A 56,293-nucleotide genomic window follows, 5' to 3' on the forward strand; every position below is an offset into this window, starting at 1 on the left:
CGCACGCGAAGAAGATCCTCGCCAACCAGTGGGTCAAGCCGAACAAGCGGATCTTCGACAACAGCAAGATCAGCGATCACTTCGCTATCATCCCGACGCTGCAGGCGCCGAAGAACCTGTCGGAGCCGGAGCAGAAGCTGTACGACCTGGTGGTGCGCCGCTTCCTGGCGGTGTTCTTCCCGGCGGCCGAATACCAAGTCACCACGCGCGTGACCGAGGTGGCGGGGCATCACTTCAAGACCGAAGGCAAGGTGCTGGTGAACCCGGGCTGGCTGGTGGTGTACGGCCGTGAGGCGCAGGGCGAGGACGCCAACCTCGTGCCGGTCGCCAAGGACGAAAAGGTCAAGACCGACAAGGTCGAACCGGTGGGCCTGACCACCAAGCCGCCCGCACGCTACAACGAAGCAACGCTGCTCTCGGCCATGGAAGGCGCCGGCAAGCTGGTCGACGACGATGCGCTGCGTGAAGCCATGGCAGGCAAGGGCCTGGGCACGCCAGCCACGCGCGCGGCCATCATTGAAGGGCTGCTGACGGAAAAGTATCTCGTGCGCGAAGGCCGCGAGCTGATCCCGACCGCCAAGGCCTTCCAGTTGATGACGCTGCTGCGCGGCTTGGGCGTGGAAGAACTGACGCAGGCTGAACTGACCGGCGGCTGGGAGCACAAGCTCTCCCTCATCGAGCGCGGCCAGCTTGAGCGCGATGAGTTCATGCGCGAGATCGCGCAGATGACGCAGCAGATCGTCAAGCGCGCCAAGGAATACGACAGCGACACCATCCCCGGCGACTACGCGACGCTCTCCACGCCGTGCCCACAATGCGGCCACGTGGTCAAGGAAAACTACCGCCGCTTCGCCTGCAGCCACTGCGACTTCTCGATCAGCAAGATCCCGGGCGGCCGCCAGTTCGAGCTGGACGAGGTGGAAGAGCTGCTGATCAACAAGACCATCGGCCCGCTGCAGGGCTTCCGCAGCAAGATGGGCCGGCCGTTTGCGGCCATCCTCAAGCTGGCGCAGGAAGACGGCCACTGGAAGATGGAATTCGATTTCGGGCAGAACGACGAAGACGACGGCGAGCCGGTGGATTTCTCTGGCCAGGAAAGCGTCGGCCACTGCCCGAAGTGCAACGGCAGCGTCTACGAACACGGCTTGAAGTACGTGTGCGAGAACGCCGTGGCGCAGCCCAAGACGTGCGACTTCACCACCGGCAAGATCATCCTGCAGCAGGAGATCAGCCGCGAGCAGTTGGCCAAGTTGCTGACCGAGGGCAAGACCGATCTGCTGACCGGCTTCAAGTCGGCACGCACGGGCCGCAACTTCAAGGCGTTCTTGGTCAAGCAGCCGGACGGCAAGATCGGCTTCGAGTTCGAGCCGCGTGGCGAAGGCAAGGGCAAGCCCGCTGCCAAGACCGCGGCGAAGAAGACGACGGCCGCTGCCAAAACGCCTGCTGCCAAGAAGGCTCCGGCCAAGACCGCGACGAAGACAGCTGCGAAGACCGCCGCCAAGAAAGCCCCGGCACGCAAGAAAGCCGCAGAAGCCGAGACCGACGAGGAAAGCACCAGCGAAACCTGATCGGCGGGTGTCGTCAGCACCAACGCAAACGGGAGGACAGTGTCCTCCCGTTTTGTTTGCGCGTTCGCGGTGGAGCCTAGGCGGCTTCGCTCAGGCCCCGGCCGGCACGTGCTTCGCTGTGCTTGACCTCCATCGCCTGGGCCAGCATGTAGTCAATGAAGGTGCGGACCTTCGTCGGCAGGAACTTGCGGCTCGGATACACCAGCGACAACGACCGGTGCGGCAGCTTGTACTGCGGCAGCACGCGCACCAGCTTGCCCGATTCCAGATCCGGCCGCGCCATGTACGACGATAAGATCGCGATGCCCATGTCGGCCAGCACGGCGCGGTGCATCAGCTCGGCATTGCTGGTGACCAGCGACGGCTGCACCGGCACCGAGATCGACTGCCCGTCAGGCGTGTTCATCTCCCACTCGTGGCGCAGTTGCGGATGCCACATGGCGATCACGCGGTGCTCTGCAATGTCCTCCGCGCGCTGCGGCGTGGAGTGCTGGCGCAGGTAGGCCGGCGTGGCGGCCATCACCATCTCGGCGGAGATCATGCGGCGCGCCACCAGGTGCGAGCCCAGGCCGAGTTCCGACACCATGATGCCGACATCGCGGCCGTCTTCCACAATGTCGATCGGGCGATCGGACAGCGCCACGTCAAACGTCACCTCCGGGTAGAGCTGCTGGAAGCGCGCCAGCAGCATCGGTAAGACGTGCAGCCCGAACATCACCGGCGCGACGATGCGCAGGCCGCCCACCAGCGCCTGGCTGCGCGAGGTGGCGAGCGATTCTGCCTCATCAATGTCGAGCAGGATCTGCTGACAGCGCTGCAGGTAGGTTTCGCCCACGTCGGTCAGCGACAGGCTGCGCGTGGTGCGGTTGAGCAGGCGCGTGCCAAGGTGCGCCTCCAGATCGGCCACGTAGCGCGTGACCACGGCATTGCTCATCGACAGATGCTGGGCCGCCCGGGCGAAGCTGCCAAGCTCCACCACTTTGGAAAACACCCGCATCGACTGCAAACGATCCATTCCAGCCTCTCACATGATTTGTTGTCAAAAATAGAACAAATCTGTCGTGACAGCAAATTTTTGATGTTGTCTACGCAATTCACTGTGCCGGCCAAATGATTGAATGTGAGTACACGCTTCCATTGAGATAACCACATTCTTTACACTCTGTGGGCATTGCTGCCGAGGCTGCGTATCCGCCTTCTCCCTGATTGACGTCGAAGCAGGTTTGCGCCGAGACTCTATACCGAACGGTAGATTTTTGGCGTCTGTCCTGTCTGAGGTCGCGTTTTGCTGCGGTTTCGGGTGGAACGTTGTCTTGCGCAAATCGATACGACAACCGCAAGGCGGGCTGGTCATACTCGAACAATGGATGCCACAAGACCCGCCCCGCATGAGCGCCCCGGTATAAGGGCAGCCATCACGGCCAACGCATTGCCCCGCGATGCCGACCGCCGAGGAGACACCACATGACGATCCAGAACCGCGAACCGGTCCACTACCTCGCAGGCGAAATGCCGCTGCACCGGTATTGCGCCCACCATGCGCAGCAGACACCTGAACGTATCGCCCTGCTCTGGTACGGGCGTACGATCTGCTGGCGCGAGCTGGACCAGCTTGCGACGCGGCTGGCGGTGCAGTTGCAGCGGTTGGGCGTGACGCGCGGCGACCGCGTGGCGCTGTTCCTGCAGAACTGTCCGCAGGCCATCCTGGCGCATCTGGCCACGGCCAAGCTGGGCGGCATCGTTGTGCCGTGTGGGCCGCTGTCGCGTCAGCATGAGTTGCGCGACCAGCTGGCCGATTCCGGCGCGAAGATCCTGGTGGCTGCGGCAGACTTGATGCCGATTGTCGAGGCTGCGCGGCCGGGTACGTCGGTTTCCACCGTCATCACGACGCGCTATGCCGATCTGCAGCCGTCGCAGCCGGCATGCCGCAAGGCGCTGGCTGTGCCGCCCGAACTGATCGCGGCAGATGCCTCGTCCGCGCCGCCGCTCAAGAATAAGCCCGGCGCCGCGCAGCTCGACCTGATGCAGCTGCTGGCAGAGCCCGTGGACGTGGCCGAGCGCAATGCCGTGACCGCCATCCAGGTCGATCTGGACGAGGTGGCCCTGATGATCTACACGTCGGGCACCACCGGTCGGCCGAAGGGCGCGATGCTCACGCACCGCAACGCGTTGTACAAGACCGCCGTGACGGCGCAGGTGAGCGGCGTTCAGGCATCCGACGTGCTGCTGGCGGTGGCGCCGCTGTCGCACATCGCCGGGATGCTGATGGGCATGAACATCATGCTGTATTCCGGCGCGACCACCATCCTGCTCTATCGCTTCGATCCGCTGGCCGTGCTGCAGGCCATCGACCGCTACCGCGTCACCCGCTGGTACAGCATGACGCCGATGAACCTTGCGGTGATGGCCCACCCGGATGCTGCGCAGTACCGCATGGAATCGCTCATGGCCAATCCGTGCACGAGCTTTGGCGTCACGCTGACGGAGGCGATTGCCGAGCAGTGGCGCGCCTTTGCCGGCCGGCAGTGCCGCATCTACGAGGCGGCCTACGGCCTGTCGGAAACCCACACCTGCGATGCCATCACACCGCCCGACGCGCCGCGTTGGGGGTGGCACGGCAAGATCGTCCCGCAGACTGAGGTACGCATCGTCGATCCGCACTCCGGCGCCGAACTGCCCCCTGGTCAGGCTGGCGAAATCACCATCCGCAGCCCCGGTGTGTTCCGTGGCTACTGGCAGCGCGACGAAGCCACGCGCGCCGCGCTGCAGAACGGTTTCCTGCGCACCGGCGACATCGGCCAGCTCTCCCCCGATGGCTATCTGCAGTGGCAGGGCCGCATCAAAGAGATGATCAAGGTCTCCGGCTATAGCGTGTTTCCGGAAGAGGTGGAGGCGCTGCTCTCACGTCACCCGGGCATCCGGCAGGTCGCCGTCACCCCCATCCCAGACCCAGACAAGGGCGAGGTTGTTTGCGCGCATGTGGTGCCGATGAACGGCGTCGCCCTCACCGAGGCGGAGCTGATTGCCTGGTCGCGCGACAACATGGCGCCGTACAAGGTGCCGCGCCGGGTGAAGTTCCACGATGCGCTGCCGGCCACGTCGACTGGCAAGGTGCTGCGGCGCTTGCTGCGCGAAGAGGCACTTGCCGCCTGACTCCACGCCTGAAAACAGAACGGCCGCCAATTCCTGGCGGCCGTTTTGCTAAGTCTGCACGAAGCGTTTCTGTCGGGCGATGCTCATCAGGATGCCGATGCCCATGCCCAGTGTGACGAGTGCGGTCCCTCCGTAACTGATGAGTGGCAGCGGCACGCCCACCACGGGCAGGATACCGCTCACCATGCCCATGTTGACGAAGGCGTAGGTGAAGAAGATCAGCGTGATCGACCCGGCCAGCAGTCGTCCGAACAGCGTGCCCGCATTCGCCGCGATGAACAATCCGCGAATGATCAGCAGCAGGTACAGGAACAGCAGGAAGCCGTTGCCCACCAGCCCGAATTCCTCGGAATAGACCGCGAAGATGAAGTCGGTGTGCTTTTCGGGGATGAACTCCAGATGGGTTTGCGTGCCCTTGAGCCACCCCTTGCCCGTTACCCCGCCCGAGCCGATGGCAATGATCGACTGGATGGTGTGGAAGCCCTTGCCCAGTGGGTCTGTGGTCGGGTCCAGTAGCGTGCACACGCGGTGCTGCTGATAGTCGTGCAGGATCGGCCAGTTCACGCCCGGAGCGCAGATGCGTGATTCAAACGACACCACCAGCGTGATCGCCGTCACCGCAATCACCAGCACCGGCACGATCAGCCGCCACGACAGGCCGGCAAAGTAGATCACGTAGATGCCGGCCGCCAGCACCAGCAGCGCCGTGCCCAGGTCCGGCTGCTTGGCGATCAGGCCCACCGGAATCAACAGCAGCACGGCTGCCGCCAGATAGTCGTACCAGTGGATCACCCCTTCACGCTTCTGGAAGTACCACGCGAGCATGAGCGGCATGGCGATCTTCATGATCTCGGAGGGCTGCACCACCACACCCATATTCAGCCAGCGCCGCGCGCCTTTGCGGATCAGCCCGAACATCGCCACGCCTATCAACAGCGCGACGCCGATGGTGTACAGCGGCACCGCAAAGCGCATCAGCGTCTGCTGCGGCAGGTTGGCGATGACCCACATCAGCACGAACGACAGCATGATATTGCGGACCTGATCTTCCACGCGGCCCGGCATGTCGATGGCGGCTGAGTACAGCGCGACCAGTCCCGTGCCCAGCAGCAGAAACACGATCAGTGCCAGTGGCACGTCGAAGCCGGTGAAGAGCGACTTGATGACGTTGAATATGCGGCGCTTGTCCAGTTTGTCCATGGCGTGATCCTCAAGCGCGAATGTCAGGGAGTGGCCTGCGCGGGTTTGGGCGTCGGCTTCGGTGCCGGCTTGTTGCCAGGCTTCGTCTCCTTCCCACCCTTGGGCGCGGTGGCCGGCGTCGAGGCCGGGGCGGCGGCATTGCCGCGTCCACGCGGTGGCAGTTCAGGCGCGGGTTGGGCATGCGATAGCGCCTGCAGTACCTGCGCGTCCAGCGTGGCCGGGGCGACGGCATCGGCGCTGGTGCCGGCCTCGCGCAGGGCGGGAGCCAGCAAGTCGGGCGACATCGGCGGCGCGGCACGCGCTGCGCCTGCTGCCACCGACGACGCGGCCGGTGCTGAAGCCGCAGCCACACTACTGGCGGTCGGTGCCGCCACGGCCGAAGCGGCAGCGACCCCCGATGCCGCCTGCGCGGCAGCCTCCGCAGCCGCTTGCGGCGTGGCCGTGGCACTGGCGATGGTGGCCGTCTTACCAGTCGAGAACACGCTTGGCGTATCCACTGGTGGTTGCGGCTGGGGTTTCGGCGCGCTGGCGAGCAGTTCGGTCGGCCACTTGCCGGTCAGGTAATAGTCCATGACGGCGCGTGCGATCGGCGCGGCCGATGCCGCACCAAAGCCGGCGTTTTCCACGATCAGCGCCAGCGCGATTTTCGGATGGTCAGCCGGGGCAAACGCCTCGAACAGTGCGTGGTCGCGCTTGTTCTCGGGCAGCGCGTGGTGGCTGTACTTCTCGTTCTTGCCCAGCGAGAACACCTGCGCCGTCCCCGTCTTGCCCGCCGACACATACTGCGCACCGATGAACGCCTTGGCCGCCGTCCCCGCCTGGTTCACGCCCACCATCGCGCGCTTGATCACGTCGATGTTGGCCTGCTTGAGGGGGATCCGGTAGCTCTCGGTTGGCACCGTCAGCGTGCGCGACTTGGACAGCGAATCCTCGACTGCCTTCACCAGGTGAGGTTTCATCACCACGCCGTTGTTGGCCAGCGTCGACACCGCGTGCGCGAGCTGCAGGATGGTGAAGTTGTTATAGCCCTGGCCGATGCCCAGCGAGATGGTCTCACCGTCGTACCACTTCTGCTGCTCGGGGCGCTTGTAGGCTTTGCGCTTCCACTCGGTCGACGGCAGGATGCCGGTGCGCTCGCCTTCAATGTCGATGCCCGTGACCTGCCCAAAGCCGAACGGCTTCATGAAATCGTGGATGGCATTGACGCCCATGTCGTTGGCGAGGCGGTAATAGTACGTATCGCACGACGCCACGATGGAGCGGTACATGTCGACCCAGCCATGCCCGCCCGGCACGTCATCGCGGAAGGTGTGGTTGCCCAGCGTGAACGAGCCCGGATCGGCCATGCCCCACTGCGGCGTGCGTTTGCCCAGCTCCAGCGCGCCTAGCGCCATGAACGGCTTGTACGTTGAGCCCGGCGGATAGGTGCCGCGTAGCGGACGGTTCAGCAGCGGCTTGTCGGGCGAGTTGTTCAACTCGCTCCAAGTCGCGCTGTCGATGCCTTCGATGAACAGGTTCGGGTCGAACGTCGGCTTGGAGACGAAGGCAAGGATGTCGCCCGTCTCGGGCTCGATCGCCACCAGCGCGCCGCGGCGGTTGCCGAAGAGCTGCTCGGCCAGACGCTGCAGGTTGATGTCGAGCGACAGGATCAGATTGTTGCCCGGCGTCGCCTGCGAGGTGGAGAGTGTACGGATCGGTCGCCCGCCCGCGCTCACTTCCACCTCTTCGTAGCCGGTCAGGCCATGCAGTTCGGTCTCGTAACTTTGCTCGATGCCGACCTTGCCGATGTATTCGGTGCCGCTGTAGTTGTTGGAGTCCTTGCGCGGGTCGTACGTCACACCGGGCTGGCTGTTGGCATCGCTCATGTTGTCGATGCGATCCAGGTCGCGCTCGGAGATACGGCCGATATAGCCGATCACGTGCGACGCCGACTCGCCCAACGGGTACTGGCGGAACAAGCGTGCGTGAACGTCCACCCCCGGAAAGCGGAAGCGCTGCGCCGAGAAACGCGCGACTTCCTGATCGGTGAGCTGACTGCGGATCGGCAGGCTCTCGAAGCTGCGCGCGTCTTCCATCAGGCGCTTGAAGCGGCGGCGGTCGCGCGGCTGGATGTCGATCACCTGGGCTAGCTGGTCGATGGTGTTATCCAGCGTGTCCTGCAGCTTGGACGGTGTGATCTCCAGCGTGTACGCCGAGTAGTTGCGCGCCAGCACCACACCGTTGCGGTCCATGATGATGCCGCGGTTGGGCTCAATGGGCGCCACCGAGATGCGGTTGTCTTCCGCCTTGGCCGAGTACTGTTCGTGCTTGACCTCCTGCAGCCAGAAGAAGCGCGCCAGCAGCAGCCCGAAGCAGATCACCACGAACAGGGCAGCCGCCGCCAGCCGCAGGCGGAAGCGCGACAGTTCCTGTTCGACGTTGCGGATTTCGGTCATGCCGGACTAACAGCGAAACGAGCGAAAGACATCAGATCGGACGCCTTAGATTGGTCGCGTTTCGTCGACGCTCTCCGGCCGGCGCTGCGGCGCCAGCAGGAAGGCATTGGCGAACGGCCACAAGGCCGCTTCGATCAGCGGCGGCAGGATGACCTGCCAGTCTGGCAGATGCGCGCCCATCAGCAGGCGGATGACGATCGGCACGGCGTGCGCCAGCACCAGCAGTGGCAGCACGTGCAGCGCCTGCGACAGCACCGAGAACCACAGCACGCGCCGGTGGATGGTGATCGCAAAGTACGACAGCAGCGTGTATGCCATCGCGTGTTCACCCAGCAGGCGTGCTTCGTGCACATCCATCAGCAGGCCCAGCAGGAAGGCCACCACCATGCCCACGCGGCGCGGCTGGTGGATGTTCCAGAACACCAGCACCAGCGCCACCAGATCGGGAATCCACTGCATGTGGCCCCACGGCATCAGGTTGAACAGGAACGCCAGCATGAAGCTGAAGGCGATGAAACCGGGGTTGACCGGGCGCAGCAGGTATTGGGGCGAGTTCATGACAGATGCCTCGCTTAGCGTTTGACTGCTGGATCAGCGGTGTCCAGCGGGTTGCCGTCAGCGTCGGTGGGGCGCGGCGGCGGGGTGTTTTCTTCGGCGGCTGGCCCGGGCACGGCTGCCTCGGCGGCGGTACGGGCGGCGCGATCCTTCTCTTCGCGGGCGTCGCGCGCGGCGTTCTTGCCCTTGGGGGCGGATGCTGGCGCCAGGTCCACCGGCGGCGGGAAGCCCGATTCGTATTTCACGATCAGCAGGTGGCGGTTGCTGCGGATGCCGGCCACCGGCTCGCAGATCACACGTGAGAACGCGGTGTCGGCCTTACGCTCGATCTGTGCGATGCGCGCCACCGGCAGGCCCGCCGGATACACGCCGTCCAGCCCCGAGGTCACCAGCAGGTCGCCCTGCTGCAAATCCGCTGAGGCCGCCATGAAGCGCAGATCCAGCGCACCCGGGCGGGCACCACCAAAGGCCACGCTGCGCAGGCCGTTGCGCACGACCTCTACGGGGATCGCCTGGTCCTTGTCGGTCAGCAGCGTCACCTGCGATTCGAACAGCGACACGCGCGTCACCTGACCAACCACACCGCGGTCATCGATGACGGGGTAGCCGGCGCGCACGCCATCTTTCGAGCCGCGATCAATGACGATGCGTTGGGTGTAGGGGTCTCGCGCTTCGTAGAGGACTTCCGCCGCGATGGTCGGCACAGCTGCGTGCTGCTTCAGGTTGAGCAGCGTGCGCAGGTTGCGGTTCTCGGATTCGAGCTGCGAGGCACGCAGCGATTGCTGGGCCTGGGCGACAGCCGATTCGCGCAGATTGCGGTTGTCGGCGGCGAGCTTGGTTGAGGACTGTGTGTAATCCAGCGCAGCGCGCACCGTGTCGCGCGGAATCAGCACCAGGCGCTCAACCGGGTACAGCACGACCGACACGACCTGCCGGACCACGCCCAGTACCGACATGCGGGCATCGATCACCAGCAGCGCAAGCGCAAGCGCAAGCAGGGCAACCAGCCGTGCGGTGGCGGACGGGCCCTGCTTGAAAAGGGGCGGCGGGGAGTAATCCATGACCCGGACGCTTCAGATAGGCACGGCAGGCGTTTGACGTTCAACGTCAGCAGCCTGCCGGCAACAGATTGGGTGTGGCGCTGGTGCGGTGCCTGGGCCCGGGGTGGGCTTGGCACGGCGCACCGGCGCGGGACGCATCTCAGCGGCCCGCCACGGCCGCTGGTGCGGCCAGGAAGACGGGCATGGCGAAATGCGCCGGATACGTGCGGTGCATGATCCCGTTATTCGTACGAGAAGATGCTGCCGAGCTTGTCCATGCGCTCCAGTGCCATGCCGGAGCCGCGCACCACGCAGGTCAGCGGATCTTCGGCCACCAGCACCGGCAGGCCGGTTTCTTCGGCCAGCAAGCGGTCCAGGTCACGCAGCAACGCGCCGCCGCCGGTGAGCATCATGCCACGCTCGGCAATGTCGGCGCCCAGTTCCGGCGGGGTTTGTTCCAGCGCGATCTTCACCGACGACACGATCTGGTTCAGCGGGTCCGTCAGCGCTTCCAGGATTTCGTTGGACGACACCGTGAAGGCGCGCGGAATGCCTTCCGACAGGTTGCGGCCCTTCACTTCCATCTCGCGCACTTCGGAGCCCGGGAAGGCCGAGCCGATTTCCTTCTTGATGGCTTCAGCGGTCTGTTCGCCGATCAGCATGCCGTAGTTGCGGCGGATGTAGTTGACGATGGCCTCGTCGAACTTGTCGCCGCCCACGCGGACCGAACCCTTGTAGACCATGCCGCCCAGCGAGATGATGCCCACCTCGGTGGTGCCGCCGCCAATGTCCACCACCATCGAGCCCGACGGCTCCGACACCGGCAGGCCGGCGCCAATGGCTGCGGCCATCGGCTCTTCAATCAGGTACACCTGCGAAGCACCGGCGCCCAGCGCCGATTCACGGATGGCGCGGCGCTCGACCTGGGTCGAGCCGCAGGGCACGCAGATGATGATGCGCGGGCTCGGGCGCAGCAGTTTGGTGTCGTGCACCATCTTGATGAACTGCTTGAGCATCTGCTCGGTGACGGTGAAGTCGGCGATCACGCCGTCTTTCATCGGGCGGATCGCCTCGATGTTGCCCGGCACTTTGCCCAGCATCTGCTTGGCTTCCTTGCCGACAGCCTGGATGGTCTTCTTGGCGTTTGGGCCGCCTTCCTGGCGGATGGCCACCACCGACGGCTCGTCGAGGACGATGCCTTTGTCGCGGACGTAGATCAGGGTGTTGGCGGTGCCGAGGTCGATCGCAAGATCGTTGGAGAAATAGCTGCGCAAAAAGCCGAACATCGAATGAATCCTGTTTTCGAGTCATGGGCGGCCCAGCAGCAGGATGTCGGTCAACGGCTACACCGATACGCGGACGTCGCAGGCTGCCACATGGCCACCATACGGTCCGATCTTGCTACTGCGCTCCCGGGAATGTCGCGGGCTCCGTGGTGGTCGGCGGTGGGGTGCCGTGGCACTGGCCATCCTGCCGAGGGTGAGCCGCCCGGAGGGGGCGGTCCCAAGGAACCTTTGATTAAGTGTCGCCAGATGCTGACGGCGGCGTCGCCGGGAGGTTCCCGGCCACTTAATCAGAGGGTCCGTGGCTGCACGAAGTCGCCTGCTGACTTAGAAATTTAGTCGGCAATCATACCTTATAATTCGGGCGTTTCGCGGGCGTTTGCCTCCAATTTTGCGGCAGATCGGCACAACTCGGGCGTAACCTGAGCATGCCTCACGCGCAGTAGCCGTCGCTTGGCTGCCACTTGCGCACATTGCCCGCCCGCTGCCGCACTCACTGATCCACTCCGATGGCACTCGAACTCTCCGACGTCAAACGCATCGCCAACCTCGCCCGCATTGAAGTCTCCGATGGCGAGGCGGCGCAGACCCTGACCCAGCTCAACCAGTTCTTCACGTTGGTCGAGCAGATGCAGGCCGTGGATACCACCGGCATTGAGCCGATGGCCCACCCGATTGAACTGATCCAGGCGCCGGCCCAGCGCCTGCGCGAAGATGCCGTCACTGAGGCCGACCGCCGCGCCGATTACCAGCAGTGCGCCCCGGCCACCGAGGCCGGCCTGTACCTCGTGCCCAAGGTGATCGAGTAAACGGCGCGCGCCGCTCTCGACCCCACTCCATTCGACGACGCCGGCTGTAGCCGGCAGCCATCCGAACGTATTCGATGACCGCATCCACGATCAAAGCCCTGTCTGCCCAACTCGCCGCCAAGGAGGTTTCGGCGGTGGAACTTGCGCGCCATTACCTCGCGCGCATTGATGCCGGGGCACACCTCAACGCTTTCACCCATGTCGATGCCGAAGCGACGCTTGCGCAGGCGCAGGCCGCCGACGCGCGCATCGCTGCCGGCAATGCGGCGCCGCTGACCGGCGTGCCGATCGCCCACAAGGACGTGTTCGTCACGCGTGGCTGGCGCGCCACGGCCGGCTCCAAGATGCTGGGCGACTACGTCAGCCCGTTTGACGCCACCGTGGTGGAACGCCTGGGCGCCGCCGGCATGGTGACGCTGGGCAAGACCAACATGGACGAGTTTGCGATGGGCTCGTCCAACGAAAACTCGGCCTTTGGCGCGGTCAAGAACCCGTGGAACGTCGAGTACGTGCCGGGCGGCTCGTCGGGTGGCTCGGCGGCCGCCGTAGCGGCCGATCTGGCGCCAGCGGCCACCGGCACCGATACGGGTGGCTCGATCCGCCAGCCGGCATCGTTCTCGGGCATCACCGGTATCAAGCCGACGTATGGGCGCGTGTCGCGCTACGGCATGATCGCCTTCGCCTCGTCGCTGGACCAGGGCGGCCCGATGGCGCGCACCGCCGAGGATTGCGCGCTGCTGCTGTCTGCCATGGCCGGCTTTGACCCGCGTGACTCCACCAGCCTGGAACCCGGCCGTGGCGGTGATGTGGAAGACTTCAGCCGCCTGCTGGGCCAGCCGCTGCAAGGCGCTGACGCCGCCCGCCCGCTGGCCGGCCTGCGCATCGGTCTGCCCAGGGAATATTTTGGCGAAGGCCTGGCCGATGACGTGCGCGCCACCGTGCGCGCTTCGCTGGCGGAGCTGGAAAAGCTCGGCGCCACGCTCGTCGACATCAGCCTGCCCAAGACTGAGCTGTCGATCCCGACGTACTACGTGATCGCCCCAGCCGAGGCATCGTCCAACCTGTCGCGCTTTGATGGCGTGCGCTACGGCCACCGTGCGGCCGAGTACCGCGATCTGGCCGACATGTACCGCAAATCCCGCGCCGAAGGTTTCGGTTGGGAGGTCAAGCGCCGCATCCTGGTCGGCGCCTATGTGCTGTCGCACGGCTATTACGACGCGTACTACCTGCAAGCGCAGAAGATCCGCCGCATCATCGCGCAGGATTTCCAGAACGCGTTCCAGCAATGCGACGTGATCATGGGCCCCGTGGCGCCGACCGTTGCCTGGAAATTGGGCGAGAAGAGCGACGATCCGGTGCAGATGTACCTGGAGGATATCTTCACGCTGTCGACCAGCCTGGCAGGTCTGCCGGGCATGAGCGTGCCCGCCGGTTTTGGCGCAAACGGTCTCCCGGTTGGCTTGCAGATCATTGGCAACTATTTTGAAGAGGCACGCATGCTGCAGATCGCGCATGCGTTCCAGCAGGCGACCGACTGGCACGCACGCCAACCGGCAGCCTGAAGGCGATCACAAGCGCTCGGACCACCGCTGCACCGCAGGGGGCCACATGAACAATAAGCAGGGGCCCCGCGCAGCGGGGAGGCGCACGTCCGTGAATGCAGGCTGTCGCCGACACCACGAAGGCAAAATGAACGCAATCCGCTCGGAGGCGATCGCAATGAACCCCCGCATCCGCAACGCACTCGGGCTGGCGCTTGCCGCCGTCCTGCTGGCGGCCTGCGTGCCGATTCCGTTGCCGTCGCTGCCGGGCATTCCGGGTTTTGGTCGCCCGTCTGGGCCACCGCCGATTGCCGATCGCACCATCAGCGTCAACGGCTACTGCAGCCAGACCGAGGAAGACGGCTTCCGCGAGCAGGCAACGCTCACCGTGGACAACAACAACGTCAGTGCGTTGCAGTGGCAGTTGTGGGTTGGCCGTCGCGGTTCGTGCCAGTTTGATCTGTCGACCTTCCAGCAGACCAAGCGCCGTCCGAGCATCGAGCTGCGTGAGCGCAATGGCAGCTGCACGCTGATGGTCTGGCAGGACCCGCGCCGCGTAACGCTGGCGCATGCCAACTGCGAGGCGCATTGCACGCCCGGCATCTACGAAGAAGCCTGGCCGGTGATGTTCGATCCGCAAACGGGCCAGTGCGCCCGCAATGCCCGGTAATGCGCCCGGTGATGCGCACATCGCTTCGGGTGCGGGTGGTGGCCGTGTTGGCGGGCGCCCTGCTGGCGCTGCACGCGTCTGCCCAGCCGACGCCCGACGCGGAAGGCGCCCTGCCAGACATGCCAGCGGCACGCGCACCGTCGGCAGCGGAGCTGGCTGTGCAGACGGTGGAGATTCCGCGCGCCGTCATGAAAGACGCCGAAGACGCGCCGCAGACGCTGACCGCGTATTGGGTCACGCCTGCAGGCAAGGCGTCGTCGGCAGGCTTGCCGGTGGTGATCGCGCTGCATGGCTGCAGCGGTTTGTACACGCAGGCGGGTACGGATGCGAAGGCGCTGGGTACGCGCTATCGCGGCTATGCGCAGTGGCTGGGCGCGCGCGGTTACGCGGTGGTGTTGCCCGACAGCTTTGGCCCGCGCGGCAAACCGCACGGTATCTGCACCGAGCGGCTTGCGGCACGCGATATCAACGGTGCCGTGCGCCGGGCAGACATTCTGGCGACGATGCGCTGGGTGGCTGCGCAGCCAGGCGTGGATGCGCGCCGCATCGTGCTGCTGGGCTGGTCCAACGGTGCGCAGGCCGTGCTGGAAACCGTGGACGCGAGCCGCTCCTGGCCCGCCGACGCGCCGGCTGTGGAGCGCGCCGTGGCGTTCTACCCGGGCTGTGCGGCTGCGCTGCAGCGAGCGAAGTATCAGTTGAACGCGCCGTTGCTGCTGCTGGCGGGTGGCAATGACGATTGGACGCCTGCCGACAGATGCCAGGCCCTGCAGACCGCGGTGCTGGCCCGTCAGCCACAGGCGCGCTTCGAGCTGGAGACGTTTGGCGGGGCCTATCATGGCTTTGATGGCACGGCACCGGTGACGGAGCGCAGCGGCATCCCGAATGGGAGGCGTCACGGTACGGTCACCGTGGGTGGCGATCCGGCGGCACGCGAGGCCGCCTTCGCAAAGCTTGCGGCCTGGCTGGATGCGCCGCGCCCCTGATCGCATAGCAGTACACAAATACACGAACACCTAGACATTCACACCACAACAATCGACAGGACACACGCAACATGCAATGGGAAGTGGTGATCGGCCTCGAGACGCACACGCAGCTCTCGACGGTCTCGAAGATTTTCTCCGGCGCCTCCACCGCATTCGGTGCTGAGCCCAACACGCAGGCGGCGCCGGTGGATCTGGCATTGCCGGGCGTGCTGCCGGTGCTGAACAAGGGCGCTGTCGAGCGCGCCATCGTGTTTGGCCTGGCCATTGGCGCCAAGATCGCGCCAAAGAGCATCTTCGCGCGCAAGAATTACTTCTACCCGGATCTGCCCAAGGGCTACCAGATCAGCCAGTACGAGATCCCGGTGGTGCAGGGCGGCACGCTCACCATCCAGGTGGAAGGCAAGAACGGCCAGCCCGGCTATGAGAAGACCGTGCAGCTCACGCGCGCCCACCTGGAAGAAGACGCCGGCAAATCGCTGCACGAAGACTTTGCGGGCATGACCGGCATCGACCTGAACCGCGCCGGCACGCCGCTCTTGGAAATCGTGACCGAGCCCGACATGCGCAGCGCCGCTGAAGCCGTGGCGTATGCCAAGGCATTGCACGCACTGGTGATGTGGCTCGGCATCTGCGACGGCAACATGCAGGAAGGCAGCTTCCGCTGCGACGCCAACGTCTCGGTGCGCCCCGGCCCGGACGCACCGTTCGGCACGCGCTGCGAGATCAAGAACCTGAACTCGTTCCGCTTCCTGGAAGAGGCCATCAACTACGAAGTGCGCCGTCAGATCGAGCTGATCGAAGACGGCGGCACCGTGGTGCAGGAAACCCGCCTGTACGACCCGGACCGCAAGGAAACGCGCTCGATGCGCAGCAAGGAAGACGCGCAGGATTACCGCTATTTCCCGGACCCCGATTTGCTGCCGCTCGTCATCGGCGACGATTGGGTCGAGCGCGTGCGCGCCACGCTGCCGGAGTTGCCAGCCGCCATGGCTGCGCGCTTCGAGTCGGCCTACGGCCTGCCGAAGTACGACGCCAGCATCCTGACCGCCACCAAGGCGACCGCCGCCTACTTCGAGGCCGTGGTGGCCGAGGCTGGCGCCGCCAACGCCAAGGCTGCTGCCAACTGGATCATGGGCGAGGTCGCTTCGAACCTGAATCGCGCCGATCTGGAAATCGACGCTGCACCGGTCAAGCCCGCACAACTCGCCAAGCTGCTCGCACGCATTGCCGACGGCACGATCTCGAACAACACCGCCAAGAAGGACGTCTTCCCTGCTATGTGGGCTGGCGAACACGGCGCCGATGCCGACGCGATCATCGCCGAGAAGGGTCTGAAGCAAATGTCGGATTCCGGCGAGCTGGAGAAGATCATCGACGATGTGCTGGCGGCCAACGCCAAGTCGGTCGAGGAATTCCGCGCGGGCAAGGAGAAGGCCTTCAACGCGCTGGTCGGCCAGGCCATGAAGGCCACGCGCGGCAAGGCCAACCCGGCACAAGTGAACGATCTGCTGAAGAAGAAACTGGGCGCCTAAGGGGTAGCCGCACGCCATGACCATGAACGCACAAGACGTCGCCAACTACCTGCAAGCGCACCCGGCCTTCTTTGAAGAGCACGCCGAGCTGCTGGCCGCCATCCAGCTCACCAGCCCGCACAGCCACCGTGCCGTGTCGCTGCAGGAGCGCCAGATGGAAATCCTGCGCGACAAGCACAAGCATCTGGAACTGAAGCTATCGGACCTGATGCGCCACGGCAATGAGAACGACCGCACGCAGCAACGCGTGCACGCCTGGACGACGCGTCTGCTGGGCGAAGCCGACACGCACGCGCTGCCCTACGTGGTGCAGGATGGCCTGCGTGAGGTCTTTGAAGTGCCTGCAGTGGCGCTGCGCGTGTGGCAGGTGGGCGAAGAGTTCGCGCACCTGGAAGTGGCACAAGGTGTCAGCGAGGAAGTGCGCTTGTTCGCCGCTGGCCTGCGCGCGCCGTACTGTGGCGCCAATGCGGGCTTCGAGGCCGCCGGCTGGCTGGAAACCGCTCAGACGATCGAGTCGGTCGCCATCGTCACGTTGCGCGTGCCGGTGCGCGGTGATGCAGATGCCAGCGCCGCGCCGGCCTTCGGCCTGCTGGTGCTCGGCTCGCCGGATGCCCGTCGCTTCCACGACGGCATGGGCACGACCTACCTCGCGCAGATCGGCGAACTCGCCGCTGCCACGCTCAACCGCCTGCGCGACTGAGCGCACGCCACATGCCGCAATCTGCCTCCCATGCGAGTGACGACGATGCGCGCGACGTACCTGCGCCGCCGCATCCGCAGATTGCGGCCTACCTCGATGCGCTGAAGTTCGAGCGGCAACTCTCGCCGCACACGCTGGCAAGCTACGGCCATGAGTTGGCCGTACTGCAGCGATTGGGCGCGCAGCTTGCGGCCGGCATCGATCTCACGCAACTCCAGACGCACCACATCCGCCGCATGATGGCGCAACTGCACGGCAACGGCTTGTCGGGCCGCAGCATTGCACGGGCGTTGTCGGCATGGCGCGGCTGGTACAAGTGGATGGCGCTGCGTGACGCGGCTGTTACGGCCAACCCGGTCGACGGCGTACGTGCACCCAAGAGCCCGAAGCGGTTGCCGAAAGCCCTGTCCGTCGAACAAGCCGTTGCGTTGATGGAGCAACTGCCAGGCGACGATGCAGAGACGATTCGCGATCGCGCCGTCAACGAGCTGTTCTATTCGTGCGGACTGCGCCTTACGGAGTTGGTCAGCCTGGACCTGCGCCACGTGAAGGCCGGCGAGTATGAGTCCACCAGCTGGCTGGATCTCGACGCACGCGAGGTGATGGTGCTTGGCAAGGGCAGCAAGCGGCGCACCGTGCCGGTCGGCTCCAAGGCCGCCGAGGCGCTGGCCGCGTGGCTGGCGGTGCGCGAGCAACTGGCCAGGCCCGCACAGCTTGATACGGCGCCGGAGGATGCGCACGCGCTGTTCCTGTCGCCGCGCGGCAAGCGGCTGGCGCAGCGGCAGATTCAACTGCGCATGAAGCGTAACGCCATCGAGGCCGGTGTCCCGGCGGATGTGCATCCGCACGTGCTGCGGCATTCGTTTGCCACGCATATGCTGCAGTCGTCTGGTGACTTGCGCGCCGTGCAGGAACTGCTCGGGCACGCCAGCATTGCCAGCACGCAGGTTTATACTTCGCTCGATTTTCAGCACCTGGCCAAGATCTACGATCAGGCGCATCCCCGCGCAAAGAAGAAGTAACGCGCTGCCCCGAACCTTGTAGCGGGGCGCACTCTTTCCCCCAGTCGTATGCAAACCCTGATTCTCAAGCCCGGCAAGGAGCGCTCGCTGCTGCGCCGGCACCCGTGGATTTTCGCCAACGCCATCGACCGCATGGAAGGCCGCCCGCCGGCCTCCGGTGCCACCGTGGTTGTGCGTGCCGCCAGCGGCCAGTTTCTGGCGCGCGCCGCGTTCAGCCCGGTCTCGCAGATTCGCGCCCGCGTGTGGAGCTTTGACGAGGCTGAGCCCGTCGATCACGCCTTCTTCAAGCGCCGCATCGCATCTGCCGTGGCGTACCGCCGCGCCTGGGTGCACGACACCGATGCCGTGCGCCTCATCATGGGCGAGGCCGACGGCCTGCCCGGCCTGATCGTCGACCAGTACGGCACCGGCGAGGCGGGTCAGCTCGTCTGCCAGTTCAGCGCCGCTGGTGTCGAACATTGGAAGGACGCCATCGTCGCCGCGCTCATCAAGGAGACGGGCTGCCCCAACGTGTACGAACGCTCCGATGTGAGCGTGCGTGAGCGCGAGGGCCTGGAACAGATGACCGGCGTGCTGGCCGGCGCCGAGCCCGCCGCAGACTTGTCCGCCACCGAGCACGGCGTGCGCTATTACGTGGATGTGCGCGAGGGCCACAAGACCGGCTTCTACGTCGATCAACGTGACAACCGTGCCCTCGTCGGCGCGCTGGCGAAAGATCGCGATGTGCTCAATTGCTTCTGCTATACCGGCGGTTTCTCGCTGGCGGCATTGAAGGGCGGGGCGCGTTCGGTGGTGTCGATCGACTCGTCGGGCGAGGCGTTGGCGGTGGCGGAGCGCAACGTCACGCTCAACGGATTCGATCCGGCACGTGCCGAATGGCTGGATGCGGATGTCTTCAAGTCGCTGCGCAACTTTCGCGCAGAGGGGCGCCAGTTCGACCTGATCGTGCTGGACCCGCCCAAGTTTGCGGCGTCAGCCCAGCAGGTGGACCGTGCGGCGCGCGCGTACAAGGAGATCAACCTCGTCGGCATGCAGTTGCTGCGCCCGGGCGGCCTGCTGTTCACATACTCGTGCTCGGGTGCGATCGATGCCGATCTGTTCCAGAAGATCGTTGCGGGCGCGGCGGCCGATGCCAAGGTGACGGCGCGCATTCAGCGTCGTCTGGCCGCAGGTGTCGATCACCCCCTGCTGACGAGTTTCCCGGAAGGCGAATACCTCAAGGGTTTGCTGCTACAGGTTGGGTAGGCAATACTCAGGGGCGCCCGCATGGACATGCTTGCCGCGATGCGTGTGTTTCAGCGCGTTGCCATGACACTGAGTTTTACGGAGGCCGCCGAGCGGCTTGGACTTGCGCCATCCAGCGTGTCGAGGCAGATCGACCTGCTGGAAGACCAGTTGGGCGTCAAGTTGCTGACGCGGACGACGCGCAAGTTGTCGCTTACCGAGCCGGGGGAGCTCTACAAGAGCCGAGTCGACGCGCTGTTGGCCGAGTTCGATGCGGTGCACGACAGCGTCGCCACCTTTGCGAGCGAGCCACGCGGGCGCCTGAGGGTCAGCGTGCCGCGGGTGTTCGGCAAGCGGGTGTTGAGCCCACTCCTGCCGGCATTTCTGAAGGCGCACCCCAAGATGTCGGTGGAGCTGTCGCTGACCGACGACTACGCCGACCTGGTGGAAACCGACATCGACTTGGCCATCCGTATCGGCACCCTGGGCGACTCGACGCTGATCAGCCGGCCGCTGGGCCGCTACCGGCGCGTTCTGTGCTGTCATCCGTCGTATCTGCGCACGCGTGCACAACCAACCGAACCGGCCGATCTTGCGGCGCACAACTGCCTGCGCTACCGCCAATCCGGCGAGCGCGTGGTCTGGGCGTTCTCGCACCGTGATCGAGACGTCGCGATAGAGATCGCGCCACACGGCGACCTGAGCGCCAATGACGTCGAGGTGCTGCTTGGTGCAGCCCAGGCCGGTGGGGGTATCGCGCTGCTGCCCCATTGGTTGGTCGGCGATGCCATCGACCGTGGCGAGCTGGTTCAATTGTTGCCCGACTACCCGCTGGCCGGCGGCCGCCAGGCAGCGGGCATCCACTTCGTCTATGCCATCAACCGGCGCCAGTCCCGCAAGGTTCGTGCGTTCATGGCGTATGTGTTGGACCAGGCTGGCCACCTATTCGCCTGAAAGCCGGTAACCGCGCCACAGCGGGCGTGCATTTTTGTGTGGCGCGCAAAAGTCTTCCCGGCGCGGCCGTGTTTTTCTGGGCGTGTCGCTTCGGAACAATGTGTCCACTTGGCAAATCCGCCAAGCCTCATTGACCGACCAGGACACTCCCATCATGAAAAAGATCGCCATCGCAGTGCTGTTTGCCGTCGCGCCATTTGCCCACGCCCACGACATTCAATGGCGCCACACCTTCCACCTCACGCAGTCCGCGGCGTTTGAGGTTGCCGACCTCCCCGGTCACGTGGTGGGGGCCGGCGAAGGCACCGGCCTTGGGCTGTTTCCTGCCGATCAAGTGGCCACCATGAAGCTGAGCTACTTTGTCGATTTCGTGAAATCCGAGGGCCCGTTCACGGCCTACGAAACCTACCGCTTTGCCAATGGTTCCACGCTCTCAGTTCAGCGCACCGGCTCGACCACGGTCGACGCGCGCAGCGGCGTGGCCACCCTGAGTGGCAAGTTCACGTTCGTGGGCGGCAGTGGCACCTATGCGGGCATCCATGGCGGTGGCACCTTCGTCGGTAAGCGCCTCAATCCGCTCGCGGCCGGCGCCGACCAGTACCTGGACTACACGGGTAGCTACGAGCTGTCTACGCAGTGAGCGCAGGCGGCATTCTGGCGCGCGCGGCATGCCGCAACGCGCCATCAGTCGCGGTCCGCGCTCCATGAAAGCCGGGCCGCGTTCGGTGGTGTCGATCGACTCGTCGGGCGAAGCGCTGGCGGTGAGGGAGCGCAACGTTACGCGTAATGGTTTCGATGCGGCGCGTGCCGAATGGCTGGATGCGGATGTCTTCAAGTCGCTGCGCAACTTTCGCGCAGAGGGGCGCCAGTTCGACCTGATCGTGCTGGACCCGCCCAAGTTTGCGGCGTCTGCACAACAGGTGGATCGCGCGGCGCGCGCGTACAAGGAGATCAACCTGGTCGGCGTGCAGTTGCTGCGCCCGATGCCAAGGTGACGGCACGCATTCAGCGTCGTCTGGCGGGCGGTGTGGATCATCCGCTGCTGACGAGCTTTCCGGAAAGCGAATACCTCAAGGGGGTGCTGCTGCAGATCGGCTAGCAATTTGTCGCAAATTTTGGCTTGTCCCCGCGGGCCTCAATTGCGAAGATGCGCGCCCCTCTTGTTGTTCGCATCACGTTGATGGCATCCCATGCTGCCCACCATGCGACGGGTTGGGCGGCGGGTCTGATTGCCGCTGCCATCGTCGCGCAGTCCCCCCATTCCTCGCCCGAGCACCTCGGTTGCATCCTGGCGTTTTGCGCCGCCATTGCCGGCGGCACCGCGCCTGACTGGATGGAAGTCGCGTGGTGGCGTCGCAAGCGACGGCTCTGGATCACACACCGTACCGTTACGCATTGGGGCGTCGGCTGGGTTGCGGCGCTGGTTCTGTCTTACCAGGCGCTGAGCCATGATCACCTGTGGGCGCCGCTGCTGTTCGGCTTTGCGTGCGGCGGGCTGATGCACCTGCTGGCGGATTGGCCGAACCCGCTGGGCGTGCCCTGGATCTGGGGGCGTCATTCTCTGAACCTATGGAAGAGCGGGCGCTGCGACCTGATCGTGGTGATCCTGGCATGGGCGGCGGCGTGCTGGCTGGTGCGGCCGCTGTGGGCGACGACGGCATCACGGGTGCTCGCCTGGTTTGCCCACCAGGTGCGCTGAGGCCGCCCCGGCCGACATGGCGTGCACGTGATGCTGGCAATGTCTGATGGAAGCCGGACGCGCAAACGACTAAGTTGGAACCGCCGGACGACACATGTCCGAATCCAACTCCGTTTGCGCAACGCTTGCGCAAACGCCTTCACCGGAGTCATCGATGACACTGGATGTGACCCGCCAGGACCCTCGCTACAACACGCTCAAGCACGGCTTCAACCTGCGCTGGCCGGCGACGGAGGCTCAGGCCGCCGGCCGTATCGCCCTCGTTGAAAGGCCCGACGATGTGGCGCCCGCCATCCAGCGCATCGTCAACGCGGGCCAGCGCCCGACGGTGCGCAGCGGCGGGCATTGCTACGAAGATTTCGTCTCCAACAACCCCGATGGCACGATCGTCGACCTGAGCCTGCTCGATTCGCCCGAGGTGCGCGCCGATGGCTCGGTGCACATTCCCGCCGGTACGCAGAACTGGAACGGCTACCTTGAACTCTACAAGCGCCACAACGTGACGCTGCCCGGTGGTTCGTGCTATTCGGTGGGCGCGGGCGGGCACATCTGCGGGGGCGGCTACGGGCTGCTGTCGCGGCTGCAGGGGCTGACGGTGGATTGGTTGTCTGCCGTGGACATCGTGACTGTGGACAAGGATGGCAAGGCGGCCGCGCGCACGGTCGATGCCACGCGCGATCCGGAGCTCTTTCGCGCATGCCGCGGCGCGGGCGGCGGCACCTTCGGCGTCATCACTGGCTACACCTTCGCCAAGCTGCCTCAGGCACCGCAGGAAGTGGCGCTCGCCACCGTCGCCTTCGACTGGGCCAGTATGACGCCCCAGCGCTTTGCTGAACTGCTGCGCATCTACGGCGAATACTGGGAGACGCGGGGCAAGGACCCGGACACCTGGGGCATGTTCTCGCTGCTCAAGCTCACGCACAAATCGGCCGGGCAGATCGTGCTGCTCACGCAGTTCTGCAACCCCGATGGCACGTGCCGCGATCTTTCCGTGCTCAACGATTTTCTCGATCGCTTCCAGGCCTGTGCGCCCACGCCCGTGAAGGGCCATCCCCCCGGCTATGGCCCGGCGCACAAGCAGGGCATGGGGCAACTGCTCTGCTCGAAGCCCCACACCGTCGTGCAGTACGACTGGCTGACCGCCACGCAATACCTGAACGGCTCGGGTGCCAACCAGCGCGGCAAGTACAAGTCTGCCTACATGAAGCGCGGCTTTACCGCGAGCGAGGCGCAGCGCATCTACACGCACCTCACGCGGACCATCCCCGGCGTGGACCTGAGCCAGTCGCTGCTGCAGGTGGATTCCTACGGCGGCGCAGTCAACAAGGCCGAGCGCATTGCCGACACGGCCGTGCCGCAGCGTGCGTCCATCATGAAGCTGCAGTACCAGACCTACTGGACCTCCGCCACCGACGACGCCGGCCACCTGCGCTGGATCAGCGATTTCTACCGTGACGTCTACGGCGCCCCCGACGTGCCCGCCCCGCACAGCGGTACACCCTACCCCGGCAACCGTTACGAGGGCTGCTACATCAACTACCCCGACGTCGACATGCTGGCCTACCCGTTCTGGCCGCAGCTCTATTACGGCGATGGCGATCTCTATGCGTTCCTGCAACGTGTCAAGCGCCGTTATGATCCGAACAACATCTTCCACCACGCGATGTCCGTGCGTGCGTGAGGAGGAGCCTATCCATGACCAATCGCCGCACCCCAAATCGTCGAACCTTCATGCAGTGGACCGGTAGCCTGCCCTTGCTGGGCGCTCTCCCCAAGACCGTAATGGCCCAGGCGGGCGAGCAGCCCGCTGCCTCCGGTGCACAACCTGCAGGCGCTGCGCGCTCGCCGCGCTTTGCCTACGTCGGCACCTATACGTTCAACGCGCCAGGCGGCACCGCCGGTGGCCCAGCCGCGCGCGGCATCTACGTGCTCGAGCTGCGCGGCGATGCGTGGACGCAGGTGCAGGTGGTCGAGAGTGCCAATCCGTCGTTCCTGGCGGTGCACCCGAATCAGCGCTTTCTGTACGCCATCAACGAGATCGATGTCTACGAAGGTCGCCCGACCGGCACCGCCGAGGCCTATTCGATTGACCCGCGCGACGGCAAGCTCAAGCTGATCAACCGCCAGCCGCTGTCGTTGTCGGGGACGATTCCCGCGCATGTGGCGGTGTCGCCGAACGGGCGGTATCTGGCGGTTTCGCTGTACGGCGGCGGTGCCTACAACGTGCTGCCGATCAGTCCGGACGGCAAGCTTGGCGAGGTGTCGGGCATCTTCAAGGACACCGGCGCCGGCCCGCGCCCCGAACAGGAGGCGCCGCACGCGCACATGATGCTGTTCGATCCGGCGGGCAAGCATGTGCTCGGTACCGACCTCGGCACCGACCGCATCAACGTGTTTGCCATCGAGCAAGGCAAGCTGGCCCCGCGCGACCGCGCGCAGCTCAAGCCCGGCAGCGGCCCGCGCCATCTGGCGCTGCATCCGCAGGGCAAGCTGCTCTATGTCATCAACGAACTGGATGGCACCGTGGCGTGCCATGGTTATGACGCCGACACCGGCCGCGTGCTGGACGAGCGCCAGCGCATCTCCACCACCCCGGCCGACTACATCGGCCAGAAGAGTGGCGCCGAGGTGCTGGTGCACCCGTCCGGGCGCTTCCTGTACGCTAGCAATCGCAAGCTGAAGTCGGATCACCCGTTGGCCGACAGCGTGGCCGCCTTCAGTGTCGACGCCTCGGGCAAACTCACCTCTATCCAATACTGGAGCGAGGGTTTGCGTTTCCCGCGTGCGATGACGATGGCAGCCGACGGCAACCATCTCTACGCGCTCAGCCAGAAGGGCGACACGATCCTGCGGCTGCGCATTGACCCGCAGACCGGCAAGCTGGATCAGCCCGTGGTGGTGGCCAAGGTGCCGACACCGGTGTGTTTGGTGTTTGCCGCCTAGCGTTTGCCGCCAAGCACGTTGAAAAACCCTGGGCGGTGCAAGGCCGCCCAGTTGCAACTCAATTGCAGCACCCCTTCGGCCGTGGGACAATCCCACGCATGAGCACTCCGGCCTCGCGAGACGATCTCGCCACTCAGCAACCCGCTTCATTCGACTCGCCCGATGCAGCTGCCCGCACACGCCTGCGCAGCCTGGGCAGCCGCGTGACCGAGCCGCGCGTGCGCGTGCTGGCCGTGCTGATGCAGGGCGACGAACCGCTCTCGCACCAGGCTGTGTGTGATGCACTGCCAGACGACTCGGGCATCGACCGTGTGACGGTCTATCGCGTGCTCGACTGGCTGGCGGCTGGCGGCATCGTCCACAAGACGGCGGGCGCCGATCGCGTCTTCCGCTTCAGCCTGGCCGAGCACGACGCCGCGCGCGAAGCGGCGCACCGCTCGCACAGCCACTTTCACTGCACACAGTGCGGACGCGACTTCTGTCTGGAAACGGCGGAGCCACCGGCCATGCCGAAGGCCGCCCTACCCGCCGGCTTTGCGGCCGATCACGCTGAACTCACCATCAAGGGCTGCTGCGCCGATTGCCGCGCCGGCTCGCAACAAGGAAACGCACCATGTCCAAAATGATCCCGGTCACCATCCTGACGGGCTTTCTCGGCAGCGGTAAGACCACGCTGCTCAAGCGCATCCTGACCGAGCAGCACGGCATGAAGATCGCCGTGATCGAAAACGAGTTCGGCGAAGAGAACATCGACAACGACATCCTCGTGCAGGACGGCAACGAGCAGATCGTGCAGATGAGCAACGGCTGCATCTGCTGCACCATCCGCGGCGACCTCGTGGCCGGCCTGTCGGATCTGCTCACGCGCCGCGACAACGGCCAGATTCAGTTCGACCGTGTGGTCATCGAGACCACCGGCGTGGCCAACCCCGGCCCCGTCGCGCAGACCTTCTTCATGGATGACGAGATCGCCAGCCGTTACCTGCTGGACGCCGTCATCACGCTGGTCGACGCCAAGCACGGCAACACGCAGCTCGACAAGCAGGAAGAAGCGCAGCGCCAGGTGGGTTTTGCCGATGCCATCTTCATCACCAAGAGCGATCTGGTGTCGGCCGAGGACGTGGACGCGCTGCGCCACCGCCTGCTGCACATGAACCCGCGCGCCCCGATCCGTACAGCCAATTTTGGCGAAACCCCGATCGACACGATCTTCGACCTGCGCGGCTTCAACCTGAACGCCAAGCTGGAGATCGACCCCGACTTCCTGCGTGAAGACGGCCATGACCACAACCACGATCATGACCATGACCACGCCTGCTCGGCCGACTGCGACCACGATCATGACCACCACGACCATGGTCACGGCCACCACCATCACGGCCACGCGCACCACACCGACCGCATCGCCTCGTTCGTCTTCCGCAGCGAACGCCCGTTCAACTACACCAAGCTGGAGGAGTTCCTCTCGGGCGTGCTGAACATCTACGGCGAGAAGCTGCTGCGCTACAAGGGCGTGCTCTATATGGAAGGCGTCGATCGCAAGGTGGTGTTCCAGGGGGTGCACCAGCTCATGGGCAGCGACGTGGGCGGCAAGTGGGATGGTGAAAAACCCAGCAACCGCATGGTCTTCATCGGGGTGGATCTGCCGCGCGAAACAATTTTGAAAGGATTGGAGAACTGTCTGGCCTAGGGCTTGTTTCCCCCAGGTCGCTTTCCCCCTCCTTTTGGGTGGCCTTCCCGGGCGCTTTCAGGCAGAATCCGGGCCGGATTTTCTGTCCGTGTTTCTCCGATAGTTCGGGTAAGATCGTTCGGCTACAATAAGTCGATTCAGTGCACGTCGTCCCAGGCACGTCCGATTGGAGGAGCAGGCGATGGTGACCAAGAACAAGGATGGACGCGGCGCTAATGGCGGCGCCCTGCGGTCCAACACGGAGTCGGCTGCAGCCCAGGCTGCGCCAGCCACCCGAAAAAAAGCGGCAGGGGGCGCCGCTGCGGGCAAGGCAACAGGAGGCGCGCGGGGCGGCAAGTCCGCCGCCAGCCAGAACGAGTCCAACGCATCCCCGCGCAAGGACGACGCGACAGCCGACACGGCGCGCGATTTACCAGGATCATCCGCAGCAACCATGAGCAGCAAGAAACTACTCACCGAAGCCGAAATCCTGAAGATGGGCGAAAAGGATTACATGAATGAGGCGCAACTCGCCTTCTTCAAGGACCGGCTTGTAAAAATGCGCGACGACATTCTCAAGAATGCCGATCAGACGGTCAGCGACCTGCGCGAAACAGTCGTCGTGCCGGACCCCGCCGATCGCGCCACCATCGAGGAAGAGCACGCGCTGGAACTGCGTACGCGCGATCGCGAGCGCAAGCTGCTCAAGAAGGTCGAACAGTCGATCGCCCGCATCGACGCTGGTGACTACGGCTACTGTGATGAAACCGGCGAGCCGATCGGCGTGCCGCGTCTGATCGCCCGCCCGACCGCCAACCTGTCGCTGGAGGCGCAGGAGCGCCGCGAAAAGCGCCAGAAGTTGATGGGTGACTGACGCGCGCGTCGCATCGGTTGACGCATTCGTTTGAATCTTGCAGCCCGGTCACCCACCGGGCTGTTTGTTTTATAGGCCACGATCATGTCCCGTCCGCTTCCCGTTACCGTGCTGTCCGGCTTTCTGGGTGCCGGCAAGACCACGCTGCTCAACCACGTGCTCGCCAACCGCGAGGGCAAGCGCGTGGCCGTGATCGTCAATGACCTGTCAGACGTCAACATCGATGCGCAACTCGTGGGCGACGGCACCGCCACCAGCGCGCAGCTCTCGCGCACCGACGAACGCATGGTGGAGCTGTCCAACGGGTGCATCTGCTGCACGCTGCGCGAAGACCTGCTCGACGAGATCGCCCGCCTGGCTCGCGAAGACCGCTTCGACTACCTGCTCATCGAATCAACGGGCGTGGCCGAGCCCTTGCCGATCGCCGAGACCTTCACGTTTGAAGATGCCGAGGGCGATGTGCTGTCGGACCTCGCACGCCTGGACACGATGGTGACGGTGGTCGATGCCCAGCACTTTCTCGCCGACTACGATGCCGCGGATTTCCTGTCCGACCGCGGCCAGGCCCGCGACGAGGACGACGACCGCACCGTGGTCGACCTGCTGATCGAGCAGGTCGAGTTCTGCGACGTGATCGTGCTCAACAAGATCGACCTCGTGAGCGACGCCGAGCGCGAACGTCTGGCGGGCATCCTGCATTCGCTAAACCCGCGTGCGCGCATCGTGCCGGCATCGTTCGGTAAGGTGCCGCTGGACGACATTCTGAACACGCACCGCTTCGATTTCGACGCGGCATCCGCTGCGCCCGCGTGGTTGGCCGAGCTGCGCGGCGAACACGTGCCCGAAACGGAGGCGCTTGGCATCCGCAGTTTCGTCTATCGACGCCGCGTGCCGTTCCACCCGCAGCGCCTGTGGGACCTGATGCATACCGAATGGCTGCGCGAGCATGGCCGCGTGCTGCGCTCGAAGGGCTATTTCTGGCTCGCCTCACGCATGGACACGGCTGGCAGTTGGGGCCAGGCTGGCGGTGTCATGCGCCACGGCGGCGCCGGCGCATGGTGGGCGGCTGTGAATGAGGCCGAGTGGCCCGATGAGGAAGAAGCCCGCGCCGACATCATGGACAAGCTGCACGACAACGGTGTGCCTGCGCCGTGGGGCGACCGCCGTCAAGAGCTTGTTTTCATCGGCACCGATCTGGACGAGGCCGCACTCGTCGCGCAACTCGATACCTGCCTGCTGACCGACGCAGAAATGGCCGCCGGCCCCGAAGCCTGGGCCAGGCAGGCTGACCCGTTCCCCGCCTGGGCGTTCGACGATCACGACGACGAGGACTGGGACGAAGGCCACGATCACCAGCATGGTGGCGACTGCGATTGCGGGCACCATCATTGAGCGCGCACACCCCCTGCTTCAGCGACGTTGACACCGGCGTCATCCGGTCCTGACAATCCCCGAACGTTTTGTTTTCATAACGAACCATCGGGGAGTCCTCATGCCGGTTCTGCGTTTGTTGCGCGTCGCGAGTTCGCGTTTGGGACTTTTGGGACTTCTTGCCGCGCTGTCCCTCATTGCTGCCGCACCGCTTGCCGCGCAGGCCGCGCCGCCCTCCACGCTGGTGGTTGGCCTGTCGGGCGACATCACCTCGCTCGATCCGCACTTCCATAACGTCACGCCCAACTCGAACGTGGCCGAGCACATGTTCGAGGCGCTGATCGCCAAGGACGAGAAGATGCGCATGAAGCCCGGCCTCGCCACCTCGTGGAAGGCCGTGAGCGACACGGTGTGGGAGATCAAGCTGCGCCCCGGCGTGCACTTCCATGACGGCAGCGATTTCACCTCGGCCGACGTTGTCTATTCGCTGGCGCGCCCGGCGACCATCAAGAACAGCCCGTCGCCGTTCACGATCTACACGCGTGGTTTCAAGGACGTGACGGCGGTCGACAAGCTGACCGTGCGCATCACCACCAATGGCCCGTATCCGCTGGTGCCGAACGATCTGTCGACCATCTACATCGTGTCGAAGAAGGCGGCCGAGAAAGCGGGTCCGGAGGACTTCAACAACGGTCGCGCGCTGATTGGAACGGGGCCGTACAAGTTTGTCTCGTTTGCCAAGGGCGATCGCGTTGAGCTGGCGCGTTTTGACGGCTACTGGGGCAAGAAGCCGCAATGGGAGCGCGTGACACTGCGCATCATGACGGCGGATCCTTCGCGCGTGGCGGCGCTGCTGGCCGGCGACGTGCAGGTCATCGAAAACGTGCCGACCTCCGACATCAAGAAGCTGTCGAGCGACCCGGCGGTATCGGTGTTCAAGATGCCGGTGTTCCGCATGATGTATCTGCACCTGGATTCGAACCGCGATGTGTCGCCGTTCGTGACCGACAAAGCGGGCAAGCCGCTGGCGAAGAATCCGCTCAAGGACGTGCGTGTGCGTCAGGCGATCTCGCTGGCCATCTCGCGTCAGGCCATCGTCGATCGCGTGATGGAAGGTGCAGCCGAGCCGACCGGACAACTCGTCAACAGCGCGCTGTTCGGCCACGTGCCTGGCCTGAAGGCGCCGGTGGCAGACCCGGCCGCCGCGAAGAAACTGCTTGCCCAGGCTGGCTATCCCGATGGCTTTGCGATCACGCTGCACGCCACCAACAACCGCTATGTGAACGACGACCGCGTCGCCCAGGTGATCGCTTCGATGCTTTCGCGTGTGGGGATTGCCACCAAGGTGGAGGCGATGCCGTCGGCCACGTTCTTCACGCGGGCCAACAAGCTGGACTTCTCATTCCTGCAGGCGGGTTGGGGTGCGGATACCGGCGAAGCGAGTTCGAGCTTGAAGGCATTGCTGGCCACCTATGATCCGGCGCGCGGCTGGGGCGCCTCTAACCGTGGGCGCTATTCCAATCCAGCGCTGGACGCCAAGCTGGCCGAGGCCTTGCAGACCATCGACGACCCCCAGCGCGAGAAGCTGCTGCAGGAAGCCACGGAAATCGGCATGCGCGACTACGGCGTGATTCCGCTGTACTTCAACATCAACGTGTGGGCCGCGCGCAAGGGCTATACGGTGGTGCCGCGTCTGGATGAGCGCACCTACGCTTTCGACGTCACGCACTGACGATCCTAAAAGCGATGCGCGGCGCACAAAAATTGTGCGCCGCTGCGCAAATCAGGCTTGAAATCCTGGGGGCTGACGTCAAGTATGGAACTCTTTGACCGGCCCGCGGTGGGCCGGCTCAGGCTGGACCCCAAGGAACAAGCGCATGGAACAGTATCACGGCACCACCATTGTCAGCGTGCGGCGCGGCAACCAAGTTGCGCTCGGCGGCGACGGCCAAGTCACGCTGGGCAATATCGTGATGAAGGGCACCGCCCGCAAGGTGCGCGCCATCTATGATGGCAAGGTGCTGGTTGGCTTTGCCGGCGCCACCGCCGATGCGTTCTCGCTGCTCGACCGCTTCGAAGCCAAGCTGCAGAAGCATCAGGGCAATCTGCTGCGCTCTGCAGTCGATCTTGCAAAAGACTGGCGGACCGACCGCGCCCTGCGTCACCTGGAAGCGATGTTGATCGTCGCGGACCGTGAAGCGACGCTGATCATCACCGGCAACGGCGACGTGCTGGACCCGGAAGGCGGTATCGCCGCGATCGGCTCGGGCGGTTCGTACGCGCAATCGGCCGCCAAGGCGCTGATGGAGAACACCGACCTCGGCCCCCGCGAGGTGGTGGAGAAATCGCTGAAGATCGCCGGCGAACTCTGCATCTACACCAACACCAATTTCGTGATCGAGACGCTCGAGTAAGCGGTCTCGCTCTGCACAGGATTCCCATGTCTGAAACCATGACGCCGTCGGAAATCGTTTCCGAACTCGACAAGCACATCATCGGCCAGCAGAAGGCCAAGAAGGCCGTGGCCGTGGCGCTGCGCAACCGCTGGCGCCGTCAGCAAGTGGGCGACCCGCTGCGCCAGGAAATCACGCCCAAGAACATCCTGATGATCGGCCCGACCGGCGTGGGCAAGACCGAGATCGCCCGCCGTCTGGCCAAGCTGGCCGATGCGCCGTTCATCAAGATCGAGGCGACCAAGTTCACCGAGGTGGGGTATGTCGGCCGCGACGTCGACACCATCGTGCGTGACCTGGCCGAGATGGCCATCAAGCAGACGCGCGAATCCGAGATGAAGAAGGTGCGCGCCAAGGCCGAAGATGCAGCGGAAGACCGCCTGCTCGACGTGCTGATTCCGCCGCCGCGCGACATCGGTTTCTCGCAGCCGGAAGAGAAGGATTCCAACGCGCGCCAGGCGTTCCGCAAGAAGCTGCGCGAGGGTCAGCTCGACGACAAGGAGATCGAGCTCGAAGTATCGGCCGGCACCCCCAGCATGGACATCATGGGCCCGCCGGGCATGGAAGACATGACGGAACAGATCCGCTCGATGTTCGCCGGGCTGGGCCAGGGCAAGAAGCATCGCCGCAAGATGAAGGTGGCCGAGGCCTTCAAGCTGCTGATCGACGAAGAGGCCGCCAAGCTGCTGAACGAAGACGAGCTCAAGCACAAGGCCGTTGCCAATGTCGAGCAGAACGGCATCGTGTTCCTGGATGAGATCGACAAGATCGCCAGCCGCAGCGAGTACGGCGGTGGCGAGGTGTCGCGTCAGGGCGTGCAGCGCGATCTGCTGCCGCTGGTGGAAGGCACGACCGTCAACACGAAGTACGGGATGATCAAGACCGACCACATCCTGTTCATCGCGTCGGGCGCGTTTCATCTGTCCAAGCCGAGTGATCTGATCCCTGAACTGCAGGGCCGCTTCCCGATTCGTGTGGAGCTGGATTCGCTGTCGGTGGACGACTTCCGCGCGATCCTTACGCAGACGGACGCGAGCCTGACCAAGCAGTACCAGGCGCTGATGAAGACGGAGGGTGTCGATCTTGTGTTTGCGGATGATGGCATCCGTCGCCTGGCCGAGATCGCCTGCGCGGTCAACGAGAAGGTCGAGAACATCGGTGCGCGCCGCCTGTACACGGTGATGGAGCGTCTGCTGGAAGACCTGTCGTTCCACGCGCACAAGTCGTCGGGCGAGACTGTCACCATCGACGCCGCGTATGTCGATGAGCGTCTGAACGAGCTGTCGGGCAACGAAGATCTGTCGCGCTACGTGCTTTAAGCGTGTAAGCAACGCATCCCACATGCCCTGCGGGCCGCATCGGAAACGATGCGGCCCGTTTTGTTTGGGCGCTCGCCAGCCCAGGCGCAGCAAGGATTTGCTCAGGATTGCCTGGGGGCAGGCCCGTTATCTGCTGAGCAAGGGATGCCGCAAAGACAATGCGCGCCGCGCACCTCGCGTGCGTGATGCCAATGACGACAAGGAGAGAAGCATATGAAATCGATCCAACGCCTGACCCTGTGTTGCGTGCTCGCTTGCGCCCCGTTGGGCATCGCTCACGCTCAGCTCACGCCTGCGCCAACTGGGCCCGCCGGGGCATCCACGTCCAACGACACCAAGCGCGCGGCGTACGACAGCGCCGTCAAGCAGGCCGACTCCGACTACAAGGCAGCCAAGGACAAGTGCGATGCGATGAAGGGCAATGCGCGTGATGTCTGCCGAGCGCAGGCCAAGGGCGACTACAGCGTTGCCAAGGCCAACGCCACGGTCGACCGCGACGGCACCGAAGCCGCCCGCAACCGCGCTGCCAAGGAACGGGCCGAGGCCGACTACGGCGTCGCCAAGACCAAGTGCGATGCCATGAAGGGCAACGACAAGGACAGTTGTGTCAAGGATGCCAAGGCCGCCTACACGCGTGCCAAGGGTGCTGAAGACGTGAGTCACGCCAAGGCGACCGGTACCGCCAAGGACGTCAGCGAAGCGCGCCGCGATGCCGCCAAGGACACCAACGACGCCAACTACAAGGCAGCCAAGGAACGCTGTGACGCCATGTCGGGCGATGCCAAGACGACGTGCCAGAACGACGTGGCCGCCAAGTTCAAGAAGTAAGCCGCACGGAAGTTTTTACACGGGCGGCCTGGGGGTCGCCCCCGTTTTGTTCCAACCGCAACGGAGGTCGTATGAACTGGGATCAGATCGAAGGCAAATGGGAGCAGGCCAAGGGCAAGGTCAAGGAGCAGTGGGGCAAGCTCACCGACGATGACCTGACCATCATCCGCGGCAAGCGTGACCAGCTTGCCGGCAAAATCCAAGAACGCTATGGCTACACGAAGGAGCGTGCCGAAGACGAACTCAAGGCGTGGGAGCGCGATACGCGATGGTGATGCGCCAGCGCTGACACGCCGGGCGGCTGTTCGCCTTACTTGGCGACCGGCCGCTTGCCCAGCTTGCGCTGCAGCGTGCGCCGGTGCATGTTCAGCGCCCGCGCGGTGGCGGAGATGTTCCCGCCGTGCTCGGCCAGGACGCGCTGGATGTGCTCCCACTCCAGCCGTGCCACCGACAGCGGTGCAGGGTTCTCCATGGTCTGCTCGGCCACGGCCTCGGATACGCCCACTTGCAGCGCCAGCAGGATCGAATCGACGTTCGCGGGTTTGGCGAGGTATTCATCGGCGCCGAGCTTCACTGCTTGCACGGCGGTCGCGATGCTCGCGTAGCCCGTCAGGATCAGCATGCGCGCGTCGGGCAGTGCCTGCCGCAGTGGAGCGATCCAGTGCAGGCCGGAATCCGTGCCGCCGTGGGGCATCAGGCCCTTGTCGCTGGCGGCCAGGTGCAGGTCCACTGTCACATAGGCAAAGCGCGTCTGGCGGGCCAGCGACAGTGCCTCGCCGCCGGTATGGGCGATCTGCGGAGCAAAGCCGCGACGTGTGAGCGCACGCGCCAGGGTTTGCGCAAAAACGTCGTCGTCGTCGAGGATCAGGAAGGGGGCGGGTTGTTGCATGTGGATCTCCAGGCCGCAGGGGCCGTGTTGGAGCGGTCGCTCTTATGTGAATAGGGTGGGCGCGCCGATGATGGGGGTGGCCGATTCTTCCTTCGGACCGCCAACCGGCAGCCGGAGTTCGGCAATCGCGCCTTGCGGTGGGTTGGGGCGCAGCACCACGGTGCCGCCCAGGCGACGTGCCGTGGTTGCGGCCAGATAGACGCCGATGCCGTGGCCACCGTGCTTGCTGCGCACCGGCGTGCGGCCCAGCGACGTGCGCAGGTCTTCCGGCAGGCCAAGGCCGGTATCGATGATGGACAGCACGATCTGCGGTGGGGCCTCGCGCAGCGCATCGGGGGTGGCGTCGATCTTGACGGTCAGCAGCAGCGGCACCTGGTCGCGTTTGGCCTGTTGCTGGCTGCGCGCAGCGTTGTCGAGCAGGATGGTGAGGATCTGGCCCACATAGACGGGATCCAATTCCACCGCCTGCGCGGCCGGCGAGCTTTCCGTGTGCAGACGGATATCCGGGTGACGCAATTGCCAAGTCTGCGTGAACTCCGGCAGCCATTGGCCGAGTGGCTCGGGCGCGCCATCATTGGGTTTGCGCTGCAACCGGGCGAGCGCGGCGCGGCACAGTTCGAGCTGCTGCTCGATGGCGCGCAGGTCTTCCTGGTAAGGGGCGAGCGGCGAATTGGGCTGCTTCGCGTCGTGCTGCAGCTCACCGGCGATGACCGCAACTGTGGACAGCGGCGTGCCCATCTCATGCGCCACACTGGCGCCTTGCGACATCAACGCCTCAACGCGCTGATCGCGCAGCAGGCGTTCGCGCGCTTCTGTCAGCTCGGCGTCGCGCTCACGCAGTGCGGCGGACAGGCGCGCCGTGAAGCCGGCAATCATTGCGCTACTGGCCACGAAGTCGATCCACATGCCGGCCAGGTGATACGGCACCGCATCGGCCTGGTTCAGCAGGTTCAGCGGGATGTAGTTGCCGAGCATCATGCTGTAGGCCGCCAGCGCGTACAGCGTCAGGCCCACCACGTGCGCGATCGGCAGCAGGGCTGCAGCAATCGCCAGTGCGGGCAGGTAGAACGACACGAACGGGTTGGTCGCGCCACCAGTGAAGTACAGCAGCGCGGAGAGTGCCGTGAGGTCCACCAGCAACTGGATGGTGATTTCGATAGGGCGCACCGGCCGTTCGCTGCGCATGCGCAGGCCCGTGGCCAGGTTGAACAGCGCGTGCAGGCCCATCACCATGAGCAGGGGCACCACCGGTAACTGCACGCCGAAGACCTGCGGCGCCAGCAGCATCAGGATCAGCTGGGTGGCGAGCAGGCTCCATCGCAGCCAGAACAGGCGGCGTAGACTGGACGTATCCAGCAGTGGTGCGGCAAGAGACAGGGTCGAAAGCATGAAGGAGAAGTGTAAACGCGGGCACCGCGCCGTTTCGGGTGCCGCGATGCGTCAATCAGCCGCACAATTGTGCACCCAACGTACCTTGCCGCGAGCCCTGTGCTTTAATGCGCAGCACGTTTGTCCCGACAGGAGCCTTTCATAATGACGTCCCGATCGATCCGTACTTCTGCCCGTCTGGCCGCCCTGGCCGCTGGTTTGCTGGTCAGCGCTGCTGCCTTTGCCCAGGTTACGGTGCAGGACGCCTGGGTGCGCGGCACCGTGCCAGGCCAGACTTCCAGCGGCGCGTTCATGACGCTGCAGTCCACCGATGGCGCCAAGCTGGTCGGCGTGTCGACTCCGGTGGCGGGCACGGCCGAGATTCACGAGATGAAGATGGAGGGCGACGTGATGCGCATGCGCGCAGTGCAGTCGCTTGACTTGCCCAAGGGCCAGGTCGTGCAGCTCAAGCCGGGCGGCTATCACGTCATGCTGATGGATCTGAAGCAGCCGCTGGCCAAGGACGCCACCGTGCCCATCACGCTCAAGGTGGAGCTGGCCGACAAGCGCGTCGTTGAGCAGAAGGTCGAGGCCAAGGTGCGCGACCTGACCGCCGGCAACATGCCTGCCATGAACCACGGTGGTGAGCACAAACATTGATGGCGCGCGGCGGGTGCTGCTGCGGGCCGACCGAGACTGAGAGCCGACATGGCTAACAAGACGCTGAGCACTCGCCAGAAATTCACCTTCCGCATCGAGCCTTCCACCAAGGCTGGCACCGCGCGTCCGCGCAACCTCCTGGTGCCGCTTGCCCGCGGCCGCAAGGCCGGCGCCCACACCGAGGGCGGTCACGCAGAGCGCCAGCGCGGACGGGCCGACGTCCGACGCGCATTGCGCACATTGGACGACGACGGTAAAGACTGATCAGTTCGATTCCGACGCCGTTCGCACTTGTGCGATCGCTTTGCGCAGGCATTGCTTACAGCGGCAGCCCTGTCCGGGGTGCCGTGCACTGGCAGGCAGTTTCTCTTCCGTCATGCACCAGCAGGTCGCATCCGGCTGCGTACCGTTGCCGATGGCACCGCAACGCAGTGCCACTCCGCAGATCGCGCAGGCGGTGTTGGCCTCAGGTGCATTGATTGACGCGTTCACGGGCGCCCGCCTCCCGCATCATCGTCCTGACCCAGACGGTGCATCGCCTGGCGCAGCACGCCCATCTGATGCGAGAAGCGCGTACATGCATCGCACGCAAACAGGTGCACACGCAGGCGCAGGCGTTCGCCCGTTCCCAGCTCGCGGTCCATCCTGCTCACCAGTACACGGTGCGCTTCCTTGCAGGTGAGCATTCCCCAACGGTTCGGCATGTTGTTCCTCTGTATCGCGACTTAGGCGGCTGCGGGCTGGTTGCCGAACCAGTGCAGATCCAGGCACTCGCGCAGACGCATGCGGGCGCGGTACAGCAGCGCCCAGGCATTGGTCGCGGTGATCTCCAGTTCCTGACAGATTTCATCGGTTTCCAGCTCCAGCCACTCGCGCATCATGAATACGCGCCCCACGCGCGGCGGCAGGCGGTCGACGCACATCTGCAGGATGTCGAAGAATTCCCGCCGCGAGAGCGCCGCATCCGGGTCGCCCCAGTCGGTGGGCGGGCTGAGGTAGTGACCATCAGCGGCGAAGAGTGCATCGAAGACGGCTTCGTCGGAACGCTGTTCGCCGTCATCCGACGCACCACCGGCGAGCAGCGAGACGCGCACTTCGCGCCGCCCCGAGCGGATCTCGTCGATGATCTTGTGCTTGAGAATGCCGATCACGTACGTTTTGAGCGAGGCGTTGCCGGCATAGCGCTCGGGGTGCTCCAGCACGGCCAGGATGGTGTCGGCGACCACATCTTCCGCGAGCGCCGTATCGCGCAACTGCAATTGCGCAAAGCGCTGCAGGTGCGGGCGCAGGGCGTCGAGCTGATCAGGGGCGATGGCCATGTGTGTGGAGTGTTTTCTGTCGGCAACGGTTGCTTTGGGCGCGCAAGATATGCCATCAGACTGTGCCGGCTTTTCTTGTAAAATCGCGCCTGCCGAAAATGGGCTGCAACGCTTTTGTGTAGCAGGCGACATTCGGCGCTCAATCATACCCGCCCAATCCGGATGTCTCCGACATGAACGCTTCTGTTGCTGCTGCCCCCGACCCTGCTGGCCTCGACCCCGAACTCGCGCACATTGCGCCGCCGGTGAAGGCTGAGATTCTCGCGCAGGCTCTGCCCTACATTCGCAAGTTCCACGGCAAGACCATCGTCATCAAGTACGGCGGCAACGCCATGACGGAAGAGAAGCTCAAGCACGGCTTTGCGCGCGACGTGATCCTGCTCAAGCTGGTCGGCATGAACCCGGTGGTGGTGCACGGCGGCGGCCCGCAGATCGACGAAGCCCTGAAGAAGGTCGGCAAGCAAGGCACCTTCATCCAGGGCATGCGCGTGACGGACGAAGAGACCATGGAAGTGGTCGAATGGGTGCTCGGCGGCGAAGTCCAGCAGGACATCGTCATGCTGATCAACCAGTACGGCGGCCAAGCGGTCGGCCTGACCGGCAAGGACGGTGGCCTGATCCGCGCCAAGAAGCTGAAGATGCCGGACCGCGAAAAGCCGGGCGAATTCATCGACATCGGCTTCGTGGGCGACATCGAGACCATCAACCCGGCCGTGGTGAAAGCGCTGCAGGACGACGCGTTCATCCCCGTCATCTCGCCCATCGGCTTCTCCGATGAAGGCCAGGCCTACAACATCAATGCCGATGTGGTGGCCGGCAAGATGGCCGAGATCCTGAAGGCCGAGAAGCTGGTCATGATGACCAACATCCCGGGCGTGATGGACAAGCAGGGCAACCTGCTGACCGACCTGTCGGCGCGCGAGATCGACGAGCTGTTTGCCGACGGTACGATCTCGGGCGGCATGCTGCCGAAGATCTCGTCCGCGCTGGATGCCGCAAAGAGCGGCGTGAACTCGGTGCACATCGTCGATGGTCGTATCGAGCACTCGCTGCTGCTGGAAATCCTGACCGAACAGGCGTTCGGCACGATGATCCGCTCGCATTGATGCGCCGCACCCGGGTGGCTCAGGCGCGCCGCGCGCACGCCTGGCCACGCGAGGTGGTGGCTCCAACGCCACCCAAGCAACAGCCCGTCTGGCTGTTCGACCTCGACAACACCCTCCACCACGCGTCGCACGCGATCTTTCCGCAGATCAACCGGCTGATGACGGCCTATGTGGCGCGCGTGCTTGGCACGGATGACGCCACCGCCAGCCAGGTGCGCGTGGACTATTGGCGCCGCTACGGTGCCACCATTCTCGGCATGGTCCGCCACCACGGCGTCGACCCCGACGACTTCCTTGCCCAGGCCCATACGTTTGATGACCTGCGCGCCATGGTGCGCGCCGAACGCGGCCTGGCCCAACTGCTGCGAGCGCTGCCTGGGCGTAAGATCCTGCTGACCAATGCCCCTGTTGCCTATGCGCGCGAGGTGGTGCGGCTGATTGGCCTCAAGCGCGCGTTTGCCCGGGAGATTGCCGTTGAGCACATGTGGGTGCACCGGCGTCTGCGCCCGAAGCCCGATCCGCTGATGCTGCGCCGGCTGCTGGCGCGTGAGCGCATTGCGCCGTCGCGCGCCATCCTCGTGGAAGACACGCTTTCACACCTCAAGCGCTACCGCAAGCTGGGCATCGGCACCGTGTGGGTGACGGGCTATCTCCGGCGCATGGCGCCTGGGGTGGTTTCGCCGTCTTCGGCGCTGCCATCGCACTCGGCTGCCGAGGCTTTGCATCCAATGCAAGCGGCGGCAATGGGCGCCCGTGCAAATTCGCCACATCAGCCGGCCGCCGCACCGATTTTGTTCGCCAACCGGCCCGGCTATGTCGGCGTGAAAGTAAAATCGGTGCTTCAACTAAAACGAAGGCTTGTTCGACGCGGCTAGGCTGTTGCATCGTTTCCGCGTGCAGAACGGGAGAGGGGCCAGGAAGTCATGAGCAACGCGCAAACGGGGTTTCCGACGGCCGAGCTGGCTACGGAAGCGCCTATTGAAGCCACACCCGTACGCAAGCGTCCCCGCCCGGGCGAGCGCCGCGTGCAGATCCTGCAGACGCTGGCGGGCATGCTCGAACAGCCGCGTGGCGAAAAGATCACTACAGCAGGGTTGGCTGCCAAACTGGATGTTTCCGAAGCGGCGCTGTACCGACATTTCGCCAGCAAGGCGCAGATGTACGAGGGCCTGATCGAGTTCATCGAGCAGACCGTCTTCGGCCTCATCAACCAGATCACCCTGCGTGAAGAGCACGGCCTGCGTCAGGCGCATGCCATCGCGCACATGCTGCTCTCGTTTGCCGACAAGAACCCGGGCATGACACGTGTGCTGGTGGGCGAAGCACTCGTCGGCGAGGACGAACGCCTGCCTGAGCGTATGGCGCAGTGCCTGGACCGTATCGAAGCCTCGTTCAAGCAGAGCCTGCGCGTGGCTGTGACGCAGGGTGCGTGGCCCGCCGATGCGGACATCGCTTCGCGCGCCAACCTGATCGTCTGCGTAGTGCTGGGGCGCTGGCACCGGTACGCCAAGAGCGGCTTCCGAAAGTCGCCCATGGAGGGTGTGGAGGCGCAGTTGCGGGTGGTGTTGGCCTGAGGACGTTGCCGAAAAAAAAGCCCCGCAGATGCGGGCTTTTTTGCGCGCTCAACCGATCGTTCGCACCGCCTCTGCCAGCGTGTGAAAACGCGCAGCAATGTGTTCGGTCTCCACATGACCGTAGCCCAGCAGCAGGCCGGGTTGGCGACTCGCGTCGTCCTGGTAGTAGCGCGAGAGTGGCCGCGTCACGACATCGTTGGCGAGTGCCATGTCCGCGACGGCCACATCATTGGTGCCCGCCGGCAATCCCAGCACGAGATGCAAGCCCGATGCGCCGTCATGCACGGGCAGCGACTCGCCAAACTCGTTGGCGATCGAGGCAAGCAGCGTTTCGCGCCGCTCCGCATACACGCCGCGCATGCGCCGGATGTGCGAGACGAAATGTCCCTCGGCAATAAAGTCCGCCAGCACCGCCTGCGTCAGGATCTGGCCGCCGCGGAACATCTCCGACAGCCCTGTCGCAAAGGCATCTGCCAGCGCGGGCGGCACTACCAGATAACCAATCCGCAGACTCGGGAACAGCACCTTCGAGAACGTGCCCATGTAGAGCACGCGTCCGCCTTCGTCCAAGCCTTGCAGTGATGGCAGCGGGCGGCTGCCGTAGCGGAATTCGCTGTCGTAGTCGTCTTCGACGATCCACGCGTCGGTGGCGTGCGCGGTGGCGAGCAGCGCGCGGCGGCGCGCCAAGCTCATCACCGAACCCAGCGGGTATTGGTGCGAGGGCGAGACCACCATCAGCTTGGGCGGCTTGCCGCGCTGGCGCGTGCGTGCGGGCACGTCGAAGCGCATGCCTTCGTCGTCCACCGGCAGTGGCACGGTGCGGATGCCCGCAGCAGTGAGCACGCTGCGCACGCCCCAGTAGCCGGGGTCTTCAATCCACGCGCTGTCGCCCGCATCGCACAGCAGTTGTGCGATGAGTTGCAGCGACGGGTGGATGCCCGCGGTGATGATGATCTGCTCGGGCTCGCAGCGCACGCCGCGTGCGGTGCGCAGGTAGTCCGCCAGCGCGGTGCGCAGCGGCAGGTAGCCGGCACCCACCGGATATGTCAGCAACGCCGGCGAGGGTTTGCGCAGCAACCGGTTGTGCAGCCGCGACCAGATGCGCGCCGGAAACATTCGCACTTCCGGTACGCCCGGCATAAAAGCGCCCCATTGCCGCGAACTGGCGCCCGCATCGCGCACCAGCGCACGGCCTCGCGTGGAGAGCATCGGTGCGATGGGCGCAGCCGCTTCAGCAACCTCAGCAACAGGGGCCGCTGGCACAGGCGTCGCGTCCAGCCGGTCCGGTGCGGTATCGGCGACGAAGGTGCCGCTGCCAACGCCTGCCGATACATAGCCTTCCACGCCCAACTGCTCGTACACGTGGATGACTGTGTTGCGTGCAATGCCCAGTTCGGTGGCCAACTGACGTGACGATGGCAGGCGCGTGCCGGGCTGCAGTTCGTCGCGCAGGATGCCCTCCTGCAGCGCGCGGTACAGGCGGCGGTGGTCGGGCTCGCCACTGGTGTCGGAGCGGTCGAAGCGGCGCTGCAGGTAGTCGACCAGCATGCTGGCGCGGTGGGTGGGGGAATGGTCGGCCATACGAATATCTGAGCCCAGGATGCGCCGCAAAGCGTAGCGAGCGGCCTGAGGTTGGCCCGAGAAGCGCAGTCGTACACGTGTACGACGAGCATCACAGGGTCAAGATCGGGTCGCGCAGTCGCTTTGCGGTGTATCTCGAAAGTGGTTCTATCAGAAAAACATGATTGGGTCTCATTGTACGGGGCCAATGGCTGCCACACTGGCCTCCATCCGACCTTTTTTGACCCAACGCACCCCAACGCCATGAACGCCCGAGACCCGCAACAGAATGCCCAATGGAATGCCCGCCGCCTGGCCGCCACGCCGCGTGGCGTGGGTGTGATGACCGACCGCTACGTAGAGCGCGCCGAGAACGCCCTGTTCTGGGACGTGGAAGGCCGCCGCTACATCGACTTCGCGGCCGGCATTGCCGTGGTGAACACGGGGCACCGTCACCCGCGCCTGGTGCAGGCCGTGCGTGAGCAGCTCGACCACTTCACGCACACGGCGTATCAGATCGTGCCGTATGGCTCGTCCGTCGAACTGGCCGAGCGCCTGAATGCGGCCACGCCCGGCACGCACGCCAAGAAGACCGCGTTCTTCACCACGGGTGCCGAGGCTGTAGAGAACGCCATCAAGATCGCCCGTGCACACACCGGCCGACCCGGCGTGATCGCGCTCACGGGCGCCTTCCACGGCCGCACGTTCATGGGCATGTCGCTCACGGGCAAGGTCGTGCCGTACAAGACGGGCTTTGGTCCGTTTCCGGGCAGCATCTATCACGTGCCGGCGCCGGTCGCGCTGCACGGCGTGAGCACGCAGGATTCGCTCGATGCCATCAACCGCCTGTTCAAGGCTGACATCGACCCGCGCCAGGTTGCAGCCATCATCTTCGAACCGGTGCAGGGCGAGGGCGGTTTCTACCAGATGCCTGCCGACTTCGTGCGCGCCGTGCGTGCACTGTGCGATGAGCACGGCATCGTGATGATTGCCGATGAAGTGCAGACCGGCTTTGCCCGCACCGGCAAGCTGTTCGCCATGGAGCACACCGGCGTGCTGCCCGATTTGATGACGATGGCCAAGGGTCTGGCCGGCGGTCTGCCGCTGTCGGCAGTCACTGGCCGTGCGGAAATCATGGACGCACCGGCGCCGGGTGGCCTGGGCGGCACGTATGCCGGCAACCCGTTGGCTGTGGCCGCCGCCCATGCGGTGCTCGACATCATCGCCGACGAGAAGCTGTGCGAGCGCTCCGCCGCACTGGGCGCACGTCTGGTGGATGCGCTCAACGGCATGAAGGCCAAGCAACCGCGTATTGCTGAAGTGCGTGGCGTAGGCGCGATGGTTGCTGTGGAATTCAACACGCCGGATGGCAAGCCCGACGCCGATTTCACCAAGCGCGTGCAGCAACGTGCGCTCGACGCCGGTCTGCTGCTGCTGTCGTGCGGCGTGTACGGCAATGTGATCCGCTTCCTGTTCCCGCTCACGATTGAAGACGCGGTGTTCGAAGAGGGTCTTGCCATCCTGCAACGCGCACTGGAGGGCTGACAGCATGACCCGCACTGATTTGCCGAGCGCACCGGCCGCGCCGATCGCGCTCAAAGACCCGGGCCTGTGGCGCACGCAGGCGTTCCTCGCCGGCACGTGGGCCGATGCCGATGACGGCGCCACGCGCGATGTGACCGATCCCGCCACCGGCCGAAAGATCGGTACCGTGCCCGGCATGGGTGCCGCCGAAACGCGCCGCGCCATCGAGGCTGCACAAGTTGCACAGCGTGCCTGGCGCAAGGTGCCGGCGCGTGAGCGGTCGAAGATCTTGCGCCGCCTGGCTGATTTGATGATGGATCACCAGCAGGATCTCGCTGCCATCCTCACGGCCGAGCAAGGCAAGCCACTGCCCGAAGCCGCCGGCGAGATCGCCTACGCTGCTTCGTTCATCGAGTGGTTTGCCGAAGAAGCGCGCCGCGTGTACGGCGACACGATTCCCGCGCCGCAGAGCGATCGTCGCATCGTCGTCACCAAGGAGCCGATCGGTGTCACGGCCGCCATCACGCCGTGGAACTTCCCGATCGCGATGATGACGCGCAAGGTGGGCCCGGCGCTGGCGGCGGGCTGCTCGATGGTGGTCAAGCCTGCGCTTGAGACGCCCTATTCCGCGCTGGCTTTTGCAGAGCTGGCTGCGCGTGCGGGTGTCCCTGCGGGTTTGCTCTCCGTCATCACGGGTGATTCGCAAGCCATCGGCGGTGAACTGACCTCCAACACCACCGTGCGCAAGCTGAGCTTCACGGGCTCCACGGGTGTCGGCAAGCTGCTGATGCGCCAGTGCGCGGAAGACATCAAGAAGCTCTCGCTCGAACTGGGCGGCAACGCGCCCTTCATCGTGTTCGACGATGCCGATGTCGATGCTGCCGTGGAAGGCGCGATGATCGCCAAATACCGTAACGCCGGCCAGACCTGTGTGTGCGCCAATCGCTTCTATGTGCAGCGCGGTATCTACGACACGTTTGCTGCCAGGCTGGCGGATGCCGTGCGCGCGCTGCGCGTGGGCAACGGCACCGAGCCCGGCGTGCAGCAGGGCCCGCTGATCCATATGCGTGCAATGGACAAGGTGCGCCAGCATCTGGACGATGCGGTTGCGCAAGGCGCACGCGTGCTGGTGGGCGGCAAACCGCATGCGCTTTCCGCACAGGGCGGCGCGTTCTTCGAACCGACTGTCGTGGTGGATGCCAAGCCCGGCATGCTGGTCGCGCATGAAGAGACCTTCGGCCCGCTGGCAGCGCTCATCCCCTTCGACACCGAAGACGAAGCGGTGGCCGCTGCCAACGACACCGAGTTCGGCTTGGCCGCGTACTTCTACACGCGTGACCTTGGCCGCGCGTGGCGTGTGTCGGAGGCGTTGGAGTCGGGTATGGTCGGCGTCAACACCGGGCTGATCTCGACGGCCGAAGCACCATTCGGCGGCGTCAAGCAATCGGGCCTCGGCCGCGAAGGCTCCAAGTACGGCATCGACGAGTACCTGGAGGTCAAGTACATCAACATGGCTGGCCTATAAGCAACACGCGCGGCATCAAGCAGCATGAGCGCCTCGGCTGGATCTTCGCCCTTGCAGCGAAGGTTCAGGCCGGGGCGTTTTTCGTGGTGGGAAAGCGCCGTGCGAAGTCTTCCAACGGCAGCCGCAGGGCGTTGGTGAGATAGCTCACCGTGCGGTAGAAGCCCGCCAGCATCAGCAGTTCGAGCACGGCGTCGTCGCTGTAGTGGGCTTTCACGCGTGCCCACAGCGTGTCGTCGATATCGCATGCGTCGTGCAGCGCATCGCAGAACTGCAGCAACGTCGTCTCGTGTGGCTGCCAGCAGGCGTCGGTCGGATCGCCGTTCACCAGTGAGTGGATCTGCGCTTCAGTCAGGCTGGCTGCTTCGCCGAAGATCGCGATATGCACGCCCCATTCGTACTCGGACCCGCAGCGCGCGGTCGTGCGGTCGATCACGAGTTCGCGGTCTCGCAGGCTGAGGTGTCCCTTGTCCAGCAGACCGCCTGCGAAGAACTTGCTGGCCAGCCGGTCATCGCGGGCCAGCGTCGTGAAGAGGGTCAGCGGTGGTTGCCCGCGCATGACCTTGTCGATGGTGTGTTGGATGGATGCAGCAAAAGGTGGGGTTGCGGGGGCAATGCGAGCGGTTTCCATGCGGTCTCCTGCGCTATGATTTTCATAGTAAACGTACAAAACTTGCTATGGAAAGTAAAGCATGAGGGCACCACTTCCCGGCAGGGCCGTCCGCGGCTCGGATTCCGGCCGCCCGATCATGGCGGCGCTGGACCTGTTCGGCCGACGCGGCACACTGCGCATCATCTGGGAGTTGCGCGACGGCCCACTGAATTTCCGGACGCTGCAGGACGCGGCGGATACCAATCCGGCTGTGCTCAACACGCGCCTCAAGGAGTTGCGTGCTGCCGGGCTGGTCGATCACGACGAAGGCGGGTACCGCCTCACCGACTTGTGCGTCGAGCTACAGTCGCTGCTCATGCCGCTCAATGCGTGGGCCGAGCGCTGGGCATTGGCGGTGAGCCATGACGTGGCCAACTGATCGCCACGCTTTCGACAGAGCATAACGAGACGACACAACGGCTTAGCCGCATTGCTCGGCGCTTGCTCTATAATCACGATTTCCTGACGCGCCGATTTGACGACTGGCTTGCGGGCGCGCGGGAGTCCTGATGGCACGAATGTGGTTCAGGGCTCTCATTACAAATGCGGCTAAAGAGGTTCGGTCAGAACGTGGGTAGTGAAGATAAGCGCCCCACGTGCGCCACATGAGAACCCGATTGGTTGCAACACAGCGTTGCCGGTCGGGTTTTTTCTTTGGTGCCATGACAGAACTTCAGGCGGCCTCCGCAGATGCTGCGGCCGAGGCCAATGTGTCCGAGACACCATCTCCAGCGGCACACAAGGGCAAACCAGCCAACGCCATCGGCCTGGTTGTGCCCGAGCGCATGCACTTTGCCGAGCCGCTGCCGTTGCGCAACGGCTCGCAGATCGCCGGCTACGACCTGATGGTCGAGACCTACGGCACGCTCAACGCCGACCGCTCCAATGCCGTGCTCATCTGCCACGCGCTCAACGCCTCGCACCACGTGGCGGGCGTGCATGCGGAAGGCGAAGTCGGCTGGTGGGACAACATGGTTGGCCCTGGCAAGCCAGTGGATACCAACCGCTTTTTCGTCATCGGGGTGAACAACCTCGGCTCGTGTTTCGGCTCGACCGGCCCGATGAGCCCACACCCGGAGACGGGCGACCCGTACGGTGCACGCTTTCCGGTGGTGACGGTGGAAGACTGGGTGAATGCCCAGGCACGCGTGGCGGATCGCTTTGGCATCCAGCAGTTCGCGGCGGTGATGGGCGGCAGCCTTGGCGGCATGCAGGCGCTGGCGTGGAGCCTGATGTATCCGGAGCGCGTGCGGCACTGCGTGGTGGTGGCTTCCACGCCCAAGCTGTCGGCGCAGAACATCGCCTTCAACGAGGTGGCACGCAGCGCCATCCTGTCCGACCCCGACTTCCACGGGGGCGATTACTACGCGCACAACGTCAAGCCCAAGCGCGGCCTGCGCGTAGCGCGCATGATCGGCCACATCACGTATTTGTCGGACGAGGACATGGCGTCCAAGTTCGGCCGCGAGCTCAAGGCTGACGACATCCGCTTCTCGTTCGATGTCGAGTTCCAGGTCGAGAGCTATCTGCGCTATCAGGGCGACAAGTTTGCCGAGTACTTCGACGCCAACACGTACCTGCTGATCACGCGCGCGCTCGACTATTTCGACCCGGCGCTGGCGTATGGCGGCAATCTGACCAAGGCCGTGGCACACACGCAAGCGAGTTACCTCGTCGTCAGCTTCACGACCGACTGGCGCTTTGCCCCAGCGCGCAGCCGCGAGCTGGTCAAGGCGCTGCTCGACAACAAGCATCGCGTCACCTACGGCGAGATCGAAGCCCCGCACGGCCACGACGCCTTCCTCTTGGAAGACACGCGCTACCACGCTCTGGTGCGCGCCTACTACGAACGCATCGCCCAGGAGATCGGCGCATGACCACGCAAACGCTGAATCCTGTTGGTGCACCCTCGGTAGTGCCGAACATCCTGGCCGACCGCGCAGACTTCCGCGCCATCGCCCGCTGGATCGAGCCGCGCTCCACGGTGCTCGACCTGGGGTGTGCTGATGGCAGCCTGCTGCGCGTGCTGCAGGACGAGCTGGACGTGCAGGCCTACGGCATTGAGATTGATGATGCCGGCGTGCTGGCCACCGCCAAGAAGGGCGTGCAGGTGATCCAGCAGAATCTGGAGGGCGGCTTGGCGTTGTTCGAAGACAAGAGCTTCGACACCGTCATCCTCTCGCAGACGCTGCAGACCATCCACAACACCGCGCAGGTGCTGCGCGAGATGCTGCGCGTGGGTCGCGAGTGCATCGTGTCGTTCCCGAACTTCGGCTATTGGCCGCATCGGCTGTCGATCTTCCGCGGGCGCATGCCGGTGTCGGAATCGCTGCCATATGAGTGGTACGACACGCCCAATGTGCGTGTGCTGACCATTCGCGACTTCGAGGCGCTGGCGCCCAAGGTCGGGCTGCTGATTCTCGATCGCGTTGTGCTGCATGAGGGCAGCGTGGTGCGCTGGGGTGCCAACTGGCGCGGCAGCGTGGCGGTGTACCGGGTGCGCGCGGCCTGATTGCACGCCGCGGCGCGAGCAGGTTGCCGCGGCAATTTTTGTGCCTGTCCGTGCGCCCGCGCCACGTCAACGCGAGACGGCGCGGCGCGGTACACTCGATCATCTTCCGATGAGGAGCGCGCGATGGGCATACCAGTCACACGACGCATGCTGCGGACAGTCGTTGCCGTGGCGGCGAGCGCCGCGATGCTGCCGGCGCTGGCAGCCACTGCACCGACGGAGCTCCACAGCGATGCCGCTGCCCTCACGCAGATCGCTATCGCGCACTACGAGCAGAACGATTTCGGTCACGCATTCGACGAGTTCGCTGAGGCCGCGCAACGCGGCAATCGCCTCGCGCAATTCAACTACGCGATGATGCTGATGCGTGGCGAGGGCACGATCGCCCGGCCCGAGGAGGCCGTCAAATGGCTGCGCCGCGCCGCTGATAACCAAATGACCCACGCGCAGTTTGCCTACGGCGAGCTGTACGAACGCGGTGAACTGGTACCGCGGTCTCTGGAAGAGGCGAACAAGTGGTACGAGCGTGCCGCCACCGCCGGGCACATCGAGGCGCAGCGTGCACTCGCCACCAACTACTTCACCGGCCGCGGCGTGCCGCGCGACTACGGACGCGCCTTCACCTGGTACAAGAAGGCGGCCGAGGGCGGTGATGCGCCATCGCAGTACATCGTCGGCAGTTACTACGAACGCGGTGAGCCCGGTGTGGTGCCGCAGGATATCGAGCAGGCCAAGAGCTGGTATGGCAAGGCGGCCGCACAAGGCGACATTGGCGCATTGGCCAAGTTGCGTGAGCTGGTGGAGAAGACCTATCGGGCCAAGCGCGGCGATCCGCCCACGGCGGCGCGTCCGTCCTTGTAGCAGCGCAGGCATGAAAAAAACCGCCGGGCATGGCTTCATGCACCGGCGGTTTTCTTTTGGCAGCGTTGGATATCGCGCCGTCAACAGCAGCGGCCGACGCGTCCTTGGTAGCGCGCGTCCTGGCGTTCGCGGAAGAAGTCTTCGTACGTCATGACAGGCTGCCCGGGATGGGTCTCCTGCATGTGGCGCACGTAGGTGTCGTAGTCCGGCACGCCAACCATCAGGCGCAGGGTCTGGCCCAGGTAGCGGCCGAAGTTTTCGAGTTCTTCGCGCATGTCGTTGCTCAGGCGCCCAGCGCTTCGTACGGCGTTTCGTTGACGGTCGGGCGGTTGGCTGCGCGCGCCTTGAGCACCGTGCGCAGGCCGTACCAACCGATGCTCACCACCACCAGGATGAACAGGCCGCACAGGAAGGCATCGATACGATCGTTCAGTACGATCTGCTGCATCTGCGCCATCGACTTGGCCGGGGCCAGCAGCTTGCCCTCGGCAACGGCGCTGGCGTACTTGTTGGCGTGCGCCAGGAAGCCGATCTTCGGGTCCGGATCAAACAGCTTCTGCCAGCCGGCGGTGAGCGTGCAGATCAGCAGCCATGCGGTCGGCAGCAGCGTCACCCATACGTAGCGGTCACGCTTCATCTTGACCAGCACGCAGGTGCCCAGTGTCAGCGCAATCGCAGCCAGCATCTGGTTGGAAATGCCGAACAGCGGCCACAGCGTGTTGATGCCGCCCAGCGGGTCGACCACGCCTTGGTACAGGAAGTAGCCCCACAGCGCGACGGTCGCAGCCGTAGCGATCAGGTTGGCGATCAGCGAGTCGGTGCGCTTGAGTGCCGGCACAAACGTACCCAGCAGATCCTGCAGCATGAAGCGGCCGGCACGCGTGCCCGCATCCACCGCGGTGAGGATGAACAGCGCCTCGAACAGAATCGCGAAGTGATACCAGAAGGCCATCATGGCCTGACCACCCACCACCTGGTGCAGGATGTGCGCCATGCCAACGGCCAGCGTCGGCGCGCCACCCGCACGGGCGAGGATGGTGTTCTCACCCACGTCCTTGGCGGTCTGGATCAGCACATCAGGCGTGATGACGAAGCCCCAGGTGGACAGCGTTTGCGCCACTGCATCGGGCGTGGCGCCCACCAGTGCCGCCGGGCTGTTCATCGCAAAGTACACGCCCGGGTTGATGACCGAAGCGGCTACCAACGCCATGATGGCAACGAACGATTCCATCAGCATCGCGCCGTAGCCGATGAAGCGTGCCTGCGTTTCGTTCTCCAGCAGCTTGGGCGTGGTGCCCGACGAGATGAGTGAGTGGAAACCCGACACCGCGCCGCACGCAATCGTGATGAACAGGAACGGGAACAGATTGCCCGACCACACGGGGCCACCGCCGGCCGCAAACTGCGTGAGCTGCGGCATCTGCATCTTCGGTGCCACGATCAGGATGCCGATGGCCAGCGCGATGATCGTGCCGATCTTCAGGAAGGTCGACAGGTAATCACGCGGGGCCAGCAGCAGCCACACCGGCAGCACCGAGGCAACGAAGCCGTACCCGATGAGCATCCACGTCAGCGCCTTGCCGTCGAACGTGAACAGTGGTGCGAGCGCAGCGTTCTCATGCACAGCCTGGCCGCCAATGATGGCGAGCATCAGCAGCACGAAGCCGATGATCGACACCTCGCCGATGCGGCCCGGGCGGATGTAGCGCACGTACACGCCCATGAACAGCGCGATAGGAATTGTTGCCGCCACCGTGAAGGTGCCCCAGGGCGAGCCGACCAGCGCCTTCACCACAATCAGTGCCAGCACGGCCAGGATGATGATCATGATGAGGAACGCGCCAAACAGCGCAATCACGCCGGGCACCGTGCCCATCTCGCTCTTCACCAGATCCCCCAGTGAGCGCCCATCGCGGCGGCTGGAGATGAACAGCACGATGAAGTCCTGCACCGCGCCGGCAAACACCACGCCGGCCAGAATCCACAGCATGCCCGGCAGATAGCCCATCTGCGCGGCCAGCACGGGGCCCACCAGTGGGCCGGCACCGGCAATGGCCGCGAAGTGGTGGCCGAACAGCACGTACTTGTTGGTGGGGACGTAATCGAGCCCGTCGTTGTGACGCCAGGCGGGCGTCTTGCGGGTGCCGTCCAGGCCGAGCACTTTGTCGGCAATAAAACGGCTGTAATAGCGATACGCAATCAGGTAGATACACACGGCAGCCACCACCACCCAAAGCGCGCTGACTGCCTCGCCGCGCGCAAGCGCAACGGTGGCAAAGGCAGACGCGCCAAGAATGGCGACGACCAGCCAGATCAGGTGTTGCCTGATGAAGCTCATGTCGGTCTCCTCGAACCTTGGTCGAAGCGGGATGTGGGCTCATCCCTGCGGGTTGATCCTGCCGATCATGTCGCTCTCGCGTCGTCGGCAAGGTTTGCACGCAGTCCGTTGGCCTGAGTTGGTCGGACGGCGAGGCCGTGTAGTATTTGCCAGCCTCAGTGCCTGCCACAAGCGGAGGACTACGCAGCACCTGTCCGTAGTACTACGCAGGCCACGTGATTCCCAATCGAAAACGCGCCCGAACCTTACGATGTTGCGATGCAAGGTGCCGCGCCATGCCATGAAGCTCCGCCAGAAGATTCTGTTACTCGCCGTCGCGCCGCTGACCATCGCCATGCTGGCGATCATGCTGACCGTGCGGCATCAGTCGATCGCGCTGGCGCAGCATGAGCGGCAGTTGGTGGAGTCCGCCTACCTGCAGGCCAAGGAGACGGAACTGCGCGCTTACGTCAAGCTCGCGCAGAGCGCCATCGCGCCGCTCGTTGCCTCTGGCCGTGACGATGCGGCCACGCGCGACGAAGCCATGCGTACCCTCGCCCGCCTCGACTTCGGCACCGACGGTTATTTCTTTCTCTACGACATGCGCGGCCGGAACCTGATGCACCCGCGTCAGCCCGAGCTTGTCGGCCGGGACCTGTGGGATCTGACCGATGCGGGCGGACAACCCACCATCCAGAGGCTGGTCGCGGCTGCGCAGAACGGCGGCGGTTTCGTGCGCTACATGTGGGACAAGCCCTCTACGCACCAGAGCGTGCCCAAACTCGGCTATGTCGAGCCGATTCCGAAGTGGGGCTGGATGGTCGGTACCGGCCTCTACCTGGACGACATCGAACAGACCCTGCGCCAGATCGATCAGCGCGCACAGACCAATATCGACCAGACACTCGCCTGGGTGGTGGCCATCGCCGCCATCAGCATCCTGCTGGTGGCGGGCAGCGGCCTGGCGCTCAACGTGAGCGACCATCGTGAGGCGGATGCCAAGTTGCGCCAGCTTGCGCAGCAGGTGGTGCGCTCCCAGGAAGACGAGCGGGCCCGTGTCTCGCGAGAACTGCATGACGGCATCAGCCAGGTGCTGGTGTCGACCAAGCTGTTGCTGGAGACGGCGCACGGTCATCTGGAAGCGCAGCCTGCGAAAGCCGCCGCCACCGACAAGGCCGCCAGCATGCTGCGTCGCGCGCTCGATCGCTTGAACGGCGCGCTGGGCGAGGTGCGGCGCGTGTCGCACAATCTGCGTCCCGCACTGCTCGATGATCTGGGCCTGGCGGCTGCGCTGGAACTGCTCGTGCGCGAAACACGCGAAGCGCATGAAGACCGGCAACCGGGTTTCGCCATCGCGCTCGAGCTCGCCGGGCCGACCGTGCAGTTGCCGGATGCCTGCAACACGGCGCTGTTCCGCATCGCACAGGAAGCCATCTCCAACGTCGAGCGCCACGCCACGTATGCCACCCGCATCGGCGTGCTGCTGGAGAACGACATCGATGCCGTGCGGTTGTCCATTCGCAACAACGGCCCGGGCTTCGATGTCGAATCCGTGCAGGTGGATCCCGAACACGGCATTGGCCTGCGCAACATGCGTGAACGCATGGCTGCGCTGGGCGGCACCTGTACCATTGTTTCCGACGTGCACGGCACGGAGGTCTGCGCCGTGCTGCCGCACATCGTCATTGCTCAACTGGCCGCTGCGACTTCGGCCGCTTCCACTGCTTTGCCCGCCTCCGCATGAACACGCCTGTCAAATTGCTCCTCGTCGACGATCACCCGCTGGTGCGCGATGGTGTGCGCGTGCGGCTGGAAGCCGTGCCGCATTTTGAAGTGGTGGGCGAAGCGGGCGATGCTGAAGCTGCACTCGAAGCCGCACGCACGCTGTCGCCCGATCTGGCGCTGATGGACATCGGTATGCGCGGCATGAACGGCATTGCGCTCACTGAAAAATTTGCCGAGCAGTTTCCGGAGATTGCCGTGCTGGTGCTGTCAATGCACGACAACCTGGAATACGTGCGCCAGGTGATCCGCGCCGGTGCACGCGGTTACGTGCTCAAAGACGCGCCTGCCAGCGAGCTGGTCGACGCGATTGATGCGGTGCTTGCTGGTCGCGCCTTCTACAGTGCGCAACTGGCGATGCGCATGGCTGAGCAGGCCGTCATGCCCACGCCCGTGGAGGCGCTCACACCGCGTGAGCGCGACATCCTCGATGGCATCGCCAAGGGCTACGCCAACAAGCGCATCGCCGATGAACTCGGGCTCTCCGTGCGCACGGTGGAGTCGCACCGCCTGAACCTCAAGCGCAAGCTCGGCATCGAGGGCCAGGCGGAGCTGGTGAAGTTTGCCGTGGAGCTGGGCAAGGGCCGCTAGGTCATCGCTATCGTTGCTGTTGTCGCTATCGTCTTCCGAGGTTTGCCATGCCGCGCTTTGCCGCCAACCTGTCCATGATGTATCAGGAGCACGCGTTTCTCGACCGCTTTGTCGCTGCGGCAAAGGATGGCTTCGAGGGCGTGGAGTTTCTCTTTCCCTACGACTTTGACCGTGCGGAAATCCGTGCCCGCCTGGACGACGCGGGCCTCACGCAAGCCCTGTTCAATGCCCCGCCGGGCGATTGGGCAAGCGGCGAGCGCGGCATTGCCTCACTGCCCGGGCGCGAAGATGAGTTCAAGCGCGGCATTGCCACGGCGCTGGAGTATGCGCAGGTGCTCGGCAATACGCGCCTGCATGTGATGGCCGGCCTGCTGCCCGCCGGCGCCGACCGCGCACGCCATCAGGCCACCTACGTGAGCAACGTCGCCTATGCCGCGCGCGAGGCGGCAAGCGCGGGCATCACCATCGTGCTCGAGCCGATCAACACACGCGACATGCCGGGTTTTTTCCTCACACATCAAGCGCAAGCGCATGCGGTGTGCAAGGAGGTGGGCGCCCCCAACCTGAAGGTGCAGTTCGACCTGTACCACGCGCAGATCATGGAGGGCGATCTGTCGGTCAAGCTCAAGCAGTACGTTGCGGATGTCGGCCACGTGCAGATTGCCGGCGTACCCGATCGCCACGAGCCGGATGCGGGCGAGCTGAACTACCCCCACCTCTTCGCGTTGATGGATGCGCTGGGCTACGACGGCTGGGTCGGTTGCGAGTACCGGCCGCGTGCGGGTACCAGCGAGGGGCTGGGCTGGCTCAGGCGTTGGCGCGAGAGCCAACGCTGATCGGTTTTCGTCGCAAAGAAAAACGGCCGGACGTGCATAAGCACTCCGGCCGTTGTTTTGTTGGTGCGCCAGCTTACGACTTGCACGCACCCACGTAGCGCCCCTGATAGCGGAAGCCAATGGTCATCGGCCCGAACTGCGGATGCTGCGAGCGCCCTGTCCCCGAAATGTCGTAGCGGTTGGCGCTCAGGGGACCGCTGCCTTCCAGCGTGCCCGTGCCGCCTTGCGCGCCGGCATCGCAGTTGACCTTCACCTTGAGCGTGCCCGCAACATAGTTCCATTGCGTCAGGCGGCAGCCAGGCATGTCGCGGGCCATGTTGCGCTCCATCGTTGCGCGAACGTCGCCGGCATCCTTGCTCGCCAGGCAGCCGGTGCTGGTATGCACGGAGACCTGGCGGCCGTGCTCATCCGGAATCGCCAGCGGCTTGCCGTTGACGGTGTAGCTGGTCTTGTCTTCCCACTGCCCTGGTGTCACTTCCTGCGCGTAGGCACAGACGGCCAGTCCGGTCAGCAAGGCACCACTCAACCACGATTTCATGCTTGTTCTCCCCAGTTGATAAGAAAACGGCGCTCTTGGGCGCCGTTCCGGTTGATGCGTTTGTTGTTGGATCAGACCGTCATCTGCATCGCTGCAGGCCGCAGCGGTGTGCGTGCAAACGGCGTCTCGACGATCGGCTCGGGTTTGCGCGAGGCGACCACGCTCAGGCGATCGCCAATCGGTTCTGCGGCCTGCGCCGCACCGCCACCCACCACCAGGCGGTATCCACCGCCGCGCACGGTCTGGATCAGGCCGTCGCAGGGCGTGCCAGCCAGCGCCACGCGCAGCTTGCGCACGTGCACATCGACGGTACGTTCCCCCACGAAGACATGGTTGCCCCACACGCGGTCAAGCAGTTGCGTACGCGAGTGCACGCGCTGCGGATGCGCGACCAGGAAGTGCAGCAGGCGGAATTCCAGCGGGCTGAGTGCGATGGCGCGCGGGCCGGTTTCGGTTTGCGCAGTCACGCCCAGCGTGAGCGGATCAAGGCTCAGGCCGTTGACCTGCAGGATCTCGTCGCCTTGCTGCGGTGTGCGTCGGCGCAGCACAGCGCGGATGCGTGCATGCAGCTCGCCCGTATCGCACGGCTTGACGACGTAGTCGTCTGCTCCGGCATCGAGCGCCGCAATCTTGGCGCGTGCGTCGCCGTGGCGCGATAACACGATGACCGGCAGGCCGCGCGTTTGCGTGCTGGCACGCAACGCCAGCAGCATGTCGATCGACTCCCGCTCGGGCCATGCCCACTCCATTACCAGCAGATCCGGCGTAGACGCCTGGATTGCGGCTTGCGCTTGCGCAGGGCTGTCGACACGCAGGACATGATGTCCGCCGTCGCGCAGGGAAAATGACAAACG

54 protein-coding genes and 1 pseudogene (2 of these 55 only partly in view) are annotated in these 56,293 nt (G+C 64.8%); 39 read left to right on the forward strand and 16 right to left on the reverse strand.

Annotated elements, in window-relative coordinates; translation table 11 throughout:
- Positions 1-1,568 carry the 3' portion of a DNA topoisomerase III gene (locus R2N11_RS20705; protein ID WP_316682225.1) on the forward strand. 1,075 nt of this gene lie to the left of the window's left edge, so the window shows 1,568 of its 2,643 coding nt (coding positions 1,076-2,643); its start codon lies beyond the left edge, outside the window; its stop codon occupies positions 1,566-1,568.
- 76 nt (positions 1,569-1,644) lie between these two features.
- Here the strand turns inward: R2N11_RS20705 and R2N11_RS20710 are convergent, their stop codons facing one another.
- Positions 1,645-2,583, reverse strand: a complete 939-nt coding sequence (locus R2N11_RS20710; protein WP_199033263.1) for a LysR family transcriptional regulator — start codon at positions 2,581-2,583, stop codon at positions 1,645-1,647.
- Positions 2,584-3,032: 449 nt separating this feature from the next.
- On the opposite strand from R2N11_RS20710, the gene R2N11_RS20715 reads away from it, so the two are divergent.
- The gene (locus tag R2N11_RS20715) at positions 3,033-4,721 is read left to right on the forward strand and encodes an AMP-binding protein (RefSeq protein WP_316682226.1); all 1,689 of its coding nucleotides are present in this window, start codon (positions 3,033-3,035) and stop codon (positions 4,719-4,721) included.
- A 48-nt stretch (positions 4,722-4,769) separates the two neighbouring features.
- Here R2N11_RS20715 and rodA read toward each other — a convergent pair whose 3' ends face one another.
- The 5 genes from rodA to R2N11_RS20740 all read right to left on the reverse strand — a co-directional run bounded on the left by rodA (position 4,770) and on the right by R2N11_RS20740 (position 11,237).
- Positions 4,770-5,921, reverse strand: a complete 1,152-nt coding sequence (gene rodA / locus R2N11_RS20720) for a rod shape-determining protein RodA (RefSeq protein WP_430715464.1) — start codon at positions 5,919-5,921, stop codon at positions 4,770-4,772.
- Between the two features lie 23 nt (positions 5,922-5,944).
- Positions 5,945-8,356 (reverse strand): penicillin-binding protein 2, encoded by a 2,412-nt coding sequence (mrdA, locus tag R2N11_RS20725; protein WP_316682227.1) that lies wholly within the window; start codon positions 8,354-8,356, stop codon positions 5,945-5,947.
- A 45-nt stretch (positions 8,357-8,401) separates the two neighbouring features.
- Entirely contained in the window at positions 8,402-8,914 is a 513-nt protein-coding gene (gene mreD, locus R2N11_RS20730) for a rod shape-determining protein MreD (RefSeq protein WP_199032427.1), read from the reverse strand.
- A 14-nt stretch (positions 8,915-8,928) separates the two neighbouring features.
- Positions 8,929-9,972, reverse strand: coding sequence for a rod shape-determining protein MreC (gene mreC / locus R2N11_RS20735; protein WP_316682228.1), 1,044 nt, complete (start codon positions 9,970-9,972; stop codon positions 8,929-8,931).
- A gap of 221 nt (positions 9,973-10,193) precedes the next feature.
- A complete protein-coding gene (locus tag R2N11_RS20740) occupies positions 10,194-11,237 on the reverse strand; it encodes a rod shape-determining protein (RefSeq protein ID WP_004628293.1) in 1,044 nt (347 codons plus the stop codon).
- A gap of 506 nt (positions 11,238-11,743) precedes the next feature.
- On the opposite strand from R2N11_RS20740, the gene gatC reads away from it, so the two are divergent.
- The 23 genes and pseudogenes from gatC (at position 11,744) to R2N11_RS20855 (ending at position 34,103) form a co-directional block, all read left to right on the forward strand.
- Positions 11,744-12,043 (forward strand): Asp-tRNA(Asn)/Glu-tRNA(Gln) amidotransferase subunit GatC, encoded by a 300-nt coding sequence (gene gatC, locus R2N11_RS20745; RefSeq protein ID WP_021196954.1) that lies wholly within the window; start codon positions 11,744-11,746, stop codon positions 12,041-12,043.
- 74 nt (positions 12,044-12,117) lie between these two features.
- The gene (gene gatA, locus R2N11_RS20750) at positions 12,118-13,605 is read left to right on the forward strand and encodes an Asp-tRNA(Asn)/Glu-tRNA(Gln) amidotransferase subunit GatA (RefSeq protein ID WP_316682229.1); all 1,488 of its coding nucleotides are present in this window, start codon (positions 12,118-12,120) and stop codon (positions 13,603-13,605) included.
- A 157-nt stretch (positions 13,606-13,762) separates the two neighbouring features.
- Positions 13,763-14,254 (forward strand): hypothetical protein, encoded by a 492-nt coding sequence (locus R2N11_RS20755; protein WP_064806004.1) that lies wholly within the window; start codon positions 13,763-13,765, stop codon positions 14,252-14,254.
- Positions 14,233-15,237 carry a dienelactone hydrolase family protein gene (locus tag R2N11_RS20760; protein ID WP_316682230.1) on the forward strand — a complete coding sequence of 335 codons (1,005 nt, stop codon included), beginning with the start codon at positions 14,233-14,235 and terminating at the stop codon, positions 15,235-15,237. The genes R2N11_RS20755 and R2N11_RS20760 overlap by 22 nt, the downstream gene beginning before the upstream one ends.
- A 71-nt stretch (positions 15,238-15,308) precedes the next feature.
- Complete coding sequence (gene gatB / locus R2N11_RS20765) at positions 15,309-16,772, forward strand: Asp-tRNA(Asn)/Glu-tRNA(Gln) amidotransferase subunit GatB (RefSeq protein WP_316682231.1); 1,464 nt, start codon at positions 15,309-15,311, stop codon at positions 16,770-16,772.
- A gap of 22 nt (positions 16,773-16,794) precedes the next feature.
- Entirely contained in the window at positions 16,795-17,472 is a 678-nt protein-coding gene (locus R2N11_RS20770) for a DUF484 family protein (RefSeq protein ID WP_199032428.1), read from the forward strand.
- An 11-nt stretch (positions 17,473-17,483) separates the two neighbouring features.
- Complete coding sequence (gene xerC, locus R2N11_RS20775) at positions 17,484-18,494, forward strand: tyrosine recombinase XerC (RefSeq protein ID WP_316682232.1); 1,011 nt, start codon at positions 17,484-17,486, stop codon at positions 18,492-18,494.
- A gap of 48 nt (positions 18,495-18,542) precedes the next feature.
- A complete protein-coding gene (locus tag R2N11_RS20780; protein WP_316682233.1) occupies positions 18,543-19,739 on the forward strand; it encodes a class I SAM-dependent rRNA methyltransferase in 1,197 nt (398 codons plus the stop codon).
- Between the two features lie 21 nt (positions 19,740-19,760).
- A complete protein-coding gene (locus tag R2N11_RS20785; protein WP_316682234.1) occupies positions 19,761-20,672 on the forward strand; it encodes a LysR family transcriptional regulator in 912 nt (303 codons plus the stop codon).
- Positions 20,673-20,826: 154 nt separating this feature from the next.
- The gene (locus R2N11_RS20790; RefSeq protein ID WP_316682235.1) at positions 20,827-21,312 is read left to right on the forward strand and encodes a hypothetical protein; all 486 of its coding nucleotides are present in this window, start codon (positions 20,827-20,829) and stop codon (positions 21,310-21,312) included.
- A 61-nt stretch (positions 21,313-21,373) separates the two neighbouring features.
- A pseudogene (locus R2N11_RS20795) lies at positions 21,374-21,771 on the forward strand (23S rRNA (cytosine(1962)-C(5))-methyltransferase RlmI); the annotation flags it as partial.
- 81 nt (positions 21,772-21,852) lie between these two features.
- Positions 21,853-22,371, forward strand: coding sequence for a metal-dependent hydrolase (locus tag R2N11_RS20800; RefSeq protein ID WP_316682236.1), 519 nt, complete (start codon positions 21,853-21,855; stop codon positions 22,369-22,371).
- A gap of 154 nt (positions 22,372-22,525) precedes the next feature.
- Positions 22,526-24,052 carry an FAD-binding oxidoreductase gene (locus R2N11_RS20805; protein WP_316682237.1) on the forward strand — a complete coding sequence of 509 codons (1,527 nt, stop codon included), beginning with the start codon at positions 22,526-22,528 and terminating at the stop codon, positions 24,050-24,052.
- 14 nt (positions 24,053-24,066) lie between these two features.
- Positions 24,067-25,314, forward strand: a complete 1,248-nt coding sequence (locus tag R2N11_RS20810; RefSeq protein ID WP_316682238.1) for a lactonase family protein — start codon at positions 24,067-24,069, stop codon at positions 25,312-25,314.
- Positions 25,315-25,412: 98 nt separating this feature from the next.
- A complete protein-coding gene (locus R2N11_RS20815) occupies positions 25,413-25,940 on the forward strand; it encodes a Fur family transcriptional regulator (protein ID WP_199033081.1) in 528 nt (175 codons plus the stop codon).
- On the forward strand, positions 25,928-27,004 hold the full coding sequence (locus R2N11_RS20820) for a CobW family GTP-binding protein (RefSeq protein WP_316682239.1): 1,077 nt from the start codon (positions 25,928-25,930) through the stop codon (positions 27,002-27,004). The genes R2N11_RS20815 and R2N11_RS20820 overlap by 13 nt, the downstream gene beginning before the upstream one ends.
- Positions 27,005-27,185: 181 nt before the next feature.
- Positions 27,186-27,857 (forward strand): RNA polymerase-binding protein DksA, encoded by a 672-nt coding sequence (gene dksA / locus R2N11_RS26435; protein WP_233177170.1) that lies wholly within the window; start codon positions 27,186-27,188, stop codon positions 27,855-27,857.
- 84 nt (positions 27,858-27,941) lie between these two features.
- Positions 27,942-29,249 (forward strand): zinc metallochaperone GTPase ZigA, encoded by a 1,308-nt coding sequence (gene zigA, locus R2N11_RS20830; RefSeq protein WP_316682240.1) that lies wholly within the window; start codon positions 27,942-27,944, stop codon positions 29,247-29,249.
- Positions 29,250-29,349: 100 nt separating this feature from the next.
- Positions 29,350-30,960, forward strand: a complete 1,611-nt coding sequence (locus R2N11_RS20835; RefSeq protein ID WP_316682241.1) for an ABC transporter substrate-binding protein — start codon at positions 29,350-29,352, stop codon at positions 30,958-30,960.
- Positions 30,961-31,105: 145 nt separating this feature from the next.
- On the forward strand, positions 31,106-31,642 hold the full coding sequence (hslV, locus tag R2N11_RS20840) for an ATP-dependent protease subunit HslV (protein WP_199029004.1): 537 nt from the start codon (positions 31,106-31,108) through the stop codon (positions 31,640-31,642).
- 26 nt (positions 31,643-31,668) lie between these two features.
- The gene (gene hslU / locus R2N11_RS20845) at positions 31,669-33,000 is read left to right on the forward strand and encodes an ATP-dependent protease ATPase subunit HslU (protein ID WP_199029002.1); all 1,332 of its coding nucleotides are present in this window, start codon (positions 31,669-31,671) and stop codon (positions 32,998-33,000) included.
- 213 nt (positions 33,001-33,213) lie between these two features.
- A complete protein-coding gene (locus R2N11_RS20850) occupies positions 33,214-33,828 on the forward strand; it encodes a hypothetical protein (RefSeq protein WP_199029000.1) in 615 nt (204 codons plus the stop codon).
- A gap of 71 nt (positions 33,829-33,899) precedes the next feature.
- Positions 33,900-34,103, forward strand: a complete 204-nt coding sequence (locus tag R2N11_RS20855) for a CsbD family protein (RefSeq protein ID WP_199028998.1) — start codon at positions 33,900-33,902, stop codon at positions 34,101-34,103.
- 35 nt (positions 34,104-34,138) lie between these two features.
- On the opposite strand, the gene R2N11_RS20860 is transcribed toward R2N11_RS20855, so the two are convergent.
- Both R2N11_RS20860 and R2N11_RS20865 read right to left on the reverse strand, forming a co-directional pair.
- Positions 34,139-34,717, reverse strand: a complete 579-nt coding sequence (locus R2N11_RS20860; protein WP_199028996.1) for a response regulator transcription factor — start codon at positions 34,715-34,717, stop codon at positions 34,139-34,141.
- Between the two features lie 42 nt (positions 34,718-34,759).
- Positions 34,760-36,106, reverse strand: coding sequence for an ATP-binding protein (locus tag R2N11_RS20865; RefSeq protein WP_316682242.1), 1,347 nt, complete (start codon positions 36,104-36,106; stop codon positions 34,760-34,762).
- A gap of 144 nt (positions 36,107-36,250) precedes the next feature.
- On the opposite strand from R2N11_RS20865, the gene R2N11_RS20870 reads away from it, so the two are divergent.
- Together R2N11_RS20870 and R2N11_RS20875 are read left to right on the forward strand one after the other, a co-directional pair.
- Positions 36,251-36,745 carry a copper chaperone PCu(A)C gene (locus tag R2N11_RS20870; protein ID WP_199028992.1) on the forward strand — a complete coding sequence of 165 codons (495 nt, stop codon included), beginning with the start codon at positions 36,251-36,253 and terminating at the stop codon, positions 36,743-36,745.
- A gap of 48 nt (positions 36,746-36,793) precedes the next feature.
- On the forward strand, positions 36,794-37,009 hold the full coding sequence (locus R2N11_RS20875; protein ID WP_199028990.1) for a hypothetical protein: 216 nt from the start codon (positions 36,794-36,796) through the stop codon (positions 37,007-37,009).
- Positions 37,010-37,233: 224 nt separating this feature from the next.
- Here the strand turns inward: R2N11_RS20875 and R2N11_RS20880 are convergent, their stop codons facing one another.
- Positions 37,234-37,449 carry a zf-HC2 domain-containing protein gene (locus R2N11_RS20880; RefSeq protein ID WP_199028986.1) on the reverse strand — a complete coding sequence of 72 codons (216 nt, stop codon included), beginning with the start codon at positions 37,447-37,449 and terminating at the stop codon, positions 37,234-37,236.
- Positions 37,450-37,470: 21 nt separating this feature from the next.
- Complete coding sequence (locus R2N11_RS20885; RefSeq protein WP_199028984.1) at positions 37,471-38,064, reverse strand: sigma-70 family RNA polymerase sigma factor; 594 nt, start codon at positions 38,062-38,064, stop codon at positions 37,471-37,473.
- A 173-nt stretch (positions 38,065-38,237) separates the two neighbouring features.
- Between R2N11_RS20885 and argB the strand changes: the two genes are divergently transcribed.
- Genes argB through slmA form a run of 3 tightly spaced genes read left to right on the forward strand, consistent with a single transcriptional unit; the run spans position 38,238 to position 40,744 of the window.
- A complete protein-coding gene (argB, locus tag R2N11_RS20890) occupies positions 38,238-39,170 on the forward strand; it encodes an acetylglutamate kinase (protein ID WP_021196928.1) in 933 nt (310 codons plus the stop codon).
- Entirely contained in the window at positions 39,170-40,045 is an 876-nt protein-coding gene (locus R2N11_RS20895; RefSeq protein ID WP_316682243.1) for a pyrimidine 5'-nucleotidase, read from the forward strand. Before argB ends, R2N11_RS20895 begins: the two co-directional genes overlap by 1 nt.
- Before the next feature lie 48 nt (positions 40,046-40,093).
- Entirely contained in the window at positions 40,094-40,744 is a 651-nt protein-coding gene (gene slmA / locus R2N11_RS20900) for a nucleoid occlusion factor SlmA (RefSeq protein WP_316682244.1), read from the forward strand.
- 48 nt (positions 40,745-40,792) lie between these two features.
- Here the strand turns inward: slmA and pdxR are convergent, their stop codons facing one another.
- Positions 40,793-42,292, reverse strand: coding sequence for a MocR-like pyridoxine biosynthesis transcription factor PdxR (gene pdxR / locus R2N11_RS20905; protein ID WP_316682289.1), 1,500 nt, complete (start codon positions 42,290-42,292; stop codon positions 40,793-40,795).
- 276 nt (positions 42,293-42,568) lie between these two features.
- Between pdxR and gabT the strand changes: the two genes are divergently transcribed.
- Entirely contained in the window at positions 42,569-43,849 is a 1,281-nt protein-coding gene (gabT, locus tag R2N11_RS20910; protein WP_316682245.1) for a 4-aminobutyrate--2-oxoglutarate transaminase, read from the forward strand.
- Positions 43,850-43,853: 4 nt separating this feature from the next.
- Positions 43,854-45,353 (forward strand): NAD-dependent succinate-semialdehyde dehydrogenase, encoded by a 1,500-nt coding sequence (locus R2N11_RS20915; protein ID WP_316682246.1) that lies wholly within the window; start codon positions 43,854-43,856, stop codon positions 45,351-45,353.
- A gap of 64 nt (positions 45,354-45,417) precedes the next feature.
- On the opposite strand, the gene R2N11_RS20920 is transcribed toward R2N11_RS20915, so the two are convergent.
- Positions 45,418-45,981, reverse strand: coding sequence for a carboxymuconolactone decarboxylase family protein (locus R2N11_RS20920; protein WP_316682247.1), 564 nt, complete (start codon positions 45,979-45,981; stop codon positions 45,418-45,420).
- Positions 45,982-46,042: 61 nt separating this feature from the next.
- Here R2N11_RS20920 and R2N11_RS20925 point away from each other — a divergent pair, with 61 nt between their 5' ends.
- The 4 genes from R2N11_RS20925 to R2N11_RS20940 all read left to right on the forward strand — a co-directional run bounded on the left by R2N11_RS20925 (position 46,043) and on the right by R2N11_RS20940 (position 49,375).
- Positions 46,043-46,381 (forward strand): winged helix-turn-helix transcriptional regulator, encoded by a 339-nt coding sequence (locus tag R2N11_RS20925; protein WP_316682248.1) that lies wholly within the window; start codon positions 46,043-46,045, stop codon positions 46,379-46,381.
- Positions 46,382-46,664: 283 nt separating this feature from the next.
- Positions 46,665-47,879 carry a homoserine O-succinyltransferase MetX gene (gene metX, locus R2N11_RS20930; RefSeq protein WP_316682249.1) on the forward strand — a complete coding sequence of 405 codons (1,215 nt, stop codon included), beginning with the start codon at positions 46,665-46,667 and terminating at the stop codon, positions 47,877-47,879.
- The gene (gene metW, locus R2N11_RS20935; RefSeq protein ID WP_199028972.1) at positions 47,876-48,514 is read left to right on the forward strand and encodes a methionine biosynthesis protein MetW; all 639 of its coding nucleotides are present in this window, start codon (positions 47,876-47,878) and stop codon (positions 48,512-48,514) included. The genes metX and metW overlap by 4 nt, the downstream gene beginning before the upstream one ends.
- A 147-nt stretch (positions 48,515-48,661) precedes the next feature.
- The gene (locus R2N11_RS20940; protein ID WP_316682290.1) at positions 48,662-49,375 is read left to right on the forward strand and encodes a tetratricopeptide repeat protein; all 714 of its coding nucleotides are present in this window, start codon (positions 48,662-48,664) and stop codon (positions 49,373-49,375) included.
- 80 nt (positions 49,376-49,455) lie between these two features.
- Here the strand turns inward: R2N11_RS20940 and R2N11_RS20945 are convergent, their stop codons facing one another.
- Together R2N11_RS20945 and R2N11_RS20950 are read right to left on the reverse strand one after the other, a co-directional pair.
- Complete coding sequence (locus tag R2N11_RS20945; protein WP_316682250.1) at positions 49,456-49,650, reverse strand: YbdD/YjiX family protein; 195 nt, start codon at positions 49,648-49,650, stop codon at positions 49,456-49,458.
- Positions 49,651-49,658: 8 nt separating this feature from the next.
- On the reverse strand, positions 49,659-51,713 hold the full coding sequence (locus R2N11_RS20950) for a carbon starvation CstA family protein (protein WP_316682251.1): 2,055 nt from the start codon (positions 51,711-51,713) through the stop codon (positions 49,659-49,661).
- Positions 51,714-51,993: 280 nt separating this feature from the next.
- Between R2N11_RS20950 and R2N11_RS20955 the strand changes: the two genes are divergently transcribed.
- Genes R2N11_RS20955 through otnI form a run of 3 tightly spaced genes read left to right on the forward strand, consistent with a single transcriptional unit; the run spans position 51,994 to position 54,901 of the window.
- Positions 51,994-53,436 carry a cache domain-containing protein gene (locus R2N11_RS20955; protein WP_199028965.1) on the forward strand — a complete coding sequence of 481 codons (1,443 nt, stop codon included), beginning with the start codon at positions 51,994-51,996 and terminating at the stop codon, positions 53,434-53,436.
- A complete protein-coding gene (locus R2N11_RS20960) occupies positions 53,433-54,065 on the forward strand; it encodes a response regulator (protein ID WP_316682252.1) in 633 nt (210 codons plus the stop codon). Before R2N11_RS20955 ends, R2N11_RS20960 begins: the two co-directional genes overlap by 4 nt.
- 47 nt (positions 54,066-54,112) lie before the next feature.
- Positions 54,113-54,901: a 2-oxo-tetronate isomerase gene (gene otnI, locus R2N11_RS20965; RefSeq protein WP_316682253.1), complete on the forward strand. Its 789-nt coding sequence runs from the start codon at positions 54,113-54,115 to the stop codon at positions 54,899-54,901.
- A gap of 73 nt (positions 54,902-54,974) precedes the next feature.
- Here otnI and R2N11_RS20970 read toward each other — a convergent pair whose 3' ends face one another.
- Together R2N11_RS20970 and R2N11_RS20975 are read right to left on the reverse strand one after the other, a co-directional pair.
- Complete coding sequence (locus R2N11_RS20970) at positions 54,975-55,439, reverse strand: DUF3617 domain-containing protein (protein WP_199028959.1); 465 nt, start codon at positions 55,437-55,439, stop codon at positions 54,975-54,977.
- A 71-nt stretch (positions 55,440-55,510) separates the two neighbouring features.
- Positions 55,511-56,293, reverse strand: partial view of a winged helix-turn-helix domain-containing protein gene (locus R2N11_RS20975; RefSeq protein ID WP_316682254.1) — the 3' portion only. The gene runs 48 nt beyond the window's last position; the window shows 783 of its 831 coding nt (coding positions 49-831); the start codon falls outside the window, past its right edge; the stop codon is at positions 55,511-55,513.

This window comes from Ralstonia flaminis (assembly GCF_958415495.1).
Taxonomy (GTDB): domain Bacteria; phylum Pseudomonadota; class Gammaproteobacteria; order Burkholderiales; family Burkholderiaceae; genus Ralstonia; species Ralstonia flaminis.

Coding starts and splice junctions, on each gene's coding strand:
- R2N11_RS20710 (WP_199033263.1), bottom strand. CDS start 2,583: ATGGATCGTTTGCAGTCGATGCGGGTGTTTTCCAAAGTGGTGGAGCTT.
- R2N11_RS20715 (WP_316682226.1), top strand. CDS start 3,033: ATGACGATCCAGAACCGCGAACCGGTCCACTACCTCGCAGGCGAAATG.
- rodA (WP_430715464.1), bottom strand. CDS start 5,921: ATGGACAAACTGGACAAGCGCCGCATATTCAACGTCATCAAGTCGCTC.
- mrdA (WP_316682227.1), bottom strand. CDS start 8,356: ATGACCGAAATCCGCAACGTCGAACAGGAACTGTCGCGCTTCCGCCTG.
- mreD (WP_199032427.1), bottom strand. CDS start 8,914: ATGAACTCGCCCCAATACCTGCTGCGCCCGGTCAACCCCGGTTTCATC.
- mreC (WP_316682228.1), bottom strand. CDS start 9,972: ATGGATTACTCCCCGCCGCCCCTTTTCAAGCAGGGCCCGTCCGCCACC.
- R2N11_RS20740 (WP_004628293.1), bottom strand. CDS start 11,237: ATGTTCGGCTTTTTGCGCAGCTATTTCTCCAACGATCTTGCGATCGAC.
- gatC (WP_021196954.1), top strand. CDS start 11,744: ATGGCACTCGAACTCTCCGACGTCAAACGCATCGCCAACCTCGCCCGC.
- gatA (WP_316682229.1), top strand. CDS start 12,118: ATGACCGCATCCACGATCAAAGCCCTGTCTGCCCAACTCGCCGCCAAG.
- R2N11_RS20755 (WP_064806004.1), top strand. CDS start 13,763: ATGAACCCCCGCATCCGCAACGCACTCGGGCTGGCGCTTGCCGCCGTC.
- gatB (WP_316682231.1), top strand. CDS start 15,309: ATGCAATGGGAAGTGGTGATCGGCCTCGAGACGCACACGCAGCTCTCG.
- R2N11_RS20770 (WP_199032428.1), top strand. CDS start 16,795: ATGAACGCACAAGACGTCGCCAACTACCTGCAAGCGCACCCGGCCTTC.
- xerC (WP_316682232.1), top strand. CDS start 17,484: ATGCCGCAATCTGCCTCCCATGCGAGTGACGACGATGCGCGCGACGTA.
- R2N11_RS20780 (WP_316682233.1), top strand. CDS start 18,543: ATGCAAACCCTGATTCTCAAGCCCGGCAAGGAGCGCTCGCTGCTGCGC.
- R2N11_RS20785 (WP_316682234.1), top strand. CDS start 19,761: ATGGACATGCTTGCCGCGATGCGTGTGTTTCAGCGCGTTGCCATGACA.
- R2N11_RS20790 (WP_316682235.1), top strand. CDS start 20,827: ATGAAAAAGATCGCCATCGCAGTGCTGTTTGCCGTCGCGCCATTTGCC.
- R2N11_RS20800 (WP_316682236.1), top strand. CDS start 21,853: ATGGCATCCCATGCTGCCCACCATGCGACGGGTTGGGCGGCGGGTCTG.
- R2N11_RS20805 (WP_316682237.1), top strand. CDS start 22,526: ATGACACTGGATGTGACCCGCCAGGACCCTCGCTACAACACGCTCAAG.
- R2N11_RS20810 (WP_316682238.1), top strand. CDS start 24,067: ATGACCAATCGCCGCACCCCAAATCGTCGAACCTTCATGCAGTGGACC.
- R2N11_RS20815 (WP_199033081.1), top strand. CDS start 25,413: ATGAGCACTCCGGCCTCGCGAGACGATCTCGCCACTCAGCAACCCGCT.
- R2N11_RS20820 (WP_316682239.1), top strand. CDS start 25,928: ATGTCCAAAATGATCCCGGTCACCATCCTGACGGGCTTTCTCGGCAGC.
- dksA (WP_233177170.1), top strand. CDS start 27,186: ATGGTGACCAAGAACAAGGATGGACGCGGCGCTAATGGCGGCGCCCTG.
- zigA (WP_316682240.1), top strand. CDS start 27,942: ATGTCCCGTCCGCTTCCCGTTACCGTGCTGTCCGGCTTTCTGGGTGCC.
- R2N11_RS20835 (WP_316682241.1), top strand. CDS start 29,350: ATGCCGGTTCTGCGTTTGTTGCGCGTCGCGAGTTCGCGTTTGGGACTT.
- hslV (WP_199029004.1), top strand. CDS start 31,106: ATGGAACAGTATCACGGCACCACCATTGTCAGCGTGCGGCGCGGCAAC.
- hslU (WP_199029002.1), top strand. CDS start 31,669: ATGTCTGAAACCATGACGCCGTCGGAAATCGTTTCCGAACTCGACAAG.
- R2N11_RS20850 (WP_199029000.1), top strand. CDS start 33,214: ATGAAATCGATCCAACGCCTGACCCTGTGTTGCGTGCTCGCTTGCGCC.
- R2N11_RS20855 (WP_199028998.1), top strand. CDS start 33,900: ATGAACTGGGATCAGATCGAAGGCAAATGGGAGCAGGCCAAGGGCAAG.
- R2N11_RS20860 (WP_199028996.1), bottom strand. CDS start 34,717: ATGCAACAACCCGCCCCCTTCCTGATCCTCGACGACGACGACGTTTTT.
- R2N11_RS20865 (WP_316682242.1), bottom strand. CDS start 36,106: ATGCTTTCGACCCTGTCTCTTGCCGCACCACTGCTGGATACGTCCAGT.
- R2N11_RS20870 (WP_199028992.1), top strand. CDS start 36,251: ATGACGTCCCGATCGATCCGTACTTCTGCCCGTCTGGCCGCCCTGGCC.
- R2N11_RS20875 (WP_199028990.1), top strand. CDS start 36,794: ATGGCTAACAAGACGCTGAGCACTCGCCAGAAATTCACCTTCCGCATC.
- R2N11_RS20880 (WP_199028986.1), bottom strand. CDS start 37,449: ATGCCGAACCGTTGGGGAATGCTCACCTGCAAGGAAGCGCACCGTGTA.
- R2N11_RS20885 (WP_199028984.1), bottom strand. CDS start 38,064: ATGGCCATCGCCCCTGATCAGCTCGACGCCCTGCGCCCGCACCTGCAG.
- argB (WP_021196928.1), top strand. CDS start 38,238: ATGAACGCTTCTGTTGCTGCTGCCCCCGACCCTGCTGGCCTCGACCCC.
- R2N11_RS20895 (WP_316682243.1), top strand. CDS start 39,170: ATGCGCCGCACCCGGGTGGCTCAGGCGCGCCGCGCGCACGCCTGGCCA.
- slmA (WP_316682244.1), top strand. CDS start 40,094: ATGAGCAACGCGCAAACGGGGTTTCCGACGGCCGAGCTGGCTACGGAA.
- pdxR (WP_316682289.1), bottom strand. CDS start 42,292: ATGCTGGTCGACTACCTGCAGCGCCGCTTCGACCGCTCCGACACCAGT.
- gabT (WP_316682245.1), top strand. CDS start 42,569: ATGAACGCCCGAGACCCGCAACAGAATGCCCAATGGAATGCCCGCCGC.
- R2N11_RS20915 (WP_316682246.1), top strand. CDS start 43,854: ATGACCCGCACTGATTTGCCGAGCGCACCGGCCGCGCCGATCGCGCTC.
- R2N11_RS20920 (WP_316682247.1), bottom strand. CDS start 45,981: ATGGAAACCGCTCGCATTGCCCCCGCAACCCCACCTTTTGCTGCATCC.
- R2N11_RS20925 (WP_316682248.1), top strand. CDS start 46,043: ATGAGGGCACCACTTCCCGGCAGGGCCGTCCGCGGCTCGGATTCCGGC.
- metX (WP_316682249.1), top strand. CDS start 46,665: ATGACAGAACTTCAGGCGGCCTCCGCAGATGCTGCGGCCGAGGCCAAT.
- metW (WP_199028972.1), top strand. CDS start 47,876: ATGACCACGCAAACGCTGAATCCTGTTGGTGCACCCTCGGTAGTGCCG.
- R2N11_RS20940 (WP_316682290.1), top strand. CDS start 48,662: ATGCTGCGGACAGTCGTTGCCGTGGCGGCGAGCGCCGCGATGCTGCCG.
- R2N11_RS20945 (WP_316682250.1), bottom strand. CDS start 49,650: ATGCGCGAAGAACTCGAAAACTTCGGCCGCTACCTGGGCCAGACCCTG.
- R2N11_RS20950 (WP_316682251.1), bottom strand. CDS start 51,713: ATGAGCTTCATCAGGCAACACCTGATCTGGCTGGTCGTCGCCATTCTT.
- R2N11_RS20955 (WP_199028965.1), top strand. CDS start 51,994: ATGAAGCTCCGCCAGAAGATTCTGTTACTCGCCGTCGCGCCGCTGACC.
- R2N11_RS20960 (WP_316682252.1), top strand. CDS start 53,433: ATGAACACGCCTGTCAAATTGCTCCTCGTCGACGATCACCCGCTGGTG.
- otnI (WP_316682253.1), top strand. CDS start 54,113: ATGCCGCGCTTTGCCGCCAACCTGTCCATGATGTATCAGGAGCACGCG.
- R2N11_RS20970 (WP_199028959.1), bottom strand. CDS start 55,439: ATGAAATCGTGGTTGAGTGGTGCCTTGCTGACCGGACTGGCCGTCTGT.